Raw genomic sequence first — 57,381 nt, 5'->3', positions numbered from 1 at the left:
TCCATCGAAGCCGCCCAGCACGCCGCCGAAGCCGCCCTCGCCGCCCCCGGCCCCCGCCCCACCGCCCTCGTCTGCGACGACGACAAACTCGCCGCCGGCGCCTACAAAGCCGCCCGCCGCCTCGGCCTCCGCGTCCCCGAGGACCTCTCCGTCACCGGCCTCGACGACCTCGCCCTCGCCACCGCCATCGACCCCGAACTCACCACCGTCCGCCTCGACGCCGAACTCTTCGGCGAACGCGGCATGCAAACCCTCCTGGCCGTCCTCGACGGCCGCACACCGGACTCGGGAGACATCCCCGTCCAACTCGTCGTACGCGGCTCCACAGCACCCCCCAGCACCCCCTGAACCACCCCCGCAAACGCCCTGCGCCCCGGCCAGAACAACGGCCGGGGCGCAGCGGGATCGAACGAAACGGGACTACTGCCTGCCTACTCCTCGTCGGCGTCCTCGGCACCGTCGGCCTCCGCCGCCCCGCCCTCGGACTCCAGCAACCGACCCAACTGCGGACCCACGATCCGCCGGAACTTCCGCTGCTGCGGCCGCGTACGGTCCAGCACCGCCACCTCCAGCCGCTCCGCCGGAATCTCCCGCTGCTGACCGTTCGACTCACGCGACAACGCCTGAACCGCCAGCTTCAACGCGGCCGACAGCGACATACCGTCCTCGTGCCGCTGATCCAGATAGCTGCTGATCAGCTCGGCGTTACCACCCACCGCCACCGAACCGTGCTCGTCCACGATCGAACCGTCGTGCGGCAACCGATAGATCTGGTCACCCTCCGGCGTCTCCCCGACCTCCGCCACGACCAGCTCCACCTCGTACGGCTTCTCGGCCGCACTGGAGAAGATCGTGCCCAGCGTCTGGGCGTAGACGTTCGCGAGACCACGCGCGGTCACGTCGTCACGGTCATAGGTGTAACCCCGCAGATCCGCGTACCGCACACCACCGATCCGCAGATTCTCGTACTCGTTGTACTTACCGGCGGCCGCGAAACCGATCCGGTCATAGATCTCGCTGAACTTGTGCAGCGCACGGGACGGATTCTCACCGACGAAGACAATGCCGTCGGCGTACTGCAGCACGACCAGACTGCGGCCACGGGCGATGCCCTTGCGGGCGTACTCCGCCCGGTCGGCCATCGCCTGCTGGGGGGAGACATAGAACGGCGTCGACACCGGTTATCCGTCCCTTTCTGTGGAAGTCACTGGATCACCTTGCAAGAACCGCGCACGCCGACTACAGCAGCGCGGCCCGCGGGCCGTCCGGCTGCTCCAGACGGCGCTCCAGGATCGAGCGGGCGATCGCGGAGGACTCCTCGTCGGTGAGCCGACGGAAGCCGTCCTCGGTGATCACGGTGACGATCGGGTAGATCCGGCGGGCGACATCGGGACCACCGGTCGCCGAGTCGTCGTCAGCCGCGTCGTACAGGGCCTGCACCACCAGGGTCGTGGCGTCGGCCTCACTCAGGTCGGTCCGGAAGAGCTTCTTCATCGCACCGCGCGCGAAGATCGAGCCGGAGCCGGTGGCGGCGTAGCCCTGCTCCTCGGAACGGCCGCCGGTGACGTCGTAGGAGAAGATGCGGCCCTTGCCGCGGTCCACGTCGTACCCCGCGAAGAGCGGCACGACCGCCAGACCCTGCATCGCCATGCCCAGATTCGACCGGATCATGGTCGACAGCCGGTTCGCCTTGCCCTCCAGCGACAGCTGGGCACCCTCGACCTTCTCGAAGTGCTCTAGCTCCAGCTGGAACAGCTTCACCATCTCCACGGCCAGACCCGCCGTGCCGGCGATGCCGACGGCCGAGTACTCGTCCGCGGGGAAGACCTTCTCGATGTCCCGCTGCGCGATGACGTTGCCCATTGTCGCCCGGCGGTCACCGGCGAGCACGACGCCCCCGGGGAAGGTCACGGCGACGATCGTGGTGCCGTGCGGCGCCTCGATCACGCCCTGGACGGGCGGCAGTTGACGCTTGCCGGGCAGCAGCTCGGGCTGGTGCTCGGAGAGAAAGTCCATGAACGAGGACGACCCAGGCGTCAGGAAGGCAGCTGGTAGACGCCCGGTGCTACGAGTGTTGGCTTCCACGAGGATCCTTCCAGGTAGGCGGCAGCCCGACGAACTGCGTCGGGATCGTCTCCCAACTTGCCGATGGCCGAATTGCAGTTGAAGCACAGTACGCCACGGACCCTACCCGTCTTGTGGCAATGATCCACATGAACGGCAGGAGCCTTCAAACAGATCACGCAGAGCCCCATCTGGGAGGCGACCATCTCGTCGCGTTGGGCCTCGGTGAGGCCGTACTCGCGAAGCAAGTGGTGGGCACGCCCTTCAACCGCCCGACATGCCTTGCACCGCGTCGACAGACCGTCGGACGCTCGCGCATTACGATGCCACTCGCTCCACGGTTTGACCTCACCGCACTTCAGGCAGAGCTTATGCCCCTCAGGGACATGCACCTGGGGGCGGACCTTGCGGCCCAGCTTCCGCTGACGCGCCCTGTGATAGTCCGATGCACAGTCCCGACAGTGATGCTGAAGGCCGTCGAGATTCGACCGCTTCTTGGCGAAGGCTGCGTACGGCTTACTCTCGCCGCACCGCACGCAGCGCTTCACCGGGCCTTCGATACCCAAACCCAGACCCCCCTGAGCCTTGAATTCGAAGGTTACTCGCCGCCTTTCTGAACGAATGATCGAACGAAGTCCTCGGCGTTCTCCTCCAAGACATCGTCGATCTCGTCCAGAACCGAGTCGACGTCGTCGCTCAGCTTTTCGTGGCGCTCCTTGAGGTCCTCGGAACCTTGCGCTTCCGCGGTCTGCTCCTCGACCTCCTCGGTCGAGCGCGTGGCCTTCTGCTGTCCGCCGCCGGTGTCCTTGGTTGCCATAACCCTCACCCCGCTCAGTTCGCCCGACATGGTCGCCAGGTCGACATTTCTGCCGATCGGTGATGATCAGACCCTACAAGCCCGGTCTGACATCGGCCCCGCACTTTCCTCAACGTGCTGGGGCCATCTCGATGATTCCCGGACCGGCGGTCTCCCACCCGTCCGGGCTCGGACCCCGAGGGGTCGGGTCAATTGCCGGAAAGCACCTTGACCAGGTCTTCCGCGGTCCTGCAGCGGTCCAGGAGCTCCTTGACGTGATTACGCGTTCCGCGAAGCGGTTCCAGGGTTGGGACCCGCTGGAGGGAGTCCCGGCCCGGGAGATCGAAGATCACCGAGTCCCAGGAGGCGGCCGCGACGTCGTCGGCGTACTGCTCCAGGCAGCGGCCGCGGAAGTACGCGCGGGTGTCCTCCGGGGGCTTGGTGCGGGCCCTGTCGACCTCGGACTCGTCCAGGAGCCGCTTGATCCGGCCGCGGGCCGCGAGACGGTTGTAGAGGCCCTTCTCGGCCCGTACGTCGGCGTACTGGAGGTCGACGAGGTGCAGTCGCGCGGCGTCCCAGTCGAGGTCGTCCCGGCGCCGGTAGCCCTCCATGAGTTCGCGCTTGGCGACCCAGTCCAGCTCGCCGGCGAGGCTCATGGGGTCGTTCTCCAGGCGGTTGAGGGTGTCCTCCCACCGGGCCAGGACGTCCTTGGTCTGGTCGTCGGCGTCGGCGCCGAACCGCTCCTCGACGTACTTGCGGGAGAGTTCGTAGTACTCCATCTGGAGCTGGACGGCTGTGAGTGTCCGGCCGCTGCGGAGCGTGACGAGGCGCTTGAGGGTCGGGTCGTGGGAGACCTGGTGGAGGGTGCGGACTGGCTGGTCCACGGCGAGGTCGACGGCGATGAAGCCGTCCTCGATCATGGAGAGGACCAGGGCCGTGGTGCCGAGCTTGAGGTAGGTGGAGATCTCGGAGAGGTTGGCGTCGCCGATGATCACGTGGAGGCGGCGGTACTTCTCGGCGTCGGCGTGCGGTTCGTCGCGGGTGTTGATGATGGGGCGCTTGAGGGTGGTCTCCAGGCCGACCTCGACCTCGAAGTAGTCGGCGCGCTGGCTGAGCTGGAATCCGTGCTCGTGGCCGTCCTGGCCGATGCCGACGCGGCCGGCTCCGGCGAAGACCTGGCGGGAGACGAAGAACGGCGTCAGGTGGCGCACGATGTCCGAGAAGGGGGTCTCCCGCTTCATCAGGTAGTTCTCGTGCGTGCCGTAGGAGGCGCCCTTGTTGTCGGTGTTGTTCTTGTAGAGGTGGATGGGCTGGGCTCCGGGGAGCTGCGCGGCCCGTTCGGCGGCTTCGGCCATGATGCGTTCGCCGGCCTTGTCCCAGAGGACGGCGTCGCGGGGGTTGGTGACCTCGGGGGCGCTGTATTCGGGGTGGGCGTGGTCGACGTAGAGTCGCGCGCCGTTGGTGAGGATGACGTTGGCGAGGCCGATGTCCTCGTCGGTGAGCTGGGTGGAGTCGGCGGCTTCGCGGGCGAGGTCGAAGCCTCGTGCGTCGCGCAGCGGGTTCTCCTCCTCGAAGTCCCAGCGGGCCCGGCGGGCCCGGTGCATCGCCGCCGCGTAGGCGTTGACGATCTGGGATGAGGTGAGCATGGCATTGGCGTTGGGGTGACCGGGGACGGAGATCCCGTACTCCGTCTCGATGCCCATTACTCGCCGTACGGTCATGCGGCCCTCCTTGCCCGGCGGCGTCCTCGGTCGGGGACGCTGCTCAAGTACCGCTGGCGCTCCGGTGCGTGTGCGGTGCCCGTCCCCGCACTGCGCGACTCGGCGGTACCGAAGAGCCTAGAACGCCTTTGCGCTGGTGGGGAGATCATTTGCGTCTTTGCCTTGCTCCGGCCTTGTTCCGGCCGTGGCCGGTGTTGGCCGGAAAACAGTCGGCTGCGGGTACCCGGTGAGGGCACCCGCAGCCGCCCCGCTCTCTTACAGGTACTGACCGGTGTTGGCCACCGTGTCGATGGAGCGTCCGGTGTCCGCGCCCTGCTTTCCGGTGATCAGGGTGCGGATGTAAACGATCCGCTCGCCCTTCTTTCCGGAGATCCGGGCCCAGTCGTCGGGGTTGGTGGTGTTGGGCAGGTCCTCGTTCTCCTTGAACTCGTCCACGCAGGCCTGGAGGAGGTGGGAGACGCGGAGGCCCTTCTGGTGGTGCTCCAGGAAGTCCTTGATCGCCATCTTCTTGGCGCGCCCGACGATGTTCTCGATCATGGCGCCGGAGTTGAAGTCCTTGAAGTAGAGGACTTCCTTGTCTCCGTTGGCGTAGGTGACTTCCAGGAAGCGGTTCTCCTCGGATTCGGCGTACATCTGTTCCACGGCGGTCTGGATCATGCCCTGGACCGTGGAGCCCTTGTCGCCGCCGTGCTCACCGACGTCCTCGGGGTGGAGCGGGAGGCGTTCGGTGAGGTACTTGCCGAAGATGTCCTTGGCGGCCTCGGCGTCGGGACGTTCGATCTTGATCTTCACGTCCAGGCGGCCGGGGCGCAGGATGGCGGGGTCGATCATGTCCTCGCGGTTGGAGGCGCCGATGACGACCACGTTCTGGAGGCCTTCGACACCGTCGATCTCGGCGAGCAGCTGGGGGACGATGGTGTTCTCCACGTCCGAGCTGACACCGGAGCCGCGGGTGCGGAAGAGGGATTCCATCTCGTCGAAGAAGACGATGACGGGGGTGCCCTCGGAGGCCTTCTCGCGTGCACGCTGGAAGACGAGGCGGATCTGCCGCTCGGTCTCGCCGACGTACTTGTTGAGGAGTTCGGGGCCCTTGATGTTGAGGAAGAAGCTCTTGCCCTGGGCCTGGCCGGTGACTTCGGCGACCTTCTTGGCCAGCGAGTTGGCGACGGCCTTGGCGATGAGCGTCTTTCCGCATCCGGGGGGTCCGTAGAGCAGGACGCCCTTGGGGGGCCGGAGTTCGTGCTCCTTGAAGAGGTCCGGGTAGAGGTACGGGAGCTCGACGGCGTCGCGGATCATTTCGATCTGGCCGCCCAGACCGCCGATCTGCTCGTAGCCGATGTCCGGGACCTCTTCGAGGACGAGTTCCTCGACCTCGCTCTTGGGGACGATCTCGTAGACGTACCCGGAGCGGGGTTCGAGCAGGAGGGCGTCGCCGGGTCGGATGGTGACGTCCAGGAGCGGCTCGGCGAGCCGGACCACCCGTTCCTCGTCGGTGTGCCCCTGCACGAGGGCGCGCTCGCCGTCCTCGAGGATCTCCTTGAGGGTGACGATGTCGCCGACGCTCTCGTACTCCATGGCCTCGACCACGTTGAGAGCTTCGTTGAGCATGACTTCCTGGCCTCGGCGCAGGTCGTCGAGTTCGACGCTTGGGCTGACGTTCACCCGGAGTTTGCGTCCTCCGGTGAAGATGTCGGCGGTGCCGTCCTCGTTGGCCTGCAGGAAGACTCCGAAGCCGGCCGGCGGCTGTGCGAGCCGGTCGACTTCCTCCTTGAGGGCCACGATCTGGTCGCGGGCCTCACGGAGCGTGTTGGCGAGTCGCTCGTTCTGGGCGGACACTCCGGCCAGGTTGGTCTGCAGCTCGACGATCCGCTCTTCGAGAATCCTCGTGTGTCGCGGAGAGTCGGCGAGCTTACGTCGCAGGACGGCGATCTCCTGCTCAAGGTAGGCAATCTGTCCGGCGGGGTCTTCGGACCCTCGTCCCGGGCGGATGCCGCGGTTCATGTCGTCGTCGTGGGCTGCCACGGTCCTCACCTCCTCCAAGGGGAGCTGGACGCTTCCAGACCCTACCTGGGTGGGTGTCGATTGAAACCCCTAGATCACAAAGACTGTCAAGGTGTGTCGTCGGCCACACCCTGAGCCGTTCTCACGCGGTGTGGATACCCACTCAACGTCTGTCGGAAGCGGCCTGTTCCGGGCCGGACCGGTCAAACACCGTCGTGTGCGCGCGGAGTTGCGTCCCCGGTGTCCGGAACGTCCGGGCGGGGATGGATCTCCCGGGCGGCCGGAGATCGCCGTGCCGGGCGGGTGCGCGGCGGGCGGGGCGGGCGCGCGCGGGGGGTGCGGACGCCGGGGCGCTGGTGACGCTCGGTGTCCGTCCGGGCGGGACGGGTCACCGGTGTTCGCCGGTTCTCCCATGGGTCCGGCCCCCTTCTTCCGGTCGTGGGAGGTACCCACCCACACCTGGGTCGAGTCCGGGCGGAGGTAGGGTCGAGGCGTTCGACAGCCGTCGGTTCGGGCCCGTCTCCGAGGGGGTCCGGGTGGCCGGGCGGCGTGGCAGACGGCAGGAGAGATGGACGTGGAGCAGGAGGCCGGGGTCGGCGAGGCGCTGGAGGTCTGGATCGATCAGGATCTCTGTACCGGCGACGGCATCTGCGCCCAGTACGCGCCCGAGGTGTTCGAGCTGGACATCGACGGGCTGGCGTATGTGAAGAGCGGCGGGGACGAGCTGCTCACGGACAGGGGCGCCACGACGCCGGTGCCGCTGACGCTGCTGACCGATGTCGTGGACTCGGCCAAGGAGTGTCCCGGCGAGTGCATTCATGTGCGCAGGGTGGCGGACCGCGTCGAGGTGTACGGTCCCGACGCGGAGTGATGTTCCGGGCACGGGGTGTCGTCAGACGCTCTGTGCTCCGGCGGGTGCGGAGCGGACGAAGGTGCCGTTGTCCCAGCGCCAGGTGGCGCGGTCGGTGACGTCGGGGCAGCAACTGGGTATGTCGGACGTGGAGTAGCCGAGCAGGGTCGCTTCGACGGTGGCGTCGCGGACGGCGAACTCGCTGACGGTCTGGCGGCCCTTGGGGTCGACGAGGGTGGCCACGACGCGCGGGTGCCCGGTGTCGGTGCCGCGGGTGAGGACGTACACGCCGTCGGGCGGGGTGCCCATGGGGGCGTCGCAGTGGACGACGGCCACGGTTTCGGGGTGTCCGTCGCCGTCGAGGTCGCCGGTGGCCTTCTTGACCACGATGGCCTTGACGGGTCCGCAGTCGAGCGGGAAGTCGACGTCGTCGGGGTCGGGTGCGGTGACGGCGGTGTGGGCGGTTCCCGGTGCGGGTCCTGCCGCCTGGGCCGCGTTGGCGTGGTCGGGTTGCAGGACCGAGGAGAGCGCGACGACGCCGGCCAGGGCGGTGGCGGTCGCGACCCAGTGGATCGGACGGGTGTGCGTGTGTGCCAGTTCCGGGACGGCGGAGTGCTGCACTAGGAGTGTCTCCTGTGAGGGCTGTGCCGGTGGGGGTGCCAGGCATCGTGCCACACGTCACAGTCCGGGGGAACGGCGGGGTGCGAGGTTGGGTCGTACCGGGGCGGCGGGGGTGGTGTGCCGTCAGCAGAAGGGCGCCGCGGCCGAGTTCCCGGTGGTCCCGGGGAACTCGGCCGCGGCGCCTTCGCGTTGTGCGGGGGAGGTCAGCGGCCGGAGCCGCCGTCGGCGTTGGGGCCGGCGTAGTCCTCGCCGTAGGCGCCCTTGGCGGGGCGGCGGCGGCGCATGGGGGGCTCGACGCCGTCGGCGAGGCGGCGGGCGGTGAGGAGGAAGCCGGTGTGGCCGATCATCCGGTGGTCCGGGCGGACGGCGAGGCCCTCGATGTGCCAGTTGCGGATCATCGACTCCCAGGCGCTCGGCTCGTTGAAGCAGCCGATCTCGCGGATGGACTCGACGGTCCGGGCGAGCTGGGTGGTGGTGGCGACGTAGCAGCAGACGATGCCGCCGGGGACGAGGGCCTTGGAGACGGCCTCCAGGCATTCCCAGGGGGCGAGCATGTCGAGGATGACGCGGTCGACCTCGGTGTCGGACAGGTTGTCCTGGAGGTCGCCGACGGTGAGCTGCCAGGCGGGGTGGGGGCCGCCGAAGTAGCGCTCCACGTTCTGCCGGGCGATCTCGGCGAAGTCCTCGCGGCGCTCGTAGGAGTGCAGCATGCCCTGGTCGCCGATGGCGCGCAGCAGGAAGCTGCTGAGCGAGCCGGAGCCGACGCCGGCTTCGACGACGCGTGCGCCGGGGAAGATGTCGGCGAAGGCGAGGATCTGCCCCGCGTCCTTCGGGTAGACGACGGCTGCCCCGCGGGGCATGGACAGGACGTAGTCGGGGAGCAGGGGGCGCAGCGCGAGGTAGGCGACGTTCCCGGTGGTGCGGACAACGCTGCCCTCGGGAGCACCGATCAGTTCGTCGTGCGGGAAGGAACCCTTGTGGGTGTGGAAGTTCTTCCCGGCCTCGAGCGTGAACGTGTAGTGGCGGCCCTTGGGGTCGGTCAGCTGAACCTGGTCCCCGACCTTGAAGGGCCCGCGCCTGCGGGCGGCACCGGTCGGTTCGGACATGTGAACAGCCTACCGGGGTTTGGGGAGGCCGCCGACCACCGCGGTGGGGGCTAGGAGGGGCGGGCCATGGCTTTGACGAAGGCGCGCTCGACGTCGGCGGCGGAGAGGACGCCGTAGATCTCGCCGGTGTCCTCGACGACGAGGTACTCGGTGGCGGGGTGGGCGCGCAGGGCTTCGAGGAGGTCCTCGCCGGCGAGTTCGGCGGAGACGCGCATGCCGTCGGTGAGGTCCTGGGCGAGGCCGCTGACGGCGACCCAGGGGCGGCGGTGTTCGGGGACTCCGACGATGGCGGCCTCGCGGACGAGGGAGAGCGGGCTGCCGTCGGCGTCGACGACGACGAGGGCGCGGGCGCCGGCGGCGTTGGCGCGGCGCAGGGCCTCGGAGAGGGGGGTGTCCGTTTCGACGGGGACGGCGCGGCGGGTGAGGGTGCGGGCGCGGAGTTCGGGCAGGTGTTCGCGGAGCCGGGCCATGCGGAGGCTGTTTCCGGCGCCGGTCCAGATGATCGCGGCGAGGATCGCGGCGAGCAGGGCGTCCATGACCGTGTCCATGCCGACGTTGTCCTCGGCGTTGGAGCCGAGGGCGCCGGACTGGGTGAGCAGGGGGAGGCCGATGAGGACGGAGACGGCGAGGGCGCGGCCGACCCAGGCGGCGGCGATGGTGCCGCTCATGGGCTTGCCGGTGATCTTCCAGACGACGGCGCGGAGCATGCGGCCGCCGTCGAGCGGGAGGCCGGGCAGCAGGTTGAAGGCGGCGACGATCAGGTTGGAGATCATCAGGCCGGCGAGCAGGACTCCGGGGACGGTGCCGGGTTCCACGGCTTGCAGGGCGGCGTAGAAGACGCCGGCGAGGACGAGGGAGAGCAGCGGGCCGACGAAGGCGAGGACGAACTCGCGGCCGGGGGTCTCGGACTCCTTCTCGATCTCGGAGACGCCGCCGAAGAACTGGAGCTGGATGCGGCGGACGGGGAGTTTGAAGCGGAGCGCGGCGACGGTGTGGGCGAGTTCGTGGACGAGGACGGAGGCGTAGAAGGCGACCGCGAAGAAGAGGGAGACGAGGTAGCGGGCGGCGCCGAGTTCGGGCAGGACGCGGTCGAGCTGTCCGCCGAAGACCCAGGTGATCAGGGCGGCGACGAGGAACCAGCTGGGGGCGACGTAGACGGGGACGCCGAAGGGGCGGCCCATGAGGAGGCCGCCGCGGGGCTCGGGGGGTTTGGGGGGACGGTTCTTCCCGGTGCCGGAGTGCGCGAGGGTGCGGTCGCCCGGCGGTGTCCCGCCGCTGCCCGGGTGGGCCTGCTCGGTGGGCCGGGCCTCGGAGCGGCCGGGGGCGGTGTCCTCGGCCGTGCCCGCGGCGGGTTCCCCCGTGGGGCGCTGATGTCCGGCGCCGGCTCCGGCGGGTTGCGTGCCCTCGGCGGGGCCGTTCTCCGGGTGGTCCGGTGCGGCCGGGGTCGGCTGCTCGGGGCCGGGGGTGGGCCCGTGCGGCTTCGGGGCGGGCCGGGAGGGGGCCGGGTCGGCTTCGGGGCCGCCCGCGGCGGGCGCGGTGGCTTCGGGGCCTGGGGCCGGGGGCGTGGAGGGCTCGGTGGCCGAGGGCTCGGCCGGCGTGGGCGCGGAGGGCTCGGCGGGCGTGGGCGTGGAGGGTTCGGGGGGTGTCCGGTCCGTGGGCGGGGTCGTTGCTGGTGCGTGGTGGTCCGCCGGCTCCCCGGTGCCGGACCGCGGCCGCCCGCGCCCGCCGCTCTCGTCCACGGTGTCCCCTCGTTCGAAGCGTCTTCCGCGCCTGCCGGGCGGAAGGGTCTCGGGTCGATGGTATGCGTCCGCCCCCGCGCGTTCCGCCCCGGCACCCCTTGTGTTCGCCCGGCGTGGACGCCGTGGCTGTCAGTGGCTGGCCGTAAGGTCTGTGGACATGGAGACGAGCGGGCAGGACGTGGAGCGGTCGGGTGCGGAGGGTGCCCCGGCGGCGGCGCGGGACGGGGCGGCCGGGCGGGCGGTGCCGACGGCGATGGCGCCGGCCTCGCTGTCGCCCTCGCGCGCCGGTGACTTCATGCAGTGCCCGTTGCTGTACCGGTTCCGGGTGATCGACCGGCTGCCGGAGAAGCCCAGCGAGGCGGCGACCCGGGGCACGCTGGTGCACGCGGTGCTGGAGCGGCTCTTCGACGCCCCGGCCGCCGAGCGGACCGCGCCGCGCGCGAAGTCGCTGATCCCGGGCCAGTGGGACCGGCTGCGGGAGTCCCGTCCGGAGATCCAGGAGCTGTTCGCCGAGGATCCGGAGGGTGAGCGGCTCGCGCGGTGGCTCGGTGAGGCCGAGCGGCTGGTGGAGCGGTGGTTCTCGCTGGAGGATCCGACGCGTCTGGAGCCGGCCGAGCGGGAGCTGTTCGTGGAGGCGGAGCTGGATTCGGGGCTGCGGCTGCGCGGGATCATCGACCGGGTCGACGTGGCGCCGACGGGCGAGGTGCGGATCGTCGACTACAAGACGGGCAAGGCGCCCCGGCCGGAGTACGCCGAGGGCGCGCTGTTCCAGATGAAGTTCTACGCGCTGGTGGTGTGGCGGCTGAAGGGTGTGGTGCCGCGCCGGCTCCAGCTGGTCTACCTGGGCAGTGGGGACGTGCTGACGTACGACCCGGTGCTCGCGGACCTGGAGCGGGTGGAGCGCAAGCTGCTGGCGCTGTGGGAGGCGATCCGGCTGGCGACCGAGACGGGTGACTGGCGGCCGCGGCCGACGAAGCTGTGCGGCTGGTGCGACCACCAGGCGCACTGCCCGGAGTTCGGTGGTACTCCCCCGCCGTATCCGCTGCCGGTCAGGGCGCCGGAGTCGGCGGGCGGCGCGCAGGGCAGAATGGGCGCGGACTAGCGAAGGAGACTTACGTGGCCATCCGCGTCCTACTGGTCGACGACCAGCCGCTGCTGCGTACCGGCTTCCGGATGATCCTGGAGGCTGAGCAGGACATCGCGGTCGTGGGCGAGGCCGGAGACGGCCTTCAGGCTCTCGACCAGGTGCGGGCGCTTCAGCCCGACGTGGTTCTGATGGACATCCGCATGCCGCGGATGGACGGTGTGGAGGCGACCCGGCAGATCACCGGGCCGGGGCGGGACGGCCCGGCGAAGGTGCTGGTGCTGACCACTTTCGATCTCGACGAGTACGTGGTGGAGGCGTTGAAGGCGGGGGCCAGTGGCTTCCTGCTGAAGGACGCGCCCGCCAATGAGCTGGTGCAGGCGATCCGCGTGGTGGCGGCCGGGGAGGCGATGCTGGCCCCGAGCATCACGCGCCGGCTGCTGGACAAGTACGCGACGCATCTGCCGTCGGGGGACGAGCCGGTCCCGGACACCCTGCACACGCTGACCGACCGTGAGGTGGAGGTGCTGAAGCTGGTGGCGCGCGGGCTGTCGAACGCGGAGATCGCGGCCGATCTGTTCGTCAGTGAGACCACCGTGAAGACGCATGTGGGGCATGTGCTGACCAAGCTGGGTCTGCGGGACCGAGTGCAGGCGGCGGTGTACGCGTACGAGAGCGGGCTGGTGCGTCCCGGGGCCCAGTAAGGGCCGGGGCCCAGGGGCCAGTGAGCCCGGGGCCCGGTAGGGCCGTACGCGCGTGAGGGCGCCCGTTTCCCGTTCGGGAAGCGGGCGCCCTCGTGCGGGTGGCGGGTGCCGGTCAGCTCTTGCTGAGTTCCCAGAACCGGAACACGGTCGAGGCGTCGAGGCAGTACTCCAGGCCGTACACGTTGTCGTGGACGACGGCGTACTGCTTGGCCTGCCACAGGGGCAGCATGGGGACTTCCTGGGCCACGATGTCCTGGATGCGGGCGTAGTCGTCCTCGCTGCCGGTGCGGTCGCTCTGGGCGGCCGTGCGCGGGATGAGGGTGTCGGTGATGGTGTCGTTGCTGTAGTTGTTGCCGAGCACGTTGCCCTCGCCGAAGAACGGGGAGGTGAAGTTGTCGGCGTCCGGGTAGTCCGGGACCCAGCCGCGGATGTACACGCCGTACTTGCCGGCCTCGATGTCCTGCTCGTACTGCTCGTAGTCGGCGGTCTTGACGTCGGCGGTGAACAGGCCGCTGGCGTTGAGCTGGGCGGCGATCGCCTTCAGTTCCTGCTCGGTGGCCGGGCCGTACCGGGACGGCGTGCCCCACAGGGTCAGCTTGACCTTCTCGGTGATGCCGTCCTCGGCGAGGGCCGCGGCGGCCTTGGCCTTGGAGGGGCGGGCGCCGTAGGTGTCGAAGAAGGCCGTGTTGTGGCCGCCGATGCCCGCCGGGATGATCGAGTACAGCGAGGTGGCGGTGCCCTGGTAGACGTCCTCCATGAGGGCGTCGCGGTCGATCAGGTAGGCGACGGCCTTGCGGACGCCGAGCTGTCCGGCGACCGGGTGGTCCGTGTTGAAGACCAGGTGCTGGACCTCGGCGCCGGTGCCGTCGACGAGTTCCACACCGGAGGTGGAGGCGTCGTCGGCCTTCTCGATCTCCGCGATGTCGGTCGCGCTCAGGCCGCGGTAGGCGATGTCGATGTCGCCGTCGAGCAGCGCGGTCTTCAGCGCGGAGCGGTCGCCCTTGTAGAACTTCATGGTCACGCCGGTGTTCTCGACCTCGGCGGTGCCCTTGTAGTGCTCGTTGACCGTGAAGACGGCCTGGCTGTCGTCGAAGTTCTCCAGCTTGTAGGGGCCGGAGCCGGCCGCCTCGCCGTCCTCGCGCAGGCCGTCGGCGTCGTACTGGCGGTGGTCCACGATGGAGCCGGCGCCGGAGGCGATCTTGCTGGGGAAGGTGGCGTCCGGGGTGTTCAGCCGGAAGACGACGGTCTTCTCGTCGGGGGTCTCGACCTTGTTGAGCATCGTGAACATGACGGCGGGGCCGTTGTCGTCGTTGATGCCGATCATGCGGTCGAAGGAGAACTTGACGTCCTCGGAGGTGAGCTCGTCACCGTTGCTGAACTTGAGGCCGTCCTTGAGCGTGCACTTGTACACCGTGGTGCGGGTGTCGGTGAACGCGCAGGACTCGGCGGCGTCGGGCTCGGGCTCGGTGCCGCCCTTGGGGAAGCTGAGCAGGGACTGGAAGACGTTGTTGAACAACAGCCAGGAGCCGGGGTCGTAGCCGGACGCCGGGTCGGTGGCGAGGACTTCGTCGGACATTCCGACCACGACGGATGAGCTGTCGTCGGCCGAGCCGCCGGTCTCCGTGCCGCAGCCGGTCAACAGGCCGGAGGCCAGCCCCGCCACTACGGGCAGGACTGGCCACGGGTTGCGCATGTTCACTTGCAGGTGCCTTGTCGTTGGTGAATCGAATCGTGGGGCCGCCGCGGGGGCGGCCCCGGCACGGGAGCCGTCAGCCGCTCACGCCGCGGCCGAGCTCCCACAACTGGAGGGTGGAGGACGAGTTCAGCGCGTACGCCGTGCCCGTGACGTCGTCGCGCGCGGCGACGTACTGGCGGCCCTGCCACAGGGGCAGCACGGGGACGTCCTCGGCAACGATGTCCTGGATCTCGGTGATGCTGTCGACCGCGGCCTGGCGGTCGGCCTCGCGCCGGGACTCCGGGATCAGACCGTTGCGGATCTGGCTGTTGGCGTAGGGGGAGCCGAGGAAGTTGCCCTTGTCGAGGAAGGGGGCGAGGTAGTTGTCGGCGTCGGGGAAGTCGGGGAACCAGCCCATGCCGTAGACCTCGTACTCGCCCTTCTGCTCGGCGGGGCGGAAGGTGTCCCAGGCGGTGCCCTTGATCTTGACGTCGAAGAGACCGCTGGCGTTGAGCTGCTTCTGAAGGATCTCGAATTCCTTCTTGGTGGCTTCGCCGTAGTGGTCGGTGGTGTAGTGCAGGGTCATCGACACCGGGGTGGTGATGTTCGCCTTGGTGAGCAGGGCCTGGGCCTTGGCCACGCTGGGCTCGCCGTACTTGTTGAAGAAGGCGTTGGAGTGGCCGGTGAGGCTGGCGGGGACCAGGGAGTACAGCGGCTCGGCCTGGGTGCCGTAGACCTTGCTGACGAGTTCGCCGCGGTTGATGACCTGGGCCATCGCCTGGCGGACGGCCTTGCTCTCCACGGCCGGGGCGTCGGTGTTGAAGCCGAGGTAGCGGATCTCCAGGCCGGACATCTCGACGAGGTCGACCTCGCTGTCGGTGGCCGTGGACAGGCGCTGGATCTGGTCGGGCGACATGGTGCGGGTCATCAGGTCGATGTCGCCGGCCTCGATGGCGCCGTTCATGGCGGAGGCGTCGGCGAAGGACCGCAGCTCGACCTTGTCGTTGTTGACCTTCAGCGTGCCCTTGTAGTTGCCGTTCTTGGTGAAGACGGCCTTGACGAGCTTGCCGTCCTCCTCCTCGGCGCTGAAGGTGTACGGGCCGGAGCCGTTGACCTCGAAGCCGTCGCGCAGCTCGCCCTTGTCGTAGTTGTCCTCGGAGACGATGCCGGCGACGGGGGTGGACAGCTTGTACGGGAAGGTGGCGTCGGCGGTCTTGAGGTGGAAGATGACCTCGCGCTCGCCCTTGGCCTCGACGGTGTCCACGGTGGACAGCAGGCCGACCACACCGCTGGGGGCGTTGATCTTCATGGCGCGGTCGATGGAGAACTTCACGTCGGCCGCGGTGATGGCGTCGCCGTTGGAGAAGGACAGGCCCTCGCGCAGGGTGCAGGCGTAGCGCTCGTTGCCGGTGTCGGTGAAGCTGCAGCTCTCGGCCGCCTCGGGAACGGGCTCGCCCTCGCCGCGCGGCTGGATCATCAGGGTCTGCACGGTCTGGCGCAGGATGTTCCAGGTGCCCACGTCGTACGCGGACGCCGGGTCGAGCGGCGCCGGGTCGTCCTTCGTGGTGCTGAACTCGTCGGTGGTGCCGACGACGATCGCGCCCCCGCCGCCACTGCCGCTGTCCGAGCCGCCACAGGCGGCGAGAACCGGGGCGAGCAGACTTATGACGGCCGGCAGCACCAAAGTCTTGCGGTTCATGCTCGAGTTTCTCCAGAGCTGTGACGTCCGTGTACCCGGCATGCAGGGGGTGTCGTGGCGGATCACGGGGTAAGGGGATGTTCTCGCGACGAGATTAGTCGGCGTCCGCTTCCGCCCTCGCGGCCACCGGAGTTGGGCCCCCATCACGCTGCGGAACCGGGCGTGGACGCACCGGAAAGCCGACAGCGGAAGGATTAGTGCAGCGTCCCCCCAATCGGGACACAAGGGCCGGGAGTTGATGCCCGAAAGGGGGTGAACAGCACATGTTGTGCGGCATGTCGAGACCGCGAAAGGTGGGGAACGTCACACCCGGGACGCGATGCCGGGCGGACGGAATTCGGCCATCGGGCGAGTTCGAATTCCCGGGTGCGCGGCGCCCGTCTTCGGGCGCGCGGCGCCGGGGGAATTCCGCGTGCGGCGCGGTGGCACGCTCGGTGAACGGCTAGCGCATTTCCGTCATCAGACCGTGCAGAAATGTCAGGTCCACGTCTTCCAGGGAGTTGACGACGGTTCGGCGGTGGGCGGGTGCGATCGGGGCGACCGAGGGCACCGCCACGACATGGCAGCCGGCCGCTTCCGCCGCGGCGACACCGGTCGAGGTGTCCTCGATGACGGCGCACCGGGTGGGGTCCACGCCGAGTCCGGCCGCGGCGGCGAGGTAGGGGTCGGGGTGCGGCTTGGTGCGGGGCACCTCGTCGCCGGCCACGGTCAGCCGGAAGTGCTGCGGGCCGAGGGAGGTCAGGACACGGTCGATGATGCGCCGGTGGGAGGCGGAGACCAGGGCGGTGGGGATGCCGTACTCGGCGAGTTCGGCGAGCAGCCGGGCGGCGCCCGGCATCAGCGGCAGGGACCGGCCGATACGGCGCTCGAAGCCCTCGTTGAGCAGCACGCTCAGCTCGGCGAAGGCGATGTCCGCGCCGGTGGCCTCGATCAGGAAGCCCGCGCTGCGGCTCATGGGGCCGCCGACCACGACATGGCGCCAGGAGTCGTCGAGGGTGTGACCGAGGCCGGCGAAGATCTCGACCTCGACGTCCCACCAGAAGCCCTCGGTGTCCACGAGGGTGCCGTCCATGTCGAGGAGTACGGCTTGGAGGGCGGAGCCTTCCGCCGTACGGGTTGTTGGCGCGGGGACCGTGCTGGTCATCCGGGCGCACCTCCTTGAGGGACGATCAGGCCGGTTCCCGCGCGGGGAACCGGCCTTCAGTGGACCGACCAGTGTACGTCTTCGGTGGCTGTGGTGCCCTTTTTAACGGACGTGGCCCGGGGCACACCGGAGACCGGGTGGAGGGACGGCTCAGCGTGCGTTGAAGTACTTCGCCTCCGGGTGGTGGATGACGATGGCGTCCGTGGACTGCTCGGGGTGGAGCTGGAACTCCTCCGAGAGGTGGACGCCGATGCGCTCGGGCCGCAGCAGCTCGGCGATCTTGGCGCGGTCCTCCAGGTCGGGGCAGGCGCCGTAGCCGAGGGAGAAGCGGGCGCCCCGGTACTTCAGGGCGAACATGTCCTCGATCTCGGCGGGGTCCTCGCCGGAGTAGCCCAGCTCGGAACGGACGCGGGCGTGCCAGTACTCGGCGAGTGCCTCGGCGAGCTGCACGGACAGTCCGTGGAGTTCGAGGTAGTCGCGGTAGGAGTTGGACTCGAAGAGCTTGGCGGTCTCCTCGCCGATGCGGGAGCCGACGGTGACGACCTGGAGGCCGACGACGTCGGTCTCCCCCGACTCCTCGGGGCGGAAGAAGTCGGCCAGGCACAGCCGGCGGCCGCGGCGCTGGCGGGGGAAGGTGAACCGGGTCCGTTCGTTGCCCTGTTCGTCCAGGATGATCAGGTCGTCGTCCTTGGACACGCAGGGGAAGTAGCCGTGGACGACGGCCGCTTCGAGGAGGTTGTCGGTCTGGAGCCGGTCCAGCAGGCCGCGCAGCCGCGGGCGGCCCTCGGTCTCGACGAGCTCCTCGTAGGTCGGGCCGTCGCCGGTGCGGGCCTGCTTCAGTCCCCACTGGCCCTTGAACAGGGCGCCCTCGTCGAGCCAGGAGGCGTACTCCTTGAGCTGGATGCCCTTGATGACGCGGGTGCCCCAGAAGGGCGGGGTGGGCACGGGGTTGTCGGTGGCGACGTCGGAGCGGACGTGCCCCTCCTCCGGGCGCTCCTCGACGACCGTCTGCGCCGCGGCCCTGACCCGGCGCTGCTTGAGCTCGGGCAGCTTCGCGCCGGGGACGCCCCTCTTCACGCCGATGAGGGCGTCCATCAGGCGCAGGCCCTCGAAGGCGTCGCGGGCGTAGCGGACCTCGCCCTCGTAGATCTCGTGCAGGTCCTGCTCGACGTAGGCCCGGGTGAGGGCGGCGCCGCCGAGGATGACGGGGTAGTCGGCGGCGAGGCCGCGCTGGTTCAGCTCCTCCAGGTTCTCCTTCATGATCACCGTGGACTTGACCAGCAGTCCGGACATGCCGATGACGTCCGCGCGGTGCTCCTCGGCGGCCTCCAGGATCGCGGAGACGGGCTGCTTGATGCCGATGTTGACGACGTTGTAGCCGTTGTTGGACAGGATGATGTCGACGAGGTTCTTGCCGATGTCGTGGACGTCGCCGCGGACGGTGGCGAGCACGATGGTGCCCTTGCCCTCGGCGTCGGACTTCTCCATGTGCGGTTCGAGGTGGGCGACCGCGGCCTTCATCACCTCGGCGGACTGGAGGACGAAGGGCAGCTGCATCTGGCCGGAGCCGAACAGTTCGCCGACCACCTTCATGCCGTCGAGCAGGGTCTCGTTGACGATGTCCAGGGCCTTGCGGGTCTGAAGGGCCTCGTCGAGGTCGGGCTCCAGGCCGTTGCGCTCGCCGTCGATGATGCGGCGCTTGAGGCGCTCCTCCAGCGGCAGCGCGGCCAGTTCCTCGGCCTTGCCGGCCTTGAGGGACTTGGCGGTGGCGCCCTCGAACAGGGCCATCAGCTTCTGGAGCGGGTCGTAGCCCTCGGCGCGGCGGTCGTGGATGAGGTCGAGGGCGGTCCGCACCTCTTCCTCGCTGAAGCGGGCGATCGGCAGGATCTTGGAGGCGTGCACGATCGCCGAGTCCAGTCCGGCCTTGACGCATTCGTCGAGGAAGACGGAGTTGAGCAGGATGCGGGCGGCCGGGTTGAGGCCGAAGGAGATGTTCGACAGGCCCAGCGTGGTCTGCACGTCGGGGTGGCGGCGCTTGAGTTCGCGGATCGCCTCGATGGTGGCGATGCCGTCCTTGCGGGACTCCTCCTGGCCGGTGCAGATGGTGAAGGTCAGGGTGTCGATGAGGATGTCGGACTCGTGAACGCCCCAGTTCCCGGTGAGGTCGTCGATGAGCCGCTCGGCGATCTCGACCTTCTTCTCGGGGGTGCGGGCCTGGCCCTCCTCGTCGATGGTCAGCGCGATGAGCGCGGCGCCGTGTTCCTTGGCGAGCGCGGTGACCTTGGCGAACCGGGACTCGGGGCCGTCGCCGTCCTCGTAGTTGACGGAGTTGATGACCGCGCGGCCGCCGAGCTTCTCCAGGCCGGCCTGGATGACGTCGACCTCGGTGGAGTCCAGGACGATCGGGAGGGTGGAGGCGGTGGCGAAGCGGCCGGCCAGTTCCGCCATGTCGGCGACGCCGTCGCGGCCGACGTAGTCGACGCACAGGTCGAGCAGGTGCGCGCCCTCGCGGATCTGCTCGCGGGCCATCTCCACGCAGTCGTCCCAGCGGCCGTCCAGCATGGCCTCGCGGAACTTCTTGGAGCCGTTGGCGTTGGTCCGCTCGCCGATGGCGAGGTAGGAGGTGTCCTGGCGGAAGGGGACCGTCTGGTAGAGGGAGGCGGCACCGGGCTCGGGCCGGGGGTCGCGCTCGCCGGGGGTGAGGCTGCGGGCCCGCTCGACGACCTGGCGCAGGTGCTCGGGGGTGGTGCCGCAGCAGCCGCCGATCAGGCTGAGGCCGTAGTCGAGGACGAAGTTCTCCTGCGCGTCCGCGAGGCCCTCGGGGCCGAGCGGGAAGTGGGCGCCGTCCTTGGTGAGGATCGGCAGGCCGGCGTTGGGCATGCACAGCAGGGGGATGCGGGAGTGCCGGGTGAGATAGCGCAGGTGCTCGCTCATCTCGGCGGGGCCGGTGGAGCAGTTCAGGCCGATCATGTCGATGCCGAGGGGTTCCAGCGCGGTGAGCGCGGCGCCGATCTCGGAGCCGAGGAGCATGGTGCCGGTGGTCTCGAAGGCCATGGAGACCAGCAGGGGCACGTCGGTGCCGGTGGCCTCCATGGCGCGGCGGGCGCCGAGGACGGATGCCTTGGTCTGCAGGAGGTCCTGGGTGGTCTCGACGATCAGGGCGTCGGCGCCGCCGGCCAGGAGTCCCTCGGCGTTGGCCTGGTAGCCGTCGCGGATGACGGTGTAGCCGACGTGGCCGAGGGTGGGGAGCTTGGTGCCGGGGCCGACCGAGCCGAGGACCCAGCGGGGGCGGCCGTCACGGGCGGCGTACTCGTCGGCGACCTCGCGGGCGATGCGGGCCCCGGACTCGGACAGCTCGTGCACCCGGTCGGCGATCTCGTACTCGGCGGCCGCCGTGTGGTTGGCCCCGAAAGTGTTCGTCTCGACGCAGTCGACGCCCACCGCGAAGTACGCGTCGTGGACGGAGCGGACGATGTCGGGGCGGGTGAGATTCAGGATCTCGTTGCACCCTTCGAGGTTCTCGAAGTCCTCGAGGGTGGGGTCCTGGGCCTGGAGCATGGTGCCCATGGCTCCGTCGGCGACCACCACTCGGGTGGCGAGTGCCTCGCGGAGCGCGGACACGCGGGTCCGGCTGTCGGCGGAAGGGGTCGTTGGCAACGAGGCCATGTAGGGGCTCCCTGAGGTGCGACGGCTGTCGGCTTTGCGCCCTTGCGGTCGGATCCGCGGTGGGCGCACGCCGCCAGCGTAACCGGGACCCGGCGCCGATGGTCGGCACGTCCACGGGGCGGACGGGGATGACGGGCGGACCACGATCGCGATACCAGTGACGCAACAGATCCCGGCCGACCATTGGCGGTTGGTCGTCATGGACCGGTAGTGTTCGGCATTGCCGAACATCGGCAGCGACAGCGTCGAGGTCGGCGGTCGAAGGGGACGGAGGCAGGGACGGCGATGGCACGGAACATCCAGTCGCTCGAAAGGGCGGCCGCGATGCTGCGACTGCTCGCGGGCGGCGAGCGTCGGCTCGGCCTGTCGGACATCGCCTCCTCGCTGGGGCTCGCCAAGGGCACCGCGCACGGCATTCTGCGCACGCTCCAGCAGGAGGGCTTCGTCGAACAGGACGAGGCGTCCGGCCGCTACCAGCTGGGCGCGGAGCTGCTGCGCCTGGGCACCACCTATCTGGACGTGCACGAGCTGCGGGCGCGCGCCCTGGTGTGGACGGACGACCTGGCCCGCTCCAGTGGCGAGAGCGTCTACCTGGGCGTGCTGCACCAGCAGGGCGTGCTGATCGTGCACCATGTCTTCCGCCCCGACGACAGCCGGCAGGTGCTGGAGATAGGGGCCATGCAGCCGCTGCACTCCACCGCGCTGGGCAAGGTGCTGTCGGCGTACGACCCGGTGGCGCACACCGAGGCGCTGGAGGGTGACCGCAAGGCGTTCACCGACCGGACCGTGTGCGAGCTGGACGCCTTCGAGAGCCTCCTGGACCTGACCCGCGCGCGGGGTTACGCGGCGGACGTGGAGGAGACCTGGGACGGGGTCGCCTCCCTGGCCGCGCCCATTCACGACCGCAGGCGGATGCCGGTGGGCGCGGTGGGCGTCACGGGTGCCGTGGAGCGGCTGTGCCAGGACGGCGAGGTGCGCCCCGAGGTCGTCGCCGCGGTACGGGACTGCGCCCGCGCGGTGTCGCGGGACCTGGGCGCCGGGCGCTTCTGAGTCAGGACGGTTCGTGGACCGGGATGCCTTACGGCATTCCGGTCCTCGCCATACCCTGATACGGACAAAACGGGAATGTCGCCCCAAGGGTCCCGGTCCGCATAGATAACCCACACCGATCAATAACGATCGCGCTTTCGATAACAGAACTCTTGACGCACACGTAACGCCGGAGCAAGACTCCCGTCCATCGGTCGGCATTGTCGAACACCTACCGGCAATACGCGCTAGAGTGTGACAACGCCAAGGGCCGGTACTGCTCTCACCCCCGAGGGCGCGAACCACCGGTGGGACCCGGGGTTCGGCTTCCCCTGGACGAAGGACAAAGGAGTCGCGGGTGTCCAGCTCCGACATCTTCATCGGCGAGACCATCGGTACCGCCATACTCATCCTGCTCGGCGGCGGCGTCTGCGCCGCTGTCACGCTGAAGGCCTCCAAGGCCCGTAACGCCGGCTGGCTCGCCATCACCTTCGGGTGGGGCTTCGCGGTACTCACGGCGGTCTACATCTCGGCGCCCCTGTCCGGCGCCCACCTCAACCCGGCCGTGACGCTCGCACTCGCGATCAAGGACGACGGCATCCCGTGGAGCGACGTTCCGGTCTACTTCGCCGGCGAGCTGCTCGGCGCGATGATCGGCGCGGCCCTGGTCTGGGTCGCCTACTACGGCCAGTTCCAGGCCCACCTCACCGACAAGGAGATCGTGGGCGGCCCCGGCGCCCAGGCCACCACCGCCAAGGCCGTCGAGGCCCGGGAGAAGGGCGCGGGCCCCGTCCTCGGCGTCTTCTCCACCGGTCCGGAGGTCCGCGTCGCCTGGCAGAACGTGGCCACCGAGGTCATCGGCACCTTCGTGCTGATCCTCGCCGTGCTCACCCAGGGCCTCAACGGCTCCGGTGACGGCCTCGGCATCCTGGGCGGTCTGATCACCGCGCTCGTCGTGGTCAGCATCGGCCTCTCCCTGGGCGGCCCGACCGGGTACGCGATCAACCCGGCCCGTGACCTCGGTCCGCGCATCGTCCACGCCCTGCTGCCCCTGCCCAACAAGGGCGGTTCCGACTGGGGCTACGCCTGGGTCCCGGTGGTCGGCCCGCTGCTCGGCGCGGCCGTCGCCGCAGGCATCTACAACGTCGCTTTCGTCTAGAGCACAAAGCACAGGTAGACACCCCTCAACCCACGGACTTCCAGGAGCACACAGTGACCGACGCCCACACCGCCGGCCCCTTCATCGCCGCCATCGACCAGGGCACCACCTCGTCGCGCTGCATCGTCTTCGACCGCGACGGCCGCATCGTCTCCGTCGACCAGAAGGAGCACGAGCAGATCTTCCCCAAGCCGGGCTGGGTCGAGCACAACGCCGACGAGATCTGGACCAACGTCGAGGAGGTCGTCGCCGGAGCCATCGAGAAGGCCGGCATCACCCGCGACGACATCAAGGCCATCGGCATCACCAACCAGCGGGAGACCACTCTCCTGTGGGACCGGAACACCGGTGAGCCCGTCCACAACGCCATCGTCTGGCAGGACACCCGCACCGACGGCCTGTGCAAGGAACTCGGCCGCAACGTCGGCCAGGACCGCTTCCGCCGCGAGACCGGCCTTCCGCTGGCCTCCTACTTCGCCGGCCCCAAGGCCCGCTGGCTGCTGGACAACGTCGAGGGCCTGCGCGAGCGCGCCGAGGCCGGCGACATCCTCTTCGGCACCATGGACTCCTGGGTCATCTGGAACCTCACCGGCGGCGTCAACGGCGGCCGGCACGTCACCGATGTCACCAACGCCTCGCGCACCATGCTGATGAACCTGCACACCATGGAGTGGGACGAGAAGATCTGCGAGTCCATCGGCGTGCCGATGGCGATGCTCCCGGAGATCCGCTCCTCCGCCGAGGTCTACGGCGAGATCACCGGCGGCAAGCTGGGCGAGCTGCTCGGCGGCATCCCGGTCGCCTCCGCGCTCGGCGACCAGCAGGCGGCCCTGTTCGGCCAGACCTGCTTCTCCGAGGGCGAGGCCAAGTCGACCTACGGCACCGGCACCTTCATGCTGATGAACACCGGTGAGAAGATCATCAACTCCTACTCGGGCCTGCTGACCACGGTCGGCTACCGGATCGGCGACCAGGCGCCGGTCTACGCCCTGGAGGGTTCCATCGCCGTCACCGGTTCGCTGGTGCAGTGGATGCGCGACCAGATGGGCCTGATCTCCACCGCGGCCGAGATCGAGACGCTCGCGCTCTCGGTCGAGGACAACGGCGGCGCCTACTTCGTGCCGGCCTTCTCCGGACTGTTCGCCCCGCACTGGCGCTCCGACGCCCGCGGTGTGATCGCCGGTCTGACCCGGTACGTCACCAAGGCGCACCTCGCGCGTGCCGTCCTGGAGGCCACCGCCTGGCAGACCCGTGAGATCACGGACGCCATGACCAAGGACTCGGGCGTGGAGCTCGCGGCCCTCAAGGTCGACGGCGGCATGACCTCCAACAACCTGCTGATGCAGACGCTCTCGGACTTCCTGGACGCCCCCGTGGTGCGCCCGATGGTCGCCGAGACCACCTGCCTCGGCGCCGCCTACGCCGCCGGTCTCGCCGTCGGCTTCTGGACCAGCACCGACGACCTGCGCGCCAACTGGCGGCGGGCCGCCGAGTGGACCCCCCGCATGGACGCGGACACCCGCGACCGTGAGTACAAGACCTGGCTCAAGGCCGTCGAGCGGACCATGGGCTGGATCGACGACGACGAGCAGTGACCGAGGGCCGCGGGGAGCCCGTCAGCGGGCTCCCCGAGCCCTGCCGCACGCTCTGATGAGGAGTAAGAACCCGAAATGACCAGTCAGTCCACCCTGCAGTCCGTGCCTGCCCTCGGCACGCGCCCGGCCTCCGGCTCCAACCCGAGCCGGGCCGAGACCCGGGAGCAGCTCTCCAAGGCGTCGTACGACCTTCTCGTGATCGGCGGCGGCATCCTGGGCATCTCCACCGCCTGGCACGCCGCGCAGTCCGGCCTCAGGGTGGCTCTGGTCGACGCCGGCGACTTCGCCGGCGCCACCTCCTCCGCCTCCTCCAAGCTGCTCCACGGCGGTCTGCGCTACCTGCAGACCGGCGCGGTGAAGCTGGTGGCGGAGAACCACTTCGAGCGGCGCGCGGTCTCCCGCCAGGTGGCCCCCCACCTGGCGAACCCGCTCACCTTCTACCTCCCCGTGTACAAGGGCGGGCCGCACGGCGCCGCGAAGCTCGGGGCGGGCGTCTTCGCCTACTCCGCGCTCTCCGCGTTCGGTGACGGGGTCGGCCACCTGCTCTCCCCGGCGAAGGCCGCGCAGGACGTGCCCGAGCTGCGCACCGAGAACCTCAAGGCCGTGGCCGTGTACGGCGACGACCAGATGAACGACGCCCGTATGGCGCTGATGACGGTGCGTGCCGCCGTCGACTCCGGCGCGGTCGTGCTGAACCACGCCGAGGTCACCGGGCTGCGGTTCACCAAGGGCCGGGTCACCGGCGCCGAGCTGCGCGACCGGGTGTCGGGCGACGAGTTCGGGGTCACCGCCCGCCTGGTGCTGAACGCGACCGGCCCGTGGGTGGACCACCTGCGCCGGATGGAGGACCCCGATGCCGCGCCGTCGATCCGTCTGTCGAAGGGCGCGCATCTGGTCCTGAAGCGGACCTCCCCGTGGAAGGCCGCGCTGGCCACCCCGATCGACAAGTACCGCATCACCTTCGCCCTGCCGTGGGAGGACATGCTCCTGCTCGGCACCACCGACGAGGAGTTCGAGGGCGACCCGGCGGACGTGTCCGTCACCGAGCAGGACATATCCCAGATCCTCGACGAGGCCGCGTTCTCCATCCGCGACCAGCAGCTGTCCCGTGATCTGATCACCTACTCCTTCGCGGGTCTGCGGGTGCTGCCGGGAGGCCCCGGCGACACCGCGAAGGCCAAGCGCGAGACGGTCGTCACCGAGGGCCGCGGCGGGATGCTGTCGATCGCGGGCGGCAAGTGGACGACGTTCCGGCACATCGGGCGGACCGTCATGCAGAAGCTTCAGGCGCTGCCGGGCCACCCGCTGGGCGACGACTTCGAGCCGGTGAAGTCGCTGCCGAAGAAGCTGCCGCTGCCCGGTGTCGCCAACCCGCGCGCGGTGGCGCACCGGCTGCTGGTGGACCGGCCGGCGCCGGGCCCGCGGATGGGCGCCGACACCGCCAAGCACCTGGCCACGCACTACGGTTCGCTGGCCTTCGACATCGCCCGGCTGGCCAACGACAACCCCGAACTCGCCGAGCGCGTCCACCCCGACGCCCCGGAGATCTGGGCGCAGGTCGTCTACGCCCGGGACACCGAGTGGGCCGAGACGGCGGACGACGTGCTGCGCCGCCGTACGACGCTGACGATCCGGGGCCTCGCCACCGACGAGGTCCGCGGCAAGGTCCAGGGTCTGCTCGACCAGCGGTAGTTCCTCCGCTTCCCTGCCCGCCGGTGCCTGACCACCGGCGGGCAGGGGTGTTCGGGGGTGGTGATCGGGGCAGTGATCCGTTCACTCCCCCGTGCAAGGGGGCTGCGGGCGCCCCCGCCGCACGCCGTAAGGTTGGGTGGTCAGGCGAGGGCACGTCGGAAGGAGGCACTGGGTGATCGAGCTCGAGGGGGTTCCCGAGCTGATCGACCCGGTCATGGTGGCCGCGTTCGAGGGCTGGAACGATGCCGGCGACGCAGCCTCCACCGCGGTCGCGCATCTCGACAGGGAGTGGAAGGGCGAGGTGTTCGCGGCGCTGGACGCCGAGGACTACTACGACTTCCAGGTCAACCGCCCCACGGTGTGGATGGACGCGGGCGTACGGAAGATCACCTGGCCCACGACCCGGCTGTCGGTGGTCCGGGTGGGCGGCGAGAAGCCGCGGGATCTGGTGCTGGTCCGCGGGATCGAACCGTCCATGCGCTGGCGCTCGTTCTGCAACGAGCTGCTCGGCTTCGCGCACGAGCTGGGCGTGGAGCTGGTGGTCGTGCTGGGCGCCCTGCTGGGCGACACCCCGCACACCCGTCCGGTCCCGATCAGCGGGACCACGTCGGACGCGGACCTGGCCCGGCGCATGGACCTGGAGGAGACCAAGTACGAGGGCCCCACGGGCATCGTCGGGGTGCTCCAGGAGGCGTGCACGCACGCGGGGGTGCCGGCGGTCAGCCTGTGGGCGGCGGTGCCGCACTACGTCTCGCAGCCGCCCAACCCCAAGGCGACGCTGGCGCTGCTGAACCGGCTCGAGGACCTGATCGACGTGCGGATCCCGCTGGGCGAACTGCCCGAGGACGCGCGTGCCTGGCAGGTGGGCGTGGACCAACTGGCCGCGGAGGACAGCGAGGTCGCCGAGTACGTGCAGACGCTGGAGGAGGCGCGGGACACCGCGGAGCTTCCCGAGGCGTCGGGCGAGGCCATCGCCCGGGAGTTCGAGCGGTATCTGCGGCGCCGGGACGGCGGCCCGACGGCCGGCGGGCACGCCACCGCCGAGGGCGGCGAGGGCACCTACCGCAGGGACGGCCCCGGCGGACGGACGCGGCCGCCGAAGCCGCCGAGGCCGGAACCCGAGGACGACGACTCCTCGGAGGAGTGAGCGGCAGGGACGAGGGCGGTGCGCACCGGCGCACCGCCCTCGTCCGTCATACCGGCGCGCTGCCCGGTCACTTGGGCACGGAGACCACGGAGTACGTCGTGGACGGCGTCGGGGTGGTGGTGAAGCGCGCGTTGGGCAGGTAGAGCCGGCCCCGGTACGCGGCCACCGTCGTCGGCACGTCGAAGGCGGGGTCGGTGATCCGGCGCCGGAAGACTCCGCTGCGGCCGTCCGCGGCCAGGGTGAACACGTCGATGGCGTTCTGCCGGTTCTGCACGACGTACAGGGTCCGCCCGGTCAGCAGCAGACCGTCGCCGTTGGTGAGGGGGGCCGCGTCACCGAGGTCGACCAGTGCGGTGACCCCGGTGCGCGGGTTCACCCGGTGCAGCGCGCCGACCCCGGACTGGACGACCAGCAGGGCCGATCCGTCGGGGGTGCGGGTGATGCCGTTGGCGTTGACGACCTCGCCGGGCACCTGGCTCCAGGCGCCGCCGAGGGTGATCCGTACGACGTCGTCCGCGCGCGGCAGCTGGCCGTGCCTGCCGAGCGGGAGGGCGTGGAGGACGGGCTGGTAGGAGTCGGTGAACCAGGCCGCGCGGCGGGTCAGGAACACGTCGTTGGCGAAGGTGGGGGTGGTGGTGCTCAGGACGTACGAGGCGAGGATCTCGCCGCTGCGGGCGTCCACCACCCGGGCGCCCTGACCGCGCCCGGCGACGAACAGCCGTCCGCGGTCGTCGAGTTTGAGGCCGACCGAGGGCGTGCCGGGTCCGGGCGATACGACGGTGCCGGTGCCGGTGCGCAGGTCGGCGCGGTAGAGGGAGCCGTCGCCGAGGGAGCCGAGGTAGGCGTAGGGGCCGCCGCCGATGGTGATGCCCTCGGGGCGGAAGCCGTCGGGCAGCGGGATGACGGTCGTCGGGTTGGCGGCCCGCGCGGGCGTGCCGGCCAGCGCGGCGCCGGTGGCCGCCGCGCCGGCGGTCAGCAGTCCGCGTCGGCTGAGGGGTTGTGCGAAGGAACCGTGAGTGGGAGCCACGGGGAGCCCTTCCGCGTGAGGGACCGGCAGTTGGCCGGTCCGACGGTCAACTGCGGTCCACCCCATCACACGGGGCGCGCCGCCCACAGCACTCCTCAGCCGTTCGACAGCGACTCGACAGCACCGGCCGGGCGGCGGGTGCTGCCGGGTCCGCGTCCTACAGCGCGACGCCGAGCAGGGCGTCCACGGCGCGCGAGACGACCCCGGGGGCCGTGATGTCCTCGCCGCCGCGCTCCTGCTGGAGCGCGGCCCAGCGGTCGACCGCGGCCAGGGCGGCCGGGGCGTCCAGGTCGTGGGCGAGGGCCTCGCGGATCTCCTCGACGAGCGCCTCGGCGGGCGGGCCGTCGGGGCGGGAGACCGCGGCGCGCCAGCGCGCGAGGCGGTCCTGGGCGTCCTGGAGCACCTGGTCGGTCCACTCCCAGTCGGAGCGGTAGTGGTGGGCGAGGAGGGTGAGGCGGACGGCGGCCGGGTCGACGCCGTCGCGGCGCAGCGCCGAGACGAAGACCAGGTTGCCCTTGGACTTGGACATCTTCTCGCCGTGCAGGGCGACCATGCCGGCGTGGACGTACGCCTTGGCCATGGGGAACTCGCCGGTCAGCACCTGGGCGTGCGAGGCGCCCATCTCGTGGTGCGGGAAGACGAGGTCGGAGCCGCCGCCCTGGACGTCGAAGCCCATGCCGAGGTGGTCCAGGGCGATGGCGACGCACTCGATGTGCCAGCCGGGGCGCCCACGGCCCAGGGAGCCGCCGTCCCAGCTGGGTTCGCCCTCGCGGGCCGCCATCCACAGCATCGGGTCGAGCGGGTTCTTCTTGCCGGGGCGGTCGGGGTCGCCGCCCCGCTCGGCGGAGAGCAGCCGCATGGCGGCGGCGTCGAGGTGGGAGACCTGGCCGAAGTGGGCGTCGGACTCGACGGAGAAGTAGGTGTCGCCGTCCAGCTCGTAGGCGGCGCCCGCGTCCCGGAGCCGCTCGACGAGCGGCACGATGCCGGGTATCGCCTCGACGGCCCCGATGTAGTGCCGCGGGGGCAGCATGCGCAGGGCGGTCATGTCCTCGCGGAAGAGGGCGGTCTCCTTCTCGGCGAGCGCCACCCAGTCGACGCCGTCGCGCTCGGCCCGCTCCAGCAGCGGGTCGTCGACGTCGGTGACGTTCTGGACGTAGTGGACCTGCCGCTTGGTGTCGAGCCACACGCGCTGCACGAGGTCGAACGCGTTGTAGGTCGCCGCGTGACCCATGTGGGTCGCGTCGTACGGAGTGATGCCGCAGACGTAGATACGGGCGACGGGACCGGGGTCGAGGGTGACGAGTCCACCGGTCGCGGTGTCGTGGATCCGGAGGTCGCGGCCCTCGCCGGGCAGGGCGGGGACCTCAGAAGCGGGCCAGGCATACATGACATGAGCGTAACCGGACCGTCGTTCCATATACGAACCGGACCGGGCCGGATGGCCGGTAGGGCGTTCTTGCGGGTGCCCGGTCCGTGTGCTGGGGCTATACGGGCGGCCAGGGGATCGCGGGCCACTCGCCGCCCGGCTCGGGGTGGGTGCCGGTGGCGAGCATCGCGGCGATACGGGCGCGGGTGGCGTCCAGTTCCGCGGCGGTGATCAGGGGGGTGAGGGCGGCCGTGAGGGTCCCGTCGGGCTCCAGGGCCCGCTGGAGGCCCTCCAGCACGGTGACGGCCTCGGGGGTCAGGGGCTCGCCCGCCCAGCCCCACAGCAGGGTGCGCAGCTTGTCCTCGACGTTGAAGGTGACGCCGTGGTCGATGCCGTAGAGCCGCTCCCCCGCCGCCGGCAGCAGATGGCCGCCCTTGCGGTCGGCGTTGTTGATGACGGCGTCCAGGACGGCGAGGCGGCGCAGCCGCTCGTCGTCGGCGTGCACGAGCAGGGCGGTGCGGCCCTCGCCGACGTCGGCGAACCCGACGGCGCGCCAGCCCGGTCCGGGTTCCTCGCGGTCCACGAGGGCGAGCAGTTCGGTGCCGGGCACGACGTCGATCCACAGCTGGCACATGCCCTCGCCGTAGGGGCCGTCGCGCAGCACGGTGGGCGGGACGAGGCCCCAGCCGGTCGCCTCGGAGACCGTGTATGCGGCGACCTCGCGGCGGGCGAGGTCGCCGTCGGGGAAGTCCCACAGGGGCCGCTCGCCGGCGATCGGCTTGTAGACGCAGGACGCCTCCCGGTCCCCGAGGGAGACCGTGCAGAACAGGGCGGCGTTGGAGGCCTCACGGATGCGTCCGCGTACGGTCAGCTCGCCCTCGGTGAGCAGGTCCGTCGTGGTCACGCTCCGCGGCGGTATCCGTTCTGGCGCGGACATACGTGTCCCTCCGGGTCCAGGGGCAGGCTGCACAGCGGGCACGGCGGCCGCCCGGCGTTGACGACGTCCAGGGCGCGCTTGGCGAAGGCACGGGCCTGCGCGCCGGTGAGCCGGACCCGCAGCATCGGGGGGCCGTTCTCCTCGTCCTGGAGGAGCCGCTCCTCGGCCTCGGCGAGGTCCTCGTCGGACTCTGCCTCCAGCTCGACCAGCGCCTGCGCCTCGACGATCATGCGCTGTTCGTCGCCGTCCCAGGCGAGGGCCATCGTGCCGACGCGGAACTCCTCCTCGATCGGCGTGTCGAGGGGGGCGGTGTCGGCGACCTCGGTGGGGGCCATGGCGGGGACGGGGGCGCTGCCCCCGGTGCGGCGTACGACCTCGTCGAGGAGTTCGTCCATGCGTTCGGCGAGTGCCGCGACCTGGGTCTTCTCCAGGGCCACGCTGGTCACCCGGGAGCCGGCGGACGCCTGGAGGAAGAACGTACGGCGTCCGGGCAGTCCGACCGTGCCGGCCACGAAACGCTCCGGCGGGTCGTAGAGGAACACCTGACGGGACACGTCCTGTCTCCATGGGAATCGTGAGGGGTCGTGAGCGGGCCGCTACCGCGACCGCTTCACCCTACTGCGCCCGGCGATCACGGTGCGCCCGCACCGCCACCGACCGGGGCGTCGCCGGCGGGCGGTTCCTCGCGCGGCGCGAGCGAGGCGAAGTCCCCGGTGTCGCCGAGGCGGACGAGAAACGGCCTGAGACGGGTGTAACGGATCGCTGTGATGGAACAAGGTTCGACAGCGATCCGCTGGAAGAGGTCGAGATGAAGCCCCAGAGCCTCCGCCACGAGCGACTTGATGATGTCGCCGTGCGAGCACATGAGATACACGGCGTCGGCGCCGTGGTCGCCCTCCACGCGCGCGTTCCACTCGCGGACCGCCTCGGCGGCGCGCGTGGACATCGCGCGCATGGACTCCCCGCCGGGGAAGGCGGCGGCCGACGGATGGGCCTGGACGACGTCCATCAGCGGCTCGTCCTTGAGTTCGGCGAGCTTGCGGCCGGACCAGTCGCCGTAGTGGCATTCGCCGATCCGCTCGTCGGTGTGGGCGCGCAGCCCGGGGCGGGCTTCGAGGAGCGGCCGGACGGTCTCCTGGCAGCGTTGCAGCGGGCTGGTGACGATCTCGGAGATCGGCAGCCCGGCGAGGCGCCCGGGGAGGGCGGCGGCCTGTGCGGCGCCGCGTTCGTCGAGGGCGACGCCGGGGGTCCAGCCGGCGAGCAGTCCTTCGGTGTTGGCGGTGGAACGTCCGTGCCGGACCAGGATCAGGGTGGGCATGCGGCCCAGGGTAGGCGCACCTCGGGGTGCGTCGGCCGGGGGCGGACGGGAGAATACGCTCCGTGATCGTCGACTGTGCCATCTACCGGGACGGCCGGCGGACCGAGGGGCCGGTGGACCTCTCCGACGCGCTCGGCACGGCCCGCGCGGCGGGCGGGTTCGTCTGGATCGGTCTGCACGCTCCGTCGGAGGAGGAGTTCGACCTGGTCAGCCAGGAGTTCGGACTGCATCCGCTGGCCGTCGAGGATGCCTTGAAGGCTCATCAGCGGCCCAAGCTGGAGGTCTACGACGACTCGCTGTTCGTGGTCCTGAAGCCGGTCGTGTACGAGCCTCAGAGCGACACCGTGTCCAGCGGCGAGGTGATGGTCTTCCTCGGCGACTCCTTCGCGGTGACGGTCCGCCATGGTGAGGGCTCCCCGCTGAAGGCGGTGCGGGCCCGGCTGGAGCGGGAGCCGGAGCTGCTGGCCAAGGGGCCCACGTCGGTGCTGTACGCCATCGCGGACGCGGCGGTGGACCACTACGTCGAGGTGGCGGCGGAGCTGCTGACGGACCTGGAGGAGCTGGAGGCGGACGTCTTCTCGCCGAGCGGCGGCTCCCGGCACGCCGCGTCCCGGATCTACACGTTCAAGCGGCAGATCCTGGAGTTCCGACGGGCGACCGGGCCGCTGGCGATGCCGGTGGCGCGGCTGGCGGGGACGGGCGGCGGGACGTCGGTGCCGTTCGTGAACGAGGCCGCGCGGCCGTTCTTCCGGGACGTCGGCGACCACCTGACGCGGGTGAACGAGTCGGTGGAGGGCCTGGACCGGCTGGTGTCGGACATCCTGTCGGCGCATCTGGCGCAGATGAGCGTCCGGCAGAACGACGACATGCGGAAGATCTCCGCGTGGGCGGCCATGGCCGCGGTCCCCACGATGATCGCGGGGATCTACGGCATGAACTTCGACCACATGCCCGAGCTGCACTGGACGTGGTCGTACCCGGCCGTGATCGCGCTCATGGCCGCCCTGGAGGTCCTGCTGTACCGGATGTTCAAGAGCAGGGGCTGGCTGTGAGGGGCTAGGCGAACTCGGGGGCGGAGGTTGCCGGGCCGCCGAGGGCGTCGCGGCGTTCGGGCATCTCCAGGGACACCATCCGGCGCCAGCCGGCGGCCCGTTCCCAGGCGTACACGGCGTGGATGCCGGCGGCGAGCAGCGCGGACTTGGCGCGCGGCCAGCCGAGGATGCGGCCCATGTGGGCCATGACGGCGAGGCTGACGTCCCGGTAGATCCGGATCTCGGCGAGCGCGCACTCCCTCAGGGTCCGCTGGATCGCTCGGCCGTGGCCGGCGCGGGCGAAGCGGAGCAGTTCCTCGTGGCAGTAGGCGAGGTGGTTGTCCTCGTCGTTGGAGATCATCCGTACCGCGCGGCCCAGGTCGGGGTGGTCGGAGAAGTGCTTGCGCAGCAGCTCCATCTCCTCCGAGGCGCGCTGTTCGGTGACCCTGCTGTGGGCGAGGTAGGTGACGATGTCGTCGACGGTGAGCCGTTCCTCGCCCTTGAGCTTCTCGTGGGCCAGGCCGATGCCGTGGTTCTCCAGGAGCATCGTGTAGTCGGTGTCGGGCGGGACGGGGACGGCTTCCAGTCCGCGCTTCTTCATCAGGGCGGTGAAGATCCGCCCGTGCTTGTCCTCGTCGGCGCCGTGGCGGGTGATCTTGGGGGCCAGCGCGCGCTCGCCGTCCGGGACGAGCGCGGCGATCCGGGCGTTCTCCCAGCCGCCCTGGGACTCCCCGCTCGCGGCGATGGAGCAGAACAGGGCGAAGGACTCGTCGTTGTCGAGGATCTCCTGGAACAGACTCTTGGCCGAAAGCATCGTGAGCACCTCTCTGCGTGCCTGCACGGGACTCCGCAAAGAACGAGTCAAATGCGGCGCGCGGGGTGCTGCAACAGGTGTGTCGGACAACTCCGCCAAAAGGAGGACCCCCGGGGTCACGTCCGGGGCGTAACCGCACGGGCGTGGGCGCGTTGTTCCGCGTGACGGCCGTGGCGGGGAAGACCCCCGAGCCCCCACCACGGCCGCGGAACTTTTCCCCGCGGGTTACGCGAGTCCGGCCCGCTCCAGGGCCTCGGTGCCGGCCCGGAGGGCGGCGAGGCGCTCGTCGAGGGTGAAGCCCGCCGGGGCGAGGGTGAGGGTGGTGACCCCGGCGGCGGCGTAGGCCTTCATCCGGTCGGCGATCCGGTCGACCGAGCCCAGCAGGGCCGTCTTGTCGATCAGGTCGTGCGGTACGGCGGCCGCGGCGCCCTGCTTGTCGCCGGAGAGGTACTTGTCCTGGATCTCGACGGCTTCCTTCTCGTACCCCATGCGCCGGGCGAGCTGGTTGTAGAAGTTCTGCTTGCGGCTGCCCATGCCGCCGACGTACAGGGCGGTGTACGGGCGGAAGGTGTCGGCGAGGGCCGCCACGTCCTTGTCGTCGCCGAGGGCGAGCGGGAGGGTCGGGCAGACGTCGAAGCCGTCGAGGGTCTTGCCGGCCTTCTCGCGGCCCGCGCGCAGGGAGGAGAGCGCGGTCTCCTCCAGGTGCTCGGCGGCGGGGAAGATCAGCAGCGCGCCGTCGGCGATCTCGCCGGTCTGCTCCAGGTTCTTCGGGCCGATCGCGGCGATGTACAGCGGGATGTGCTCACGGGTGGGGTGGACGGTGAGCTTGAGGGGCTTGCCGGGGCCGCCGGGCAGCGGCAGCGTCCAGTGCTCGCCCTCGTGGCTGAGGCGCTCGCGGCTCATCGCCTTGCGCACGATCTCGACGTACTCGCGGGTGCGGGCGAGCGGCTTGTCGAACTTGACGCCGTACCAGCCCTCGGAGACCTGCGGTCCGGAGACGCCGAGGCCGAGGCGGAACCGGCCGCCGGAGAGGGAGTCGAGGGTGGCGGCGGTCATGGCCGTCATGGCCGGCTGACGGGCCGGGATCTGGAAGATCGCCGAGCCGACGTCGATGCGCTCGGTCTTCGCGGCGACCCAGCTGAGCACGGTGGCCGCGTCGGAGCCGTAGGCCTCGGCGGCCCAGCAGACGGCGTAGCCGAGGCGGTCGGCCTCCTGGGCGACGGCGAGGTTGTCCCCGTCCATTCCGGCACCCCAGTAGCCGAGGTTGATCCCGAGCTGCATGGCCGATCCCCTTACTGATCAGTAACGTCTTTGTTGCCGAGACCATAGCGCGGCGGCGGGCTCGCGGGGAGGGCGGAGGGGTGCGGCGTCGGCCTCGTTCCGGCGCTGGATCACCGTGCCGTCGTGGAGATCGAAACTGCTTGTCCACAGGTACCCACGCGACATGCTCTGGCCAGTAATCTCGGCGTCCATGGAGCAGAGGCATCTCGGCCGGACCGGCCTTCGTGTGTCCCGTATCGGACTCGGCACACTCACCTGGGGCAGGGACACCGACGAGCATGACGCCGCGGACCTCCTGAAGACCTTCTGGGAAGCCGGCGGCACCCTCGTCGACACGGCGGACGTGTACGGCGACGGGGAGGCCGAGTACCTGCTCGGACAGCTCATGGAGGGGCTGGTGCCCCGCCATGACCTGGTCATCTCGACCAAGGCCGGCAGTGTGCCCGACCCCGACCGCCGCGTCGACGGCTCCCGGGGGCATCTGCTCGCCGCCCTGGACGCCTCCCTGGCACGGCTCGGCACCGACTACATCGACCTGTGGCAGATCCACGCCTTCGACCCGGACACCCCGCTGGAGGAGTCCCTCCAGGCCCTCGACATCGCCGTCAGCAGCGGCCGCGCGCGGTACGCCGGCGTCTCCAACTTCTGCGGCTGGCAGCTCGCCAAGGCCGCGACCTGGCAGCTCGCGGCGCCGGGCACCCGGACCCGGCTGGCCGGTACGCAGCTGGAGTACTCGCTCCTCCAGCGGGGCGTGGAGCGCGAGGTGCTGCCGGCCGCGCTGGACCTCGGGGTCGGCCTGCTGCCCTCCTCCCCGCTGGGCCGCGGGGTGCTCACCGCCAAGTACCGTGCCGCCACGCCGCCGCCGGACTCCCGGGGCGCGTCCGAGCACCTGGCGCGCTTCGTGGCGCCCTATCTCGACGACACGGCGAGCCGGATCGTCGACGCGGTGCGGACGGCCGCGGACGGGCTCGCGGTCACCCCCCTCCAGGTGGCCCTCGCCTGGGTCCGCGACCGACCCGGGGTCGCCGCGCCGATCATCGGCGCGCGCAACGCGCAGCAGCTCACGGGGGCATTGTCAGTGGAGGCCCTTAGTCTTCCTGACGAGATCTGCCGGGCGCTCGACGATGTGTCGGCGCCGGTGCACCGCTATCCCGATCACGACTGGAGCACGCTGTGAGCACGGAGCCCGAGACCGCGGGAGAGTCCGGACCGGGAACGCCGGACGGGACACCCGGGGGTGCGGAGCCGGAGGGCGTGAAGGAGGACGCGGGGACGGGGGCCGCGGTGACGGAGGACGCCGGGGCGGAGGACGCGGGGGCGGAGGACGCGGGCTCGGGCGCGGGTGAGGGCGCCGCCTCCGACGCGGGCGAGGACGCCGCCTCCGACGCGGGCGAGGACGCCAAGCAGCGCTCCGAGGCCGAGGCCGAACTCGCCGCCCAGCGGGTGGAGCGGGAGCGCATCGCGCGGCGCAGGGCCGAGCGGTCCGGGCCCGTCGACGCCGGTGCCAAGCTCAGCGGCACGGCGGCCGACCTGATGGCCGCCGTCCGGGCCGTGGAGGGCGGCGCGAAGCCCACCGCCACCGTCTTCGCCGAGCCCGAACCCGCGCCCCGGCGGCCCGCCCCGGAGCCGGTTCCGCGCGCGCGGCCCGTGCCCGTCGAGGCGCCGGCGACGACCGCGCCGCAGACGGTGGAGGACGTACGGAAGGTCCTCGCCGAGGGAGGCGCCCCGGCCCCGCTCGCCGACCAGGTCGCCACGGTCCTCGGGGAGAACGCGGCCGACCACCTGCGGGAGGACCCCTGGCAGTTGCTGCGCGTCGGCGGGGTCCGGCCGGAGCAGGCCGACGGTTTCGCGCGGGCCCTGCTCGGCGCCGGGTGCGGACCGGACGACGAGCGGCGCGGGCGCGCGCTGACCGGCTGGCTGCTGGAGCAGGCAGCGGTGGCCGGGCACACCGCCCTGGAGCTGCCGACGCTCACCGCCGCGCTCGTCCGGCAGGGCGTGCCGGACGCCGACACGGCCGTGCAGAACGCGCTGGCCGAGGGCGAGGCGCTGGCCTTCCAGGACGCGGTCGACGAGGCGCGGGGGGCGGGCGAGGAGGACGGCTCGGCCGAGGAACCCGACGAGGAGCGGCCCGTGCGGGTCCTGGTCGGACTGGAGCGGTACGCCCTGGCCGAGGAGAGCCTCGCCGACGGTCTGGGCCGACTGGTCAACTCCGTTCCCGAGCCCGCCGGTTCGGAGCCGGGCTGGGCGGAGGCCGCCACTGCCGCCGGTGGCTCGGCGGGCGAACTGATCCGCGCGGTCGCCGGACACGCGCTGGTCCTGCACACCGGCGGGGCGGCCTCCCTCGCCGAGCCCGCGGAGCTGCTGCGGGCGGCGGGCGGTACGGGGCTGCGCGCCTGGGCCGCCGCCCACGGACCGCTGGGCCGGGAGGCGTTCGCCGCGCCGCTCGGCTCGGACGCGGGCGTCGCCACGGTCGCCGGACTGCTCTCCGGCGCCGAGGGCCCCGGCCGGGACTCCGACGGCGCCCTCGACCTGGACCTGCTGGTCCTGCTGGACGCGCCTCAGCTGGACGTCGAGACGGCCGCGCTGGTCGTGGAGTCGCTGCGGGACGGGGCCCGGCTGGTGCTGGCCGGGGATCCCGGCGTGCTGTGGTCGGCCGGTGCCGGGCGGGTGTTCGCTGATCTGCTGGCCGCGCGGGTCTGTCCGCAGATCGCGTCCCGGCGGCCGGACCCCGGCCCGCTCGGCGAACTGGTCTCGGGCATCGGGATCGGGGAGCTGAACCAGGTCGAGGCGCCCGGCAAGGAGGTCGTGATCGTGCCGGTGCGGGACGCCGGTGAGGCCGTGCACCGGACCGTGCAGCTGGTCGCCGACTCGGTGCCCCGGGCGATCGGCATTCCGCCCGAGGACACCCAGGTGATCACCCCGGGCCACGGTGGGGCGGCGGGCACCCGGGCGCTCAACGACGCGCTGAAGGAGCGGCTCAACCCCGGCCCCGGCCGCTTCGGCGGCTTCGACCCGGGCGACCGGATCGCCTACTCCCCCGCGCCGGGGCGCACGCTCACGGGCCGTGTGGTGAAGGCCGACGCGGACGGTCTGCACCTGTCCTGCGCGGGCGAGGACGTCGTCGTGCCGAAGGAGCGGGTGGAGCAGTCCGTGCGGCACGGGTGGGCGCTCACCGCGCACCAGGCCGCGGGCAGCCGGTGGCCCGCGGTCGTGGTCGTGCTGCCCGGTGACGCGGCGGGGACGCTGAGCCGCCCGTGGGTGTACACGGCGTTCGGCCGGGCCGAGCGTCATCTGTCCGTGGTGCACGGCGTGGAGCAGGCGCTGCCCCGGGCCGTGGCCGAGGTCCCGGCCAAGCCCCGGACGACCCGGCTGCCGGAGCTGCTCGCGCCTCAGGTCCCGGCCGACGGCCGGTAGGGGCGTAGCGCGCGCGAGGGGCGGTGGCCCGGAGTCGAAAGCTCCGGGCCACCGCCCCTTCCCGCGGTCGTGGATCCGGTGGCGCGGGTCAGCGATCGGCGTCCAGTGGCTCCAGGTCCCCGTCGTCCTCCAGCTCGGCGTCCAGGGCGTCGTCCCCGTCGTCGGTCTCGTCGTCGGTCTCGTCCTCCACGTCGTCGGTGTCCACCTCGTCGAGGGCGTCGTCGTCCAGGGCGTCGTCGTCGAGTTCGTCGTCGAAGACCGCGCTGACGTCGAAGCGGCAGACCACCTGCTGCGGGTCGAGCTGCTCGAACGGCGCCTCCAGCCAGTCACCCGGGTCGGCCGGCTCGTCGGCGGCGGTCACCCAGAGCGTGGAGTCGCCCTCCTCCAGGCCGAACTCCTTGTGCCGGGAGGCGATTTCGTCCGGTTCGAACTCCCCGAACAGGATGCCCAACGCGCCGTGGACCGTGCCCGATGCCTCGCCGTCGTTGTCCGCGTCGTAGTCCGCGGCCTCCACCCGCTGCGCCTGGGCCAGCAGCCGCTGCGGTTCCGCCACGGTGTAGTCACGGCGGATCAGCACGCTCAGCGCGTTCGGCTCCTCGGGGCCGTTGTACGGGGGCAGACCGTCGTCCGTGCCGGGGATCTCGAAGGGCGTGACCTCGTCGTAGCGGTCGTAGAGCAGCTCGTCGTAGGCCTCCGCGGCGGTGGCCAGGAGGTTGAACGCCTCGTAGACGGCCGGGTCGTCCTCCCCCGACCTGCGTTCGACCGCGGCGAGATGGCGGTCGAGCGCGGTCTTGACCGCCTCGGCGGCGGCGCGTACCTCGGCAGCGGTGGGCTGCGCAGCATCAGACATAGAGCAGACGCTATCCGTACCGGGCCCCAGCCCGCACAATAGATGCGATGCCGGAATACGAATTTGTCGACGTGTACGTACCGCGCGGGGTCTCCCGCAAGGACGCCACGCGTCTGCTGACGGACCATGCCGAGTACGGACACTGGGAGTTGGACCGACTGAGTCTGCTGCGCGACGGAAGCCGCAGGGTGCGGCTGCGCCGGAGGATCATCCGGCAGGTACGCGCCACCTGGTGAGAGCGGCCGGATACGGAGCGGGCCCCGCCTGACGGTGGGGCCCGCTCCGTCGTACGCGTGCTGGTCTCAGGCCGAGGCGCGTGCCCTGCGGTACAGCACGGCACCGGCCAGGACGGCGCCCGCGCCGAGGGGCAGGGCGAGCCCGAGGGGCAGTTCGGCGCCGGTCGCGGCGAGCAGGCCGTCCGCCGAGGGCGGGGAGACCGACCGCGTGCCCGGCAGGTCGGTCGACGGGGTACCGGCGGGGTACGTGCGGCCCGAGGTGTCCGGGGTGTGGCCCGGGGTCCCGGACCCGGGCCGGTCCACCGAGCCGCCGGGGTTGCCCCGGTCGTCGGGGTTGCCGCGACCCTCGGGGTGGGCGCCGTCGTCCGGACCTCCGGGCGGGCCGCCCGGGTTCTCCTGACCGCCCGGCGGCTGCTCATGGCCGGTTCCCGGCGGGTTGTGGCCTCCGCCGCGCCCTCCGCCGTCCTCCCACCCGCGCCCGGCGCCGCCGTTCGCGCAGTCGTCGCCGGTCGTCCCGTTGCCGATGCCGACGACGTCGACGCTGTTGCCGCAGACGTTGACCGGGGCGTACACGGGCACCTCGACGTGGTTGCCGGAGCCCACCCCGGGCGAGTTCGAGGCGTGACTGCCGGAGTGCGCGCCCCCTGGGCGCCCGGAGTCGCCGTAGCCGCCATGGCCGTCGGAGTCGCCGTAGCCGCCGTGCGCGTCGACCGAGCGGTTGACGCAGGTGTTGCCGGCGGCGGGGTTGAGCACCCCGACGACGTCGATCGTGTTGCCGCAGGCGTTGACCGGAACATGGACCGGCGCCTGGACGGTGTTGCCGGAGAGCACTCCGGGCGAGTTCGAGGCGGCCTCGCCCGCGCCCGAGTGGGCCTGGGCGGTTCCCCCCGCGGCGGCGATCACACCCGTCGCGGCCGCCACGGTCATCAGTCCCTTGCGGGTGACCTGTCGCATCGCTGCATTACCTGCCTTCCCCCATATGAACAGTGAAAAGACCGGTCGGTCCCGGAGCGCATGGCACGCGCTCCGGGACCGACGGTGTGGGACTCAACCTGGGAAAGGCAGGGTCACGCGTTGACGCAGGTGTTGCCGAAGGCGGGGTTCAGCAGACCGATCACGGAGATCGTGTTGCCGCACACGTTCACCGGGATGTGCACGGGAACCTGAACCACGTTGCCGGACAGGACACCCGGGGAGTGCACGGCGGCACCCTGGGCACCCGAGTCGGCGACGGCGAGGCCCGCACCCGCGAGAACCAGGCCACCGGTGGCAGCCGCAGCGGCGACGACCTTCTTGATCATTATTCCTCCTCGTTGGCAATGCGATCCCAAATCGCGGATCGCATGACCTGTAACGAGGAGGGAGTAATGGAGCTACGAGCTTATCGTCGCATTCACTCTTCTCAGTTATTCCCGCACGGGCTGGCGAATTGCCGGGGCGGGTGTTTCAGGACGCGTCGAGGAATCGGTCGAGCACGCGCACACCGAACTTGAGTCCGTCCACCGGCACCCGCTCGTCGACCCCGTGGAACATGCCCGCGAAGTCCAGCTCCGGGGGCAGCTGGAGCGGCGCGAAGCCGAAGCAGCGGATGCCGAGATCGTCGAAGGACTTGGCGTCGGTGCCGCCGGAGAGCATGTACGGAACGGCGCGCGCGATGGGGTCCTCGGCGCTCAGCGCGGTCTGCATGGCGTCGACGAGCCTGCCGTCGAAGTCGGTCTCCAGGGCCTTGTCGGCGTGCACGTCCTCCCGCCGGACGCGCGGGCCGAGCAGGCGGTCGAGGTCGGCGAGGAACTCCTCCTCGTAGCCGGGCAGGAAGCGGCCGTCGACGTGCGCGGTGGCCTGGCCGGGGATGACGTTGACCTTGTAGCCGGCGCCGAGCATCGTGGGCGCCGCCGAGTTCTTCAGGGTCGCGCCGACCATCTTGGCGATCCCGCCCAGCTTGGCGAGCGTCTCCTCCATGTTCTCGGGGTCGAGTTCGGTGCCGAGCGCGTCGGAGAGCTCGTCCAGGAACGAGCGCACCGTCTTGGTGACGCGGACCGGCCACTTGTGCCGGCCGAGCCGGCCGACGGCCTCGCACAGCTCGGTGATGGCGTTGTCGTCGTTGGTCATGGAGCCGTGGCCGGCCGTGCCGTCGACGGTGAGCCGCATCCAGTGCATGCCCTTCTGGGCGGTCTCCACCAGGTACAGCCGCAGCTGCTCGTTGACGGTGAAGGAGAACCCGCCGACCTCGCCGATCGCCTCGGTCACGCCCTCGAAGAGCTCCGGGTGCTTCTGGACCAGGTACTTGGCGCCGTAGGTGCCGCCCGCCTCCTCGTCGGCGAGGAAGGCCAGGACGATGTCGCGCGGCGGCTTGCGGCCGCTGCGCAGCCGGTCGCGCACGACGGCCAGCGTCATCGCGTCCATGTCCTTCATGTCGACGGCGCCGCGCCCCCACACGCAGCCGTCCGCGATCTCGCCGGAGAAGGGGTGGTGGGTCCAGTCGGCCGCGTTGGCCGGGACGACGTCGGTGTGGCCGTGGATGAGCAGCGCGGGCCGGGAGGGGTCCTCGCCCTCGATCCGGGCCACCGTGGAGGCGCGCCCCTGGTGCGACTCGATGATCCGCGGTTCGAGCCCCACCTCGGCGAGCTTCTCGGCCACGTACTCGGCGGCCTTGCGCTCGCCGGGGCCCGAGTGGTCGCCGTAGTTGCTGGTGTCGATCTGGATCAGCTCGCGGCAGAGGTCCACGACCTCGTCCTCGCCGGTGACGTTCCTGGCCGTGTCCGTCCCGCTCACGCTGCTTCCTCCCGCTGTCACTGCTGGTGGTTCCCCTCATACTCCTCCTGCGACCGGCCGGGCCCAAGCCCGCCCCTCGCACGTCACGAGGCGTTCACGCCGGAACGGGGGGTGATCGGCCCCCTTCGAAAGCCTGGTAATGTTTCCTCTGTCGCCGCGGGGGAAGCCCCGCACGACAGACACCTTGTCCGGGTGGCGGAATGGCAGACGCGCTAGCTTGAGGTGCTAGTGCCCTTTATCGGGCGTGGGGGTTCAAGTCCCCCCTCGGACACCAGCTGAGACCCCTGTTCATCAGGGGTCTTTCGCGTTTTCCGCCCCTTGCTGACACGCTGCGCAGTCGGTCCGGCGCTCTGTGTGGGGCATCTCTCCCCGCTCTCACGAAGTGCCTGGTCAGCGCGGTGTCCATGTCACCCGGACGGGCCCGGGAGGGCCCTCACAAGTGGCCACGGCCGGGGGGCGCACCTAGCGTCGTACTAAAATTTCCGGCTTGTTACGGAGCCGGTGCCGGACAACCCCAGGCAGACCTGCGGGCCCGCCGGCGCCCCGGAGGCTTCCGGGATCGAGACGCGAGGACCTGATGGCAGCCATACACGAGAGCAGTGCTCTCGGTCTGCTCGACGAAGAGATCCGCGAGCGATTCGGTGACAGGGCACGTTTTTCCGGAGGTCACGCGGCCTCCCCCCGCACCCTGGTCGACATTCTCGACGCGTCCGTGCGGTCGTACCCGGACGAGCCGGCCCTGGACGACGGCACGACCCGGCTGACGTACCGGGCGCTGGCCGTGGAGGTGGACCGGGTGCGGCGGCTGCTCGCCGACGCCGGAGTGGGTCTCGGTGACCGGGTGGGCGTGCGGGTGCCGTCCGGGACCACGGATCTGTACGTCGCGGTCCTCGCGGTTCTCGCGGCCGGGGCCGCCTACGTACCGGTCGACGCGGAGGACCCGGACGAGCGGGCCGAGCTGGTCTTCGGGGAGGCGGAGGTGCGGGCCGTCATCGGGGCGGGGCACGCGATCACCTCCCACGGCCGGTCGGAGGTGCCCGCCGGGCGGCCCGGGACCGGGCACGACGCCTGGATCATCTTCACCTCCGGTTCGACCGGGAAGCCGAAGGGCGTCGCCGTCACCCACGAGAGCGCCGCCGCCTTCGTGGACGCCGAGGCCGCGCTGTTCCTCACCGAGGAGCCGATCGGGCCCGGTGACCGGGTCATGGCCGGTCTGTCGGTGGCCTTCGACGCGTCCTGCGAGGAGATGTGGCTGGCCTGGCGGTACGGGGCCTGTCTGGTGCCCGTACCCCGGTCGCAGGTGCGCAGCGGCGCCGATCTCGGGCCGTGGCTGGTCGAGCAGGAGATCACGGTCGTGTCGACCGTGCCCACGCTGGCCGCGCTGTGGGAGCCGGAGACCCTCAACGACGTACGACTGCTGATCTTCGGCGGTGAGGCCTGCCCGCCGGAGCTGGCGCAGCGGCTGGTGACCGAGGGGCGCGAGGTGTGGAACACCTACGGGCCGACCGAGGCGACCGTGGTGGCCTGCGCGTCGCTGCTGACGGGCGCCGAGCCGATCCGGATCGGGCTGCCGCTGAACGGCTGGGAGCTGGCCGTGGTCGACGAGGCCGGGGAGCCGGTGCCGATGGGCGGCAGCGGTCAGCTGGTGATCGGCGGCGTGGGGCTGGCCCGCTACCTGGACGCCGGGAAGGACGCGGAGAAGTACGCGCCGCTGGAGTCCCTGGGCTGGGAGCGCGCGTACCGCAGCGGTGACCTGGTGAAGGCGGAGCCCGAGGGGCTGATCTTCCTGGGGCGGGCCGACGAGCAGATCAAGCTCGGCGGGCGGCGGATCGAGCTGGGCGAGGTGGACGCGGCGCTCCAGGCGCTGCCCGGGGTCGCGGGCGCGGCGGCGGCCGTACGGACCGCCCGCAGCGGCAACCAGCTGCTCGTCGGTTATGTCGTCACCCAGGACGGCTGGGACCAGGCCGCGGCGGTGGAGAAGCTGCGCGCCGAGCTGCCGGCGGCGCTGGTACCGCTGCTGGCACCGGTCGCCGACCTGCCCACGCGGACCAGCGGCAAGGTGGACCGGGGCGCGCTGCCGTGGCCGCTGGAGAACCTGGGGACCCCCGAGGCGGAGCAGCTCTACGGCACCGAGGCGTGGCTCGCCGAGCAGTGGACGGCGGTCCTCGGCATCCCGGTGACGGGCGCCGGTGACGACTTCTTCGCGATCGGCGGGGGCAGCCTGGCGGCCGCCCAGCTGACCACGAAGCTGCGGGCGCGCTATCCGAGCGCGGCCGTCCTCGACATCTATCAGCGTCCGACGCTGCGGAAGCTGGCGCGGCACCTGGAGGAGTCCGCGCAGGACGACGGCGCCCGGCGCACGGTGCTGCCGGTGCCCGCGCGGGCGCGGGCCGTGCAGGTGCTTCTGCTGCTGCCCCTGTTCACCCTGCTCGGGCTGCGCTGGATGGTGCCGCTGGCGGCGCTGGGCAATGTGCTGACCGCGTACGCCTGGCTGCCGACCGCGCCCTGGTGGCTGGTGGGCGCCGGGGCGGTGGCGCTGTACAGCCCGCCGGGGCGGCTCGCGATCGCCGCGGGCGGGGCCCGGCTGCTGCTGCGGGGGGTGCGGCCCGGCCGGTACCGGCGCGGTGGGAGCGTCCATCTGCGGCTGTGGACGGCGGAGCGGCTCGCCCAGTTCAGCGGGGCGACCTCGCTGACCGGGAGCTGGCTGGAGCGGTACGCCCGCGCGCTGGGCGCGAAGGTGGCGCCGGACGTCGACCTGCACTCGCTGCCTCCGGTCACCGGTCTGCTGAAGCTCGGGCGGGGCGCGGCCGTGGAGTCCGAGGTGGATCTGTCCGGCTACTGGCTGGACGGCGACCGGCTGGAGATCGGCACGGTCAAGGTCGGCGCGCACGCCGTCGTCGGCACGCGCAGTGCGCTCTTCCCGGGTGCCCGGGTCGGCAAGCGGGCCGAGGTGGCGCCGGGGTCGGCGGTGACCGGGCAGATCCCGACCGGGCAGCGCTGGGCGGGGGCGCCCGCGGTGAAGCTCGGCAAGGCCAAGCGGAACTGGCCCAAGGAGAGGCCGCGCCGGGGCACGTTCTGGCGGACCATGTACGGCGCGAGCGGACTCGCGCTCGGCGCGCTGCCGGTGCTCTCCGCAGCGGCGGCGCTCGCGGTGGCGTACCCGTTCGTCGACGCGGACGCTCCCCTCGCGGGCGCCGCGGCGGCGCTGGTTCCGGCGACGCTCGCCTTCGGGCTGGTGTACGCGCTGCTGATCCTGGTCCTGGTGCGGCTGCTCAGCGTGGGGCTGCGCGAGGGCACCTACGCCTCGCACAGCCGGGTCGGCTGGCAGGCCTGGACGGTCACGCAGCTGATGGACCGTTCCCGGGAGACGCTGTTCCCGCTGTACGCCGGGCTGGTCACCCCGTGGTGGCTGCGGCTGCTGGGGATGCGGATCGGGCGGGGCGCCGAGGTGTCGACCGTGCTGGCGCTGCCGAGTCTGACGACGGTCGGTGACGGCGCGTTCCTCGCCGACGACACGCTGACCGCGCCGTACGAACTGGGCGGCGGCTGGATGCGGATCGGGCGTGCGGAGATCGGGCGGCGGGCGTTCCTCGGCAACTCGGGGATGACCGCGCCGGGGCGGACGGTGCCGGACGGCGGTCTGGTCGGGGTGCTGTCGGCGACGCCGAAGAAGGCGAAGAAGGGCACCTCGTACCTGGGGCTGCCGCCGGTGAAGCTGCCGCGCAGCAGTGGTGGCGGCGACCAGAGCCGGACGTACGACCCGCCGGCGCGGCTGCTGTGGGCGCGCGGGCTGGTGGAGCTGTGCCGGATCGTGCCGGTGTTCTGCTCGGCGGCGCTGGCCGTGCTGACGGTGGCGGCGCTGTGCGTGCTGGGCGGCTGGGCCTGGCTGCTGGGCGGGGTGGTGCTGCTCGTGGCCGGCTTCGCCGCGGGGCTGGTGTCGATCGGGGCGAAGTGGGCACTCGTCGGGCGGCACCGCGCCGGGGAGCACCCGCTGTGGTGCGGGTTCGTGTGGCGCAACGAGCTGGCCGACACCTTCGTGGAGGTGCTGGCCGTGCCGTGGCTGGCCGGTTCCGTGCCGGGTACACCGTTGATGACGGCGTGGCTGCGCGGGCTCGGCGCACGGATCGGCAAGGGCGTGTGGGTCGAGAGCTACTGGCTGCCGGAGACGGATCTGGTGACCCTGGAGGACGCGGCGACGGTGAACCGGGGCTGCGTGCTCCAGACGCACCTCTTCCACGACCGGATCTTGCGGACGGATACTGTGGTCCTCCGTGAGGGCGCGACGCTGGGTCCTGGCGGAATCGTCCTGCCCGGCAGCACGGTCGGGGCCCGCACCACGCTGGGTCCCGCCTCGCTGGTGATGGCCGCGGAGTCCGTTCCCGACGACACGCGCTGGCTGGGCAACCCGATCGAGGCGTGGCGGCGCTAGGCGCGGCCCGTACGACGTCGGGGGGCGAGGGACGTCGTACGAGCACAGCGCAGGGAGCAGACGCAGCAGTGGCAGTTCAGCAGTCCATGGGCGCGGACCCGTACTTCCCCGACAACGGTGATGCCCGTTACCGGGTGCACCGGTACGAGCTGGCGCTGGACTACCGCCCGGGTCCCAACCGGCTGTCGGGGACGGCGCGGATCAACGCCATCGCGGGCCGCTCGCCGGTCGCCGAGTTCCAGTTGAACCTGGCCGACTTCCGGATCGGCCGGGTCCGGGTGGACGGCCGTCAGCCGCACTACACGCATCGCGGGGGGCGGCTGCGGGTGAAGCCGGCCAAGGCGATCCGGCCCGGTGCCGCGTTCACCGTGGAGGTGCACTGGTCGGGCAATCCCAGGCCGGTCAACAGCCCCTGGGGCGGGCTGGGCTGGGAGGAGCTGGAGGACGGGGCGCTGGTGGCGAGCCAGCCGGTCGGGGCGCCGTCCTGGTACCCGTGCAACGACCGTCCGGCGGACAAGGCGTCGTACCAGATCTCCGTGACGACGCCGTCGGCGTACGCGGTGGTCGCGGGCGGCAGGCTGCTGACCCGGACGACCAGGGCGTCGACGACGACCTGGGTGTACGAGCAGTCCGCGCCGACCTCCAGCTATCTGGTCGGGCTGTCGATCGGGAAGTACCAGACGGTGCTGCTGGGTGATCCGGGGCCGGGCGGGGTGCCGCAGCACGGGCACATCCCGGCGCATCTGCTGCCGCGGTTCTCCCGGGACTTCGCGCGCCAGCCGCAGATGATGGAGCTGTTCCAGGAGCTGTTCGGGCCTTACCCGTTCGAGGAGTACGCGGTCGTGGTGACCGAGGAGGAACTCGATGTGCCCGTGGAGGCACAGGGGTTGTCGCTGTTCGGCGCCAACCACGTGGACGGGGCGCGGGGTTCGGAGCGGCTGGTCGCGCACGAGCTGGCCCACCAGTGGTTCGGCAACAGCGTCTCGATCGCCGACTGGCGGCACATCTGGCTGAACGAGGGGTTCGCCAAGTACGCGGAGTGGCTGTGGTCGGAGCGGTCCGGGGGGCGGACCGCGCAGCAACTCGCCGCCGCCGCGCACCGGTTGCTGTCCTCGCAGGCACAGGATCTGAAGCTGGCCGACCCGGGCCGCAAGCTGATGTTCGACGACCGGCTCTACCAGCGGGGCGGGTTGACCGTGCACGCGCTGCGCTGCGCGATGGGTGACGAGGCGTTCTTCCGGATGCTGCGGGGGTGGGCGGCGCTGCATCGGGGCGGGGCGGTCACCACGAGTACGTTCACCGCGCACGCGGCGCGGTTCTCCGGTGAGCCGCTGGACGAGTTGTTCGACGCGTGGGTGCGGCGGACCGCGTTGCCTCCGCTGCCCGGTCCGCTGACGGCGCTGCCGGTTCAGCCGCCCTATCCGCCGAGCACGGGAGCGTCCGCGTGAGTGTCTGTCCCTGCGGTCTGGGCGGGCCGTACGAGAGGTGTTGCGGGCGGTATCACTCGGGTGCGGGTGCGGCGCCCACGGCGGAGGCGTTGATGCGGTCGCGGTACAGCGCGTTCGTGCGGGGGGATGCGGCGTATCTGCTGCGGACGTGGCATCCGCGGACTCGGCCGGCTCGGCTCGAACTCGATCCGGGGATGCGGTGGACGGGGCTGGTGATTCTCGGGACCGAGGCGGGGAGCGCGTTTCATTCCACCGGGGTGGTGGAGTTCCGGGCCTCGTATCGGGGTGGCTCGTTGCACGAGCGGAGCCGGTTCGAGCGGGTGGAGGGGGCGTGGGTTTACGTGGACGGGGAGTTCGCGGAGTAGGGGTGCCGGGATTCGGGGGTGGGTGCGGCGCCGTCGTGGCTGGTCGCGCAGTTCCCCGCGCCCCTGAAAGCGAGCGCCGTCGTGGCTGGTCGCGCAGTTCCTCGCGCCCCTAAAAGCCTTCAGGGGGCCAGGATGTCCAGTTCCTGGAGGGCTCCTACGGTGATTTCTCGGACCAGGTGTTCCGCTCGGGCCGCGTCTCGGGCCCGGACCGCTTCGGCGACCTGGACGTGGAGGGTGACGGCGGCGGGGTCGGGGTCCTCGAACATGACCTCGTGGTGGGTGCGGCCGGCGAGGACCTCGGCGACGACGTCGCCGAGCCGGGCGAACATCTCGTTGCCGGAGGCGGTGAGGATGACCCGGTGGAAGGCCATGTCGTGGAAGAGGTAGCCCTCCAGCTGGTGGCCGCGGGAGTTGGCCACCATGCCGAGGGCGCACTCGGTGAGTTCGGCGCACTGCTCGGCCGTGGCGTTCCGCGCGGCGAGGCCCGCGGCGACCGGCTCGATCGCGGAGCGCAGCACGGTCAGTGAGCGGAGCTGGTGGGGCCGGTCGGCGCCGGCCAGCCGCCAGCGGATGACCTGGGGGTCGTAGACGTTCCACTCGGACTTGGGGCGGACGGTGACGCCGACGCGGCGGCGGGACTCCACGAGGTACATGGACTCCAGGACGCGGACCGCCTCGCGCATCACCGAGCGGGAGACGTCGAACTGCTGGGCGAGTTCGTCGGTGCGTAGAACGCTGCCCGGAGGGTAGTCGCCCGCGGTGATCGCGGGGCCGAGGGTTTCCAGTACGTGTCCGTGCAGCCCCCGGCCGGTTGTGCTCATGCACACAGCGTACGGGGGAGCTCACGGGAACAAAAAGTCAGACTTATTTGTCACAGACTCTTGAATTCGTCGTACCTAATGCGTTTCAGTGTGGCCGACGTCAGATGTCGACGTCGTGTGTCGAGGAAGACAGCGAGGCAGTGATGCACACCCCCCACGTCGTCGTTGTGATGGGCGTCGCCGGAACGGGCAAGACCACGATCGGTCCCCTGCTCGCCGCCCGGCTGGGCGTCCCGTACGCCGAGGGCGACGACTTCCACCCGCAGGCCAACATCGACAAGATGTCGGCCGGTGTCCCGCTCGACGACGCGGACCGCTGGCCGTGGCTGGACGCCATCGGTGCCTGGGCCCACGAGCGGACCGGGCTCGGTGGGGTGGCCAGCAGCTCCGCGCTGAAGCGGGCCTACCGCGACCGGCTCAGGGCCGCCGCTCCGGGGCTGGTCTTCGTCCACCTCGCGGGCGACCGCGAGCTGATCGAGGACCGGATGCGGCAGCGGCAGGGCCACTTCATGCCGACCGCGCTGCTGGACTCCCAGTTCGCCACGCTCCAGCCGCTCCAGCCGGACGAGGCGGGCGTCGTGGTGGACGTCTCGGGTTCCCCCGAGGAGATCACCTCGCGGGCCAAGGCCGCGCTGGACACCCTCGGCTCACCGTCGTCGGCCACGGCGCCGTAACACCCCCCACGCGCTCCCCTCCCCCCTCCCCCGTAACCGCAAGGAACCTCCCGTGACCAGACTCAATGTCGAGCTGCTGGCAGCGGACACCGTCGAGCCGATCACCTCGGCCGGCCATGCCCAGCTGGGCATCGCCGTGCTGGCGGGCATCGCCGTCATCGTCCTGCTGATCACCAAGTTCAAGCTGCACGCCTTCCTGTCGCTGACCATCGGGTCGCTGGCGCTGGGCGCGTTCGCCGGGGCGCCGCTGGACAAGGTGATCGCCAGCTTCACCGCCGGGCTCGGCACCACCGTGGCCGGTGTGGGCGTGCTGATCGCCCTCGGCGCGATCCTCGGCAAGATGCTCGCCGACTCCGGCGGCGCGGACGAGATCGTCGACACGATCCTCGCCAAGGCCGGCGGCCGCTCGATGCCGTGGGCGATGGTGCTGATCGCCTCGGTGATCGGCCTGCCGCTGTTCTTCGAGGTCGGCGTGGTGCTGCTGATCCCGGTCGTGCTGATGGTCGCCAAGCGCGGCAACTACTCGCTGATGCGCATCGGCATCCCCGCGCTGGCCGGTCTCTCCGTGATGCACGGCCTGGTCCCGCCGCACCCCGGCCCGCTGGTCGCGATCGACGCGGTGCAGGCCAACCTCGGTGTGACGCTGGCGCTCGGTGTGCTGGTGGCGATCCCGACGGTGATCATCGCCGGCCCGGTCTTCTCCCGTTTCGCCGCCCGCTGGGTGGACGTCCCCGCGCCCGAGAAGATGATCCCGCAGCGGGCCTCGGAGGAACTGGAGCGGCGCCCCGGCTTCGGCGCGACGCTGGCCACCATCCTGCTGCCGGTGGTCCTGATGCTGTCCAGGGCGCTCGTGGAGATCGTCGTCGACGACCCCGAGAACCCCACGCAGCGCGTCTTCGACGTGGTCGGCTCGCCGCTGATCGCGCTGCTGGTGTCCGTGCTGGTCGGCATCTTCACGCTGCTGCGGCCCGCCGGGTTCGCCAAGGAGCGGGTCTCCGGGCTGGTGGAGAAGGGCCTCGCGCCCATCGCGGGCATCCTGCTGATCGTCGGCGCGGGCGGTGGCTTCAAGCAGACCCTGATCGACTCCGGTGTGGGTCAGATGGTGCTGGAGATCTCCGAGGACTGGTCGATCCCCGCGCTGCTGCTGGCCTGGCTGATCGCGGTGGCGATCCGGCTGGCGACCGGTTCGGCGACGGTGGCCACCGTGTCGGCGGCTGGTCTGGTGGCGCCGCTCGCGGCGGGCATGTCGACCGGTGAGACGGCCCTGCTGGTCCTCGCCATCGGCGCCGGCTCGCTCTTCTTCAGCCATGTCAACGACGCGGGCTTCTGGCTGGTGAAGGAGTACTTCGGCCTGGACGTCGGCCAGACCATCAAGACCTGGTCGGTGATGGAGACGATCATCTCGGTGGTCGCCGGTGGCTTCGTGCTGTTGTTGTCCCTGGTCATATAGCGCCGCTCCGACGGCGCCGCCCCCGGGCCCGCCCGCTCCCCTGCGCGGGGGAGCGGGCGGGCCCGTTCCGCTTCCGGCTCAGGGCCGCCACAGCGGGTGTTCGCGCTCGGCCCAGTCGGGGCTCACCGAGCCGGTGCGCATGCCGCGGCGGGCCTCCGGGTCGGCCAGGGCCATGCCGATGTGGCCGGCGAGGACGATACCGATGGTGAGGGCGAGCCAGTCGTGGACGAAGGTGGCACTGGTGCGCCACATCAGCGGGGTGAGGTGGGTGAACCACATCATCAGACCGGTGCCGAGCATCACCAGCGTGGCGCCGGCGATCCAGGCCGCGTAGATCTTCTGGCCCGCGTTGAACTTGGCGGCCGGCCGGGACGCGGGACTCCGGTCGCGGCGCAGGACGGCGCGCAGCCAGCGCCGGTCGTGCGGGCCGAAGCGGTTCAGGTGACCGAGGTCGGCGCGCAGCGCCCGGGAGGCGAGGCCCGCCAGCAGGGGTACGGGCAGGGCGAGGCCGGCCCATTCGTGCAGGCGGACCACCAGGGCGCGGCGGCCGACGAGTTCGGCGAGCTGGGGGACGTACAGGCAGGCGGCGGTGGCCACGCAGACGCCCATGAGCAGGGCGGTGGTGCGGTGGACCCAGCGGGCCGCCCGGCCGAAGCGCCGGACGCGGGGCCGCTCGGGGGCCTCAGCCGGTGGGTTCATCGTCGCGTCCGTTCGAGCGGCCCACCCAGGCGTCGACGTCGTAGCCGCGTTCCTCCCAGTAGCCGGGGCGGACGTCCTCGGTGACGGTGATCCCCGAGAGCCACTTGGCGGACTTGTAGAAGTACATGGGCGCGACGTACAGGCGGGCGGGGCCGCCGTGGCTGTGGCCGAGGTCCTCGTCCTGCATGCGCAGGGCGACCATGACGTCGGAGCGGCGGGCCTGGTCGAGGGTGAGGCTCTCGGTGTAGACGCCGTCGAAGCAGGTGAAGCGCACCGCCCCGGCCGAGGGGCGCACTCCCGCGGCGTCCAGCAGCCGGGACAGGCGGACGCCCTCGAAGGGGGTGTCGGGGACCCGCCAGCCGGTGACGCACTGCACGTCGCGGACCAGCCGGGTCTGCGGCAGGGCGCGCAGTTCGGCCAGGGTGTACGAGGCCGGGCGGTCCACGAGTCCGTCGACGGTGAGGCGGTAGTTCCCGGCGTTCCTGCGCGGCACGGAGGAGGCGACCGAGTAGTAGCGGAAGCCGCCGCCGTTGGGGAGCAGTCCGGTCAGGCCGGTGGGGTCCCGCTCGGCCGCTCCGGCGAGGAAGGACTCCATACCGCGCTGGAGGACCGGCGCGGTGGCCACGCCGAGGGCGCCCAGGCCCAGGGTGCCGAGGAGGACCCGGCGGCCGATGGGCTTGCCGCGTTCCTCGGGCCGTTCGGGTTGTCCGGGCCGTTCGGGTCGTTCGGGGTTCACCTGTTCATTCGAGCACCCGCGTCCCCGGGAGGCCAGGGGCCGCGGGTGCCCGTCAGAGTTCCGTAAGGTCAGCGCTCGGCGCCGGGGGTGGTCTCCGCCGCCTTCTCCAGCTGGAACGCCTCGTTGCCCAGGCCGATGCGGGCGTGGCGCTCGGGGTCGCGGGAGCGCAGGAGGAGGCCCTGGGCGAGGCCGACGGCCAGGGCGAGGGCGATGATGCCGGGCAGGATCCAGTTCAGGGAGGAGTCCGGGCCGGAGCCGACCAGGATGTCGAAGTCCTTGACGGTGTAGATCACGATGAAGAGCAGCGCGATCGTGGCGAGCCCGGCGGCGGCGAGGCGCCAGAACTGGGCGCCGGTGGCGCCGCGGCGGACGAAGAAGACCACCACGGACACCGAGGCGATCGCCATCAGCAGGGTGACGCCGAGGGCGCCCACGTTGCCCATCCAGGTGAACAGGTGCAGCACCGGGGCGGTGGGGTCGCCGGTGGGCTTGTCGTCGGCGAGCGCGAAGGCGGCGACGACGACCAGGGCGATCACGGTCTGGAGCAGGGATCCGGTGCCGGGGGCGCCGCTGGCGCTGCTGGTGCGGCCGAAGGCGGCAGGCAGCAGGCCCTCGCGGCCCATGGCGAAGGCGTAGCGGGCGACCACGTTGTGGAAGCTGACCATGGCGGCGAACATGCCGGTCACGAAGAGGATGTGCAGCACGTCGGTGAAGGTCTCCCCGAGCAGGCCCTCGGTGAGGAAGAACAGCATGCCCGCGCTCTGCTCCTGGGCGGTGCCGACGACGGCGTCGGGGCCGGTGGCGACCGTGATCGCCCAGCAGCTGACGGTGTAGAAGACGGCGATGCCGCCGATGGCCAGGTACATCACGCGGGGCACCAGGACGTGCGGGCGGCTGGTCTCCTCGGCGTAGACGGGGGCCTGCTCGAAGCCGAGGAAGGCCGCGACGCAGAAGCAGAGGGCGGTGCCGATGCCGGCGCCGCTGAGGGTGTCGGGGTTGAAGGCGTGCAGCGACAGGCCCTCGGGGCCGGGGTCACCGAGGGCGGCGACGTCGAAGATCACGACGAGGGCGACCTCGATGAGGAGCAGGACGCCGAGGACGCGCGCGTTGAGGTCGATCTTCAGCCAGCCGAGCCCGCCGACCAGGAGGACCGCGAGCAGGGCCGGTATCCACCAGGCCAGTTCGATCTCCAGGTAGGTGGCGAACAGGCCGGAGACCTCGAAGCCGAAGATGCCGTAGATGCCGACCTGGAGGGCGTTGTAGGCGACGAGCGCGACCAGGGCGGAGCCCGCACCGGCGGTGCCGCCGAGGCCGCGGGAGATGTACGCGTAGAAGGCGCCGGCGTTGTGCACGTGCCGGCTCATCTCGGCGTAGCCGACGCTGAACAGGGCGAGGACCACGCCGAGGATGACGAACAGCAGCGGCTGTCCGACGATGCCCATCACCCCGAACGTCGTGGGCATGACACCCGCGACCACCATGAGGGGGGCGGTCGCGGCGAGTACGGACAGCAGCAGACCGGTGGTGCCGAGCCGGTCGGCGCGCAGGGCCCGGTCCTGGCCCTTGAAGGTGCTGATGCCCTCGCCGTCGGGGGTGAGTGTGCCGCTGGTGCTGGATCTGCCCGTCGTCATCGCGGGTGGTCCTTTCGGGGGTAGCGGGGTGGAGGTGCCGGGGTGCGGATGCGGGTGCAGTGCGAGTGCGGGTACCGGATGCGGGTGCCGGGGTGGCGGTGCCAGGTGGGGGCGCGGGTGCGGGTGCGGGTGGGGGTGCGGGTGCGGGTGGGGGTGCGGGTGGGGTGCCGGTGCTTCACACCGTGCCGAGCGCGTTGTCGCGGGCGGCCCGGAAGGCGGGGTACGGGTCCCGGTCCGGGTAGGACCAGGGCTCCGGGGTGACGTGCTCGCCGATGCGGTGGAACAGGGCGGCGGCCTCGGCGCCCCGGCCCTCGCAGTACTTGGCGTGCGCGAGGAAGTTCAGGTCGACCAGCCGGCGCGGGTGGCCCTCGTGCTCCCACTCCAGCCACCAGTCGAAGGCGGCCTTCATCACCTGCCGGGCCCGGCGGCCGACCCAGTGCCCGGAGGCGGCCGGGTCGGCGCCCTCGTGTCCGGCGGCGGCGAGCACCCGGTAGCGCTCGGCGTGCGCGACGACGGGCAGGACGGCGAGCGGGGAGTCGGCGGGGGCGCGCTCGGCGGCGGCGTTGGCGAAGTCGTACACCTCGTGCAACGGGTCCGGTCCCGCCGCCGGCCGGCGCTCGGCGAGCCGGGCGACCATCACATGGTGGGCGTGGTGGTGGTCGGCGTACCGGTGCCGGACCTCCTCGAAGACCTTCAGCACCTCCTCCTCGGTGCCCGTGCCGCGAGTGAGCATGAGCAGGCCGAGCCAGGGGGTCGGATCGGCCGGGGCGTGGCCGGCCGCCGCGTGGCAGGACTCGCGGGCGCGGTCCGGCTTCTCCTTGCCGCGCAGGGCGCGCTGCACCTGGGCGAGCGCGAGCAGGACGCGGGCGTCCGCGGACTCGGGCTCGGCGAGCAGCCACTCCCGCGCCCAGGGGACGGTGTAGGGCTCCTGGGCGAGGACGGTGATCCGGTGGCCCCGGCGGTCCCAGTCGTCGCCGGTGTGGGCGAGGAGGGAGCGGGCGGACTGCCACCGGCCCTGGGCGAGCGCGGCGCGCGCCGCCGCGAGGTCGAGGTCGTCGAGGGCGCCGTCGGGGGCCTGCGCCGCGCGCTTGCGGCCGCGGCCCAGGGGTGGCGGGGGTGGGGACACCGCGGGAACATCCTCACGCGACGCGGTCGTCGTCTGGTTTCGGTTTGCCATCGAGCGATCACGCACAGCCAACCCCCCGCCCATGGTTTACGTCAAGGGCCGCCCGAGCGTTACACGCGTCAACTCGTGTTACTGGTGGGGCACTTGTGGCACAGCGGCGAGGCGCCCGTGACGGCCGGGGAGCGGGGATGTGGCGTACGCCATAGTGGTTCCGGCGCGGGACGCCCACCATGGCCGGGAGGCCGCGGCCCCCTCGGAGCACCGGGGGCGCGCCGGGCACCGGGGCGCTACAGTCGGCCCCTACGTCGTACGCACCCCGAGCCCCGTACCAACGATCGAGGAACGTCGCGTGTCGCTTCAGGTTCTGCTTCTCTCCGTGGGCGCCGCCTGCTGTCTGGGCTTCGGCTTCGTCCTGCAGCAGAACGCGGCCCAGCAGGCTCCCCTCAAGGACTTCCTCTCGCCCCGGATCCTGCTGGACCTGGTGCGGGTACCGCGCTGGCTCGGCGGCATCGCGCTGATGGTGGTCGGCATGGCGCTCGGCGCCGTCGCGCTCGGGCAGGGCCGGCTGTCCCTGGTGGAACCGCTGCTGGCCACCAACCTGCTCTTCGCCATGGCGCTGTCCCGGCGCCAGACCCGGCAGCCGCTCGGCCGCCAGGGCTGGGGCGGGCTGCTGCTGCTCGCGGGCGGGGTGACCGCGTTCATCGTGGCCGGCCGGCCGTCCGGCGGCACCGCCCTCACCGATCCCTCCCGGCAGTGGCTGATCATCGGCTCGATGATCGGCGCGGCCGTGCTGCTCACCGGGTACGCCAGGCGCTCCCGGCTCGGCGCGGGACCCGCCCTGCTCGCCACCGCCGCCGGCCTCCTCTACGGCGTCCAGGACGCGCTGACCCGGGTGACCGGGCAGCGCTTCGGCGAGGGCGGTCCGGCCGAGGTGCTCACCAGCTGGCAGCCCTACGCCGTGCTGGCGCTCGGCGTCACCGGCCTGGTCCTGGTGCAGAGCGCCTTCGAGACCGCGTCGCTGCGCATGTCGCTGCCCGCCCTGACCGCCGCCCAGCCGCTGGCCGGCATCGCGTGCGGGGTCGGCTTCCTCGGCGACCGGTTGCGCACCGACACGGGCGCCCTGGCCTGGGAGGCCGCCGGGCTCGCCGCGATCGTGGTGGGCATCGTCCTGCTGGGCATGCACCCGGCGATGCCGTCCGGCGGCGCGAAGGTCCGGGAACCGGCCCGCGCCCTCCAGCCGGGCTGACCGGCCGACGGTACGGGTTCGGCCGCGGCGCCGTGGGGGCCGGTCGCGCAGTTCCCCGCGCCCCTGGGTGGGTACACCTGCCCGGCGCCAGCAACCTGCGGTCCGCGAAAGCCCTCCCCCCCAGGCCGCGGCGCCGTGGGGGCCGGTCGCGCAGTTCCCCGCGCCCCTGGGTGGGTACACCTGCCCGGCGCCAGCAACCTGCGGTCCGCGAAAGCCCT

The 57,381-nt window shown here is 71.4% G+C and carries 48 protein-coding genes and 1 tRNA gene (1 of these 49 cut by a window edge); 20 read left to right on the top strand and 29 right to left on the bottom strand.

Annotated elements, in window-relative coordinates; translation table 11 throughout:
- A protein-coding gene (locus AB0E07_RS17825; protein ID WP_362252216.1) for a LacI family DNA-binding transcriptional regulator crosses the window boundary here: on the top strand, window positions 1-348 show its end. 669 nt of this gene lie to the left of the window's left edge; 348 of the gene's 1,017 nt are visible here — the last part of the coding sequence; its start codon lies off the left edge, out of view; its stop codon occupies window positions 346-348.
- Between the two features lie 83 nt (window positions 349-431).
- Here the strand turns inward: AB0E07_RS17825 and prcA are convergent, their stop codons facing one another.
- From prcA to arc, 6 genes are all read right to left on the bottom strand, one after another.
- Window positions 432-1,178: a proteasome subunit alpha gene (gene prcA / locus AB0E07_RS17820; RefSeq protein WP_362252213.1), complete on the bottom strand. Its 747-nt coding sequence runs from the start codon at window positions 1,176-1,178 to the stop codon at window positions 432-434.
- Window positions 1,179-1,239: 61 nt separating this feature from the next.
- Window positions 1,240-2,085 (bottom strand): proteasome subunit beta, encoded by an 846-nt coding sequence (prcB, locus tag AB0E07_RS17815; RefSeq protein WP_362252210.1) that lies wholly within the window; start codon window positions 2,083-2,085, stop codon window positions 1,240-1,242.
- On the bottom strand, window positions 2,037-2,612 hold the full coding sequence (locus AB0E07_RS17810; RefSeq protein WP_362252423.1) for an endonuclease VII domain-containing protein: 576 nt from the start codon (window positions 2,610-2,612) through the stop codon (window positions 2,037-2,039). The genes prcB and AB0E07_RS17810 overlap by 49 nt, the downstream gene beginning before the upstream one ends.
- Before the next feature lie 50 nt (window positions 2,613-2,662).
- Window positions 2,663-2,881, bottom strand: a complete 219-nt coding sequence (locus tag AB0E07_RS17805) for a ubiquitin-like protein Pup (RefSeq protein ID WP_189711133.1) — start codon at window positions 2,879-2,881, stop codon at window positions 2,663-2,665.
- Window positions 2,882-3,069: 188 nt separating this feature from the next.
- A complete protein-coding gene (dop, locus tag AB0E07_RS17800; RefSeq protein WP_362252205.1) occupies window positions 3,070-4,581 on the bottom strand; it encodes a depupylase/deamidase Dop in 1,512 nt (503 codons plus the stop codon).
- A 255-nt stretch (window positions 4,582-4,836) separates the two neighbouring features.
- The gene (gene arc, locus AB0E07_RS17795; RefSeq protein WP_362252202.1) at window positions 4,837-6,603 is read right to left on the bottom strand and encodes a proteasome ATPase; all 1,767 of its coding nucleotides are present in this window, start codon (window positions 6,601-6,603) and stop codon (window positions 4,837-4,839) included.
- Between the two features lie 547 nt (window positions 6,604-7,150).
- On the opposite strand from arc, the gene AB0E07_RS17790 reads away from it, so the two are divergent.
- The gene (locus tag AB0E07_RS17790; protein ID WP_362252199.1) at window positions 7,151-7,453 is read left to right on the top strand and encodes a ferredoxin; all 303 of its coding nucleotides are present in this window, start codon (window positions 7,151-7,153) and stop codon (window positions 7,451-7,453) included.
- Window positions 7,454-7,474: 21 nt separating this feature from the next.
- On the opposite strand, the gene AB0E07_RS17785 is transcribed toward AB0E07_RS17790, so the two are convergent.
- The 3 genes from AB0E07_RS17785 to AB0E07_RS17775 all read right to left on the bottom strand — a co-directional run bounded on the left by AB0E07_RS17785 (window position 7,475) and on the right by AB0E07_RS17775 (window position 10,898).
- Window positions 7,475-8,053, bottom strand: a complete 579-nt coding sequence (locus AB0E07_RS17785) for a hypothetical protein (RefSeq protein ID WP_362252196.1) — start codon at window positions 8,051-8,053, stop codon at window positions 7,475-7,477.
- A gap of 203 nt (window positions 8,054-8,256) precedes the next feature.
- Complete coding sequence (locus AB0E07_RS17780; protein WP_362252194.1) at window positions 8,257-9,159, bottom strand: tRNA (adenine-N1)-methyltransferase; 903 nt, start codon at window positions 9,157-9,159, stop codon at window positions 8,257-8,259.
- A 50-nt stretch (window positions 9,160-9,209) separates the two neighbouring features.
- Window positions 9,210-10,898: a site-2 protease family protein gene (locus AB0E07_RS17775; RefSeq protein ID WP_362252191.1), complete on the bottom strand. Its 1,689-nt coding sequence runs from the start codon at window positions 10,896-10,898 to the stop codon at window positions 9,210-9,212.
- Between the two features lie 157 nt (window positions 10,899-11,055).
- On the opposite strand from AB0E07_RS17775, the gene AB0E07_RS17770 reads away from it, so the two are divergent.
- Together AB0E07_RS17770 and AB0E07_RS17765 are read left to right on the top strand one after the other, a co-directional pair.
- A complete protein-coding gene (locus AB0E07_RS17770) occupies window positions 11,056-12,000 on the top strand; it encodes a RecB family exonuclease (protein ID WP_362252188.1) in 945 nt (314 codons plus the stop codon).
- Between the two features lie 14 nt (window positions 12,001-12,014).
- Window positions 12,015-12,686, top strand: a complete 672-nt coding sequence (locus AB0E07_RS17765; protein WP_062722719.1) for a response regulator transcription factor — start codon at window positions 12,015-12,017, stop codon at window positions 12,684-12,686.
- 112 nt (window positions 12,687-12,798) lie between these two features.
- Here the strand turns inward: AB0E07_RS17765 and AB0E07_RS17760 are convergent, their stop codons facing one another.
- The 4 genes from AB0E07_RS17760 to metH all read right to left on the bottom strand — a co-directional run bounded on the left by AB0E07_RS17760 (window position 12,799) and on the right by metH (window position 20,870).
- A complete protein-coding gene (locus AB0E07_RS17760; protein ID WP_362252186.1) occupies window positions 12,799-14,385 on the bottom strand; it encodes an ABC transporter substrate-binding protein in 1,587 nt (528 codons plus the stop codon).
- A 70-nt stretch (window positions 14,386-14,455) separates the two neighbouring features.
- Window positions 14,456-16,060 (bottom strand): ABC transporter substrate-binding protein, encoded by a 1,605-nt coding sequence (locus AB0E07_RS17755; protein ID WP_362252183.1) that lies wholly within the window; start codon window positions 16,058-16,060, stop codon window positions 14,456-14,458.
- A 442-nt stretch (window positions 16,061-16,502) separates the two neighbouring features.
- A complete protein-coding gene (locus tag AB0E07_RS17750; protein WP_362252179.1) occupies window positions 16,503-17,204 on the bottom strand; it encodes an HAD family phosphatase in 702 nt (233 codons plus the stop codon).
- A 150-nt stretch (window positions 17,205-17,354) separates the two neighbouring features.
- Window positions 17,355-20,870, bottom strand: a complete 3,516-nt coding sequence (gene metH, locus AB0E07_RS17745) for a methionine synthase (protein ID WP_362252177.1) — start codon at window positions 20,868-20,870, stop codon at window positions 17,355-17,357.
- Between the two features lie 285 nt (window positions 20,871-21,155).
- Here metH and AB0E07_RS17740 point away from each other — a divergent pair, with 285 nt between their 5' ends.
- The 5 genes from AB0E07_RS17740 (at window position 21,156) to AB0E07_RS17720 (ending at window position 27,492) form a co-directional block, all read left to right on the top strand.
- Complete coding sequence (locus tag AB0E07_RS17740) at window positions 21,156-21,920, top strand: IclR family transcriptional regulator (protein WP_362252173.1); 765 nt, start codon at window positions 21,156-21,158, stop codon at window positions 21,918-21,920.
- 337 nt (window positions 21,921-22,257) lie between these two features.
- Complete coding sequence (locus AB0E07_RS17735; RefSeq protein ID WP_362252170.1) at window positions 22,258-23,058, top strand: MIP/aquaporin family protein; 801 nt, start codon at window positions 22,258-22,260, stop codon at window positions 23,056-23,058.
- 53 nt (window positions 23,059-23,111) lie between these two features.
- Window positions 23,112-24,653, top strand: a complete 1,542-nt coding sequence (gene glpK, locus AB0E07_RS17730) for a glycerol kinase GlpK (protein WP_362252167.1) — start codon at window positions 23,112-23,114, stop codon at window positions 24,651-24,653.
- Between the two features lie 75 nt (window positions 24,654-24,728).
- Window positions 24,729-26,345 carry a glycerol-3-phosphate dehydrogenase/oxidase gene (locus AB0E07_RS17725; protein WP_362252164.1) on the top strand — a complete coding sequence of 539 codons (1,617 nt, stop codon included), beginning with the start codon at window positions 24,729-24,731 and terminating at the stop codon, window positions 26,343-26,345.
- A gap of 172 nt (window positions 26,346-26,517) precedes the next feature.
- The gene (locus tag AB0E07_RS17720; RefSeq protein WP_362252161.1) at window positions 26,518-27,492 is read left to right on the top strand and encodes a PAC2 family protein; all 975 of its coding nucleotides are present in this window, start codon (window positions 26,518-26,520) and stop codon (window positions 27,490-27,492) included.
- 67 nt (window positions 27,493-27,559) lie between these two features.
- Here AB0E07_RS17720 and AB0E07_RS17715 read toward each other — a convergent pair whose 3' ends face one another.
- The 5 genes from AB0E07_RS17715 to AB0E07_RS17695 form a co-directional block, all read right to left on the bottom strand.
- Window positions 27,560-28,519, bottom strand: coding sequence for a superoxide dismutase (locus AB0E07_RS17715; RefSeq protein WP_362252158.1), 960 nt, complete (start codon window positions 28,517-28,519; stop codon window positions 27,560-27,562).
- A 157-nt stretch (window positions 28,520-28,676) separates the two neighbouring features.
- Entirely contained in the window at window positions 28,677-29,906 is a 1,230-nt protein-coding gene (mshC, locus tag AB0E07_RS17710) for a cysteine--1-D-myo-inosityl 2-amino-2-deoxy-alpha-D-glucopyranoside ligase (RefSeq protein ID WP_362252155.1), read from the bottom strand.
- Between the two features lie 97 nt (window positions 29,907-30,003).
- Window positions 30,004-30,822: an SCO1664 family protein gene (locus AB0E07_RS17705; RefSeq protein WP_362252153.1), complete on the bottom strand. Its 819-nt coding sequence runs from the start codon at window positions 30,820-30,822 to the stop codon at window positions 30,004-30,006.
- A complete protein-coding gene (locus tag AB0E07_RS17700) occupies window positions 30,786-31,376 on the bottom strand; it encodes a DUF3090 domain-containing protein (RefSeq protein WP_362252151.1) in 591 nt (196 codons plus the stop codon). The genes AB0E07_RS17705 and AB0E07_RS17700 overlap by 37 nt, the downstream gene beginning before the upstream one ends.
- A 77-nt stretch (window positions 31,377-31,453) precedes the next feature.
- The gene (locus AB0E07_RS17695) at window positions 31,454-32,140 is read right to left on the bottom strand and encodes a histidine phosphatase family protein (RefSeq protein ID WP_362252149.1); all 687 of its coding nucleotides are present in this window, start codon (window positions 32,138-32,140) and stop codon (window positions 31,454-31,456) included.
- Window positions 32,141-32,202: 62 nt separating this feature from the next.
- Here AB0E07_RS17695 and corA point away from each other — a divergent pair, with 62 nt between their 5' ends.
- A complete protein-coding gene (corA, locus tag AB0E07_RS17690) occupies window positions 32,203-33,192 on the top strand; it encodes a magnesium/cobalt transporter CorA (RefSeq protein WP_362252146.1) in 990 nt (329 codons plus the stop codon).
- 4 nt (window positions 33,193-33,196) lie between these two features.
- Here the strand turns inward: corA and AB0E07_RS17685 are convergent, their stop codons facing one another.
- Both AB0E07_RS17685 and AB0E07_RS17680 read right to left on the bottom strand, forming a co-directional pair.
- Window positions 33,197-33,985 carry a ferritin-like domain-containing protein gene (locus AB0E07_RS17685; RefSeq protein ID WP_362252143.1) on the bottom strand — a complete coding sequence of 263 codons (789 nt, stop codon included), beginning with the start codon at window positions 33,983-33,985 and terminating at the stop codon, window positions 33,197-33,199.
- A gap of 225 nt (window positions 33,986-34,210) precedes the next feature.
- Window positions 34,211-35,266: an LLM class F420-dependent oxidoreductase gene (locus tag AB0E07_RS17680; protein WP_362252140.1), complete on the bottom strand. Its 1,056-nt coding sequence runs from the start codon at window positions 35,264-35,266 to the stop codon at window positions 34,211-34,213.
- A 190-nt stretch (window positions 35,267-35,456) separates the two neighbouring features.
- Between AB0E07_RS17680 and AB0E07_RS17675 the strand changes: the two genes are divergently transcribed.
- The gene (locus AB0E07_RS17675) at window positions 35,457-36,443 is read left to right on the top strand and encodes an aldo/keto reductase (protein WP_362252420.1); all 987 of its coding nucleotides are present in this window, start codon (window positions 35,457-35,459) and stop codon (window positions 36,441-36,443) included.
- Window positions 36,440-38,680 (top strand): helix-hairpin-helix domain-containing protein, encoded by a 2,241-nt coding sequence (locus tag AB0E07_RS17670; protein ID WP_362252137.1) that lies wholly within the window; start codon window positions 36,440-36,442, stop codon window positions 38,678-38,680. The genes AB0E07_RS17675 and AB0E07_RS17670 overlap by 4 nt, the downstream gene beginning before the upstream one ends.
- An 88-nt stretch (window positions 38,681-38,768) precedes the next feature.
- On the opposite strand, the gene AB0E07_RS17665 is transcribed toward AB0E07_RS17670, so the two are convergent.
- Window positions 38,769-39,530: a hypothetical protein gene (locus AB0E07_RS17665; RefSeq protein ID WP_362252134.1), complete on the bottom strand. Its 762-nt coding sequence runs from the start codon at window positions 39,528-39,530 to the stop codon at window positions 38,769-38,771.
- Between the two features lie 47 nt (window positions 39,531-39,577).
- On the opposite strand from AB0E07_RS17665, the gene AB0E07_RS17660 reads away from it, so the two are divergent.
- Entirely contained in the window at window positions 39,578-39,766 is a 189-nt protein-coding gene (locus tag AB0E07_RS17660) for a DUF5703 family protein (RefSeq protein WP_005485166.1), read from the top strand.
- A gap of 66 nt (window positions 39,767-39,832) precedes the next feature.
- Here the strand turns inward: AB0E07_RS17660 and AB0E07_RS17655 are convergent, their stop codons facing one another.
- The 3 genes from AB0E07_RS17655 to AB0E07_RS17645 form a co-directional block, all read right to left on the bottom strand.
- Window positions 39,833-40,720, bottom strand: a complete 888-nt coding sequence (locus tag AB0E07_RS17655) for a chaplin (protein ID WP_362252131.1) — start codon at window positions 40,718-40,720, stop codon at window positions 39,833-39,835.
- A 113-nt stretch (window positions 40,721-40,833) separates the two neighbouring features.
- Window positions 40,834-41,067: a chaplin ChpH gene (gene chpH, locus AB0E07_RS17650; protein ID WP_362252128.1), complete on the bottom strand. Its 234-nt coding sequence runs from the start codon at window positions 41,065-41,067 to the stop codon at window positions 40,834-40,836.
- Window positions 41,068-41,212: 145 nt separating this feature from the next.
- Entirely contained in the window at window positions 41,213-42,538 is a 1,326-nt protein-coding gene (locus AB0E07_RS17645; protein ID WP_362252126.1) for a M20/M25/M40 family metallo-hydrolase, read from the bottom strand.
- Between the two features lie 186 nt (window positions 42,539-42,724).
- On the opposite strand from AB0E07_RS17645, the gene AB0E07_RS17640 reads away from it, so the two are divergent.
- From AB0E07_RS17640 to AB0E07_RS17625, 4 genes are all read left to right on the top strand, one after another.
- A tRNA-Leu gene (locus AB0E07_RS17640) sits at window positions 42,725-42,812 on the top strand.
- Window positions 42,813-43,115: 303 nt separating this feature from the next.
- Window positions 43,116-46,967 (top strand): Pls/PosA family non-ribosomal peptide synthetase, encoded by a 3,852-nt coding sequence (locus AB0E07_RS17635; RefSeq protein WP_362252123.1) that lies wholly within the window; start codon window positions 43,116-43,118, stop codon window positions 46,965-46,967.
- A gap of 68 nt (window positions 46,968-47,035) precedes the next feature.
- Window positions 47,036-48,415, top strand: coding sequence for a M1 family metallopeptidase (locus AB0E07_RS17630; protein ID WP_362252120.1), 1,380 nt, complete (start codon window positions 47,036-47,038; stop codon window positions 48,413-48,415).
- On the top strand, window positions 48,412-48,780 hold the full coding sequence (locus tag AB0E07_RS17625) for a YchJ family protein (RefSeq protein WP_362252117.1): 369 nt from the start codon (window positions 48,412-48,414) through the stop codon (window positions 48,778-48,780). The genes AB0E07_RS17630 and AB0E07_RS17625 overlap by 4 nt, the downstream gene beginning before the upstream one ends.
- Before the next feature lie 119 nt (window positions 48,781-48,899).
- Here the strand turns inward: AB0E07_RS17625 and AB0E07_RS17620 are convergent, their stop codons facing one another.
- Entirely contained in the window at window positions 48,900-49,601 is a 702-nt protein-coding gene (locus AB0E07_RS17620; protein ID WP_362252115.1) for an FCD domain-containing protein, read from the bottom strand.
- 143 nt (window positions 49,602-49,744) lie between these two features.
- On the opposite strand from AB0E07_RS17620, the gene AB0E07_RS17615 reads away from it, so the two are divergent.
- Both AB0E07_RS17615 and AB0E07_RS17610 read left to right on the top strand, forming a co-directional pair.
- Entirely contained in the window at window positions 49,745-50,275 is a 531-nt protein-coding gene (locus tag AB0E07_RS17615) for a gluconokinase (protein WP_362252112.1), read from the top strand.
- A gap of 52 nt (window positions 50,276-50,327) precedes the next feature.
- Window positions 50,328-51,725, top strand: coding sequence for a gluconate:H+ symporter (locus tag AB0E07_RS17610; protein ID WP_362252110.1), 1,398 nt, complete (start codon window positions 50,328-50,330; stop codon window positions 51,723-51,725).
- A gap of 78 nt (window positions 51,726-51,803) precedes the next feature.
- Here AB0E07_RS17610 and AB0E07_RS17605 read toward each other — a convergent pair whose 3' ends face one another.
- From AB0E07_RS17605 to AB0E07_RS17590, 4 genes are all read right to left on the bottom strand, one after another.
- Window positions 51,804-52,424, bottom strand: a complete 621-nt coding sequence (locus AB0E07_RS17605) for a cytochrome b/b6 domain-containing protein (protein WP_362252107.1) — start codon at window positions 52,422-52,424, stop codon at window positions 51,804-51,806.
- Window positions 52,408-53,160 (bottom strand): molybdopterin-dependent oxidoreductase, encoded by a 753-nt coding sequence (locus AB0E07_RS17600; protein WP_362252105.1) that lies wholly within the window; start codon window positions 53,158-53,160, stop codon window positions 52,408-52,410. The genes AB0E07_RS17605 and AB0E07_RS17600 overlap by 17 nt, the downstream gene beginning before the upstream one ends.
- 68 nt (window positions 53,161-53,228) lie before the next feature.
- On the bottom strand, window positions 53,229-54,791 hold the full coding sequence (locus tag AB0E07_RS17595) for an APC family permease (protein ID WP_362252102.1): 1,563 nt from the start codon (window positions 54,789-54,791) through the stop codon (window positions 53,229-53,231).
- Between the two features lie 175 nt (window positions 54,792-54,966).
- Window positions 54,967-55,917 carry a hypothetical protein gene (locus tag AB0E07_RS17590; protein ID WP_362252100.1) on the bottom strand — a complete coding sequence of 317 codons (951 nt, stop codon included), beginning with the start codon at window positions 55,915-55,917 and terminating at the stop codon, window positions 54,967-54,969.
- 349 nt (window positions 55,918-56,266) lie between these two features.
- On the opposite strand from AB0E07_RS17590, the gene AB0E07_RS17585 reads away from it, so the two are divergent.
- Window positions 56,267-57,163, top strand: coding sequence for a DMT family transporter (locus AB0E07_RS17585; protein ID WP_362252097.1), 897 nt, complete (start codon window positions 56,267-56,269; stop codon window positions 57,161-57,163).
- Window positions 57,164-57,381 lie beyond the last annotated feature (218 nt).

This window comes from Streptomyces sp. NPDC048002 (assembly GCF_040653275.1).
GTDB lineage: Bacteria > Actinomycetota > Actinomycetes > Streptomycetales > Streptomycetaceae > Streptomyces.
The sequence above is the reverse complement of the archived record's forward strand: the minus strand, read 5'-3'. Positions and strand labels throughout refer to the sequence as shown.

Coding starts and splice junctions, on each gene's coding strand:
- AB0E07_RS17805 (WP_189711133.1), bottom strand. CDS start 2,881: ATGGCAACCAAGGACACCGGCGGCGGACAGCAGAAGGCCACGCGCTCG.
- dop (WP_362252205.1), bottom strand. CDS start 4,581: ATGACCGTACGGCGAGTAATGGGCATCGAGACGGAGTACGGGATCTCC.
- AB0E07_RS17790 (WP_362252199.1), top strand. CDS start 7,151: ATGGACGTGGAGCAGGAGGCCGGGGTCGGCGAGGCGCTGGAGGTCTGG.
- AB0E07_RS17780 (WP_362252194.1), bottom strand. CDS start 9,159: ATGTCCGAACCGACCGGTGCCGCCCGCAGGCGCGGGCCCTTCAAGGTC.
- AB0E07_RS17770 (WP_362252188.1), top strand. CDS start 11,056: ATGGAGACGAGCGGGCAGGACGTGGAGCGGTCGGGTGCGGAGGGTGCC.
- AB0E07_RS17755 (WP_362252183.1), bottom strand. CDS start 16,060: ATGAACCGCAAGACTTTGGTGCTGCCGGCCGTCATAAGTCTGCTCGCC.
- AB0E07_RS17750 (WP_362252179.1), bottom strand. CDS start 17,204: ATGACCAGCACGGTCCCCGCGCCAACAACCCGTACGGCGGAAGGCTCC.
- metH (WP_362252177.1), bottom strand. CDS start 20,870: ATGGCCTCGTTGCCAACGACCCCTTCCGCCGACAGCCGGACCCGCGTG.
- AB0E07_RS17740 (WP_362252173.1), top strand. CDS start 21,156: ATGGCACGGAACATCCAGTCGCTCGAAAGGGCGGCCGCGATGCTGCGA.
- AB0E07_RS17725 (WP_362252164.1), top strand. CDS start 24,729: ATGACCAGTCAGTCCACCCTGCAGTCCGTGCCTGCCCTCGGCACGCGC.
- mshC (WP_362252155.1), bottom strand. CDS start 29,906: ATGTATGCCTGGCCCGCTTCTGAGGTCCCCGCCCTGCCCGGCGAGGGC.
- AB0E07_RS17705 (WP_362252153.1), bottom strand. CDS start 30,822: ATGTCCGCGCCAGAACGGATACCGCCGCGGAGCGTGACCACGACGGAC.
- AB0E07_RS17695 (WP_362252149.1), bottom strand. CDS start 32,140: ATGCCCACCCTGATCCTGGTCCGGCACGGACGTTCCACCGCCAACACC.
- AB0E07_RS17685 (WP_362252143.1), bottom strand. CDS start 33,985: ATGCTTTCGGCCAAGAGTCTGTTCCAGGAGATCCTCGACAACGACGAG.
- AB0E07_RS17680 (WP_362252140.1), bottom strand. CDS start 35,266: ATGCAGCTCGGGATCAACCTCGGCTACTGGGGTGCCGGAATGGACGGG.
- AB0E07_RS17675 (WP_362252420.1), top strand. CDS start 35,457: ATGGAGCAGAGGCATCTCGGCCGGACCGGCCTTCGTGTGTCCCGTATC.
- AB0E07_RS17665 (WP_362252134.1), bottom strand. CDS start 39,530: ATGTCTGATGCTGCGCAGCCCACCGCTGCCGAGGTACGCGCCGCCGCC.
- AB0E07_RS17660 (WP_005485166.1), top strand. CDS start 39,578: ATGCCGGAATACGAATTTGTCGACGTGTACGTACCGCGCGGGGTCTCC.
- AB0E07_RS17655 (WP_362252131.1), bottom strand. CDS start 40,720: ATGCGACAGGTCACCCGCAAGGGACTGATGACCGTGGCGGCCGCGACG.
- chpH (WP_362252128.1), bottom strand. CDS start 41,067: ATGATCAAGAAGGTCGTCGCCGCTGCGGCTGCCACCGGTGGCCTGGTT.
- AB0E07_RS17635 (WP_362252123.1), top strand. CDS start 43,116: ATGGCAGCCATACACGAGAGCAGTGCTCTCGGTCTGCTCGACGAAGAG.
- AB0E07_RS17620 (WP_362252115.1), bottom strand. CDS start 49,601: ATGAGCACAACCGGCCGGGGGCTGCACGGACACGTACTGGAAACCCTC.
- AB0E07_RS17615 (WP_362252112.1), top strand. CDS start 49,745: ATGCACACCCCCCACGTCGTCGTTGTGATGGGCGTCGCCGGAACGGGC.
- AB0E07_RS17605 (WP_362252107.1), bottom strand. CDS start 52,424: ATGAACCCACCGGCTGAGGCCCCCGAGCGGCCCCGCGTCCGGCGCTTC.
- AB0E07_RS17595 (WP_362252102.1), bottom strand. CDS start 54,791: ATGACGACGGGCAGATCCAGCACCAGCGGCACACTCACCCCCGACGGC.